This window comes from Micromonospora sp. DT178, assembly GCF_049841695.1.
Lineage (GTDB): Bacteria > Actinomycetota > Actinomycetes > Mycobacteriales > Micromonosporaceae > Micromonospora.
Map to the genome: position 1 here is coordinate 1 of NZ_JBNCKV010000030.1, position 48,551 is coordinate 48,551.

The window sequence follows — 48,551 nt, forward strand, 5'->3', positions numbered from 1 at the left end:
AGGAATGATCGATCAAGGGCTGTCCCCATGATCAGCCGGGGTCGATGCCACCGCCCAGCAGGTTAAAGATCAAGCTAACCCCGGCTTCGGACTTACTCGTCTAGGTCCCACGGCCGGACGGGCGCGGCGGGCGGCGGATCTCGCCATGTCCGACCGGTTTCCGGACTCCGGAGAGGGTCATGTCCCCCGTGCGAGCTACCCGCAAGTGTCCACCGCACGGGGACGATTGTGGCGGCGGAACTCCATAGGTTTCTTTGTGTCCGCGGCGCTCCAGTCGCGGTCTGCGAAGGAGTCATCATGCGCTTCGTCAAACAGCTTCTGGCCGTCGCCGCCGTCGCCCTCGTCGGCGGGCAGAGCGTCGCCGCCGTCGAGGGCAATTCTCTCCTCACCTTGGTGATCGGCGCTGTGACGGCGGTGCTGGGCGTGGTCGTCTACCGGTGGGTCGTGCGGCGCACCGAGCGCCGTGAGCCGACCGAGCTCGGCCGGGACGGTTGGGGCGGGAAGCTGGGCCGCGGGACGCTCATCGGCTTCGCCATGTTCGCGGCCGTCATCGCCAACATCGCGTTCCTCGGCGGTTACCACGTCGAGGGCTGGGGTTCGCCGACGCGAGCGCTCGGTCTGCTCGGGTTCATGGCGGCCATCGCCGTCACCGAGGAGCTGTTGTTCCGGGGGGTGCTGTTCCGCATCATCGAGGAGCGTACGGGCACCTGGATCGCTCTCGCCCTGACCGGCGTGGTGTTCGGCGCGATCCACCTGGTGAACCCGGACGCCACCCTGTGGGGGGCGACCGCCATCGCCATCGAGGCCGGGTTCATGCTGGCCGCCTGTTACGCCGCCACCCGGAACCTGTGGGTCCCGATCGGCCTGCACTTCGGCTGGAATTTCGCCGCCGGCGGCATCTTCAGCGTCGCGGTCTCGGGCAACGGCGAGTCGAAGGGGCTGCTCGAGGCCTCGACGTCGGGGCCGGTCGCGCTCAGCGGCGGCGCTTTCGGCCCGGAGGGCAGCCTGTACGCGGTGCTGGCCGGCGTGGTGCTGACCGTGGTGTTCCTGTGGCTGGCCAAGCGCCGCGGGCACATCGTCCCGCGCCGCCACCGCGTGGCGCAGGCCTCGGCAACCGCTACAGTCGCCCAGTGATCAAGCTCCGGAGGCTCCCGGATCTGTGGCGGCAGTGGCCGATCACGGTCCGGGATCTCCCGTTCGCCCTGGTCCTCGCCCTCGCGGCGGTGGTCCCGGCTCTGGAGCGGCAGGGTACGCAGCTCGGCGACCTCCCGGACCGCCCGTACGACGCGCTGACCGTCGGTGTCGTCGCCCTGGAGTGCCTGCCGCTGGCCGTACGCCGTCGGTGGCCGGCCGTCTGCCTCGCGCTCGTGTCGCTCGGCTTCGCGATCGACCAGCTCCGCGGCTACCACACCATCGCGGGTACGGGACTTGCCATCGCGCTCATCAGCGCCGGCGCCCACCTGGAGCGGCGCCGCTGGGTCGTCGCGGGTCTCGCCTCGGCGGCGTACGTGCCCCTGGCGATCTCCCTCGACCGGCTCGGATCGGGTGAGGGCGTCGCGGGGTTCACCACCTTCTACCTGGTGCTGGCGCTCGCGTGGGGCATCGGGGCGTGGCTGCGCCAGAACCGGGCCGCCGAGGCGGAACGCCGCCGCCATGTCGAGGAGGCCACCCGTACTGCGGAGCGCACGCGCATCGCCCGGGAGCTGCACGACGTCGTCACCCACCACGTAACGGCGATGGTTGTGCAGGCCGAGGCGGCGCGCTACCTGACGGGCACCCCGGACAAGCTGGACCAAGCCTTGACCGCGATCACCGGCACCGGCCGCCGGGCCATCGGCGACCTGCGGCAACTGCTCGACCTGCTCAACCCGGATCACAGCACAGGCGATCCGCGTACGCCGTCCGTCGGCGACCTGGACGCCCTCGTCGAACAATCCCGGCAGGCCGGGCAGCCGGTCGAGTTCGTCCGGGAGGGCACGTCGGTGGCGGCCACCGGCAGCACCGAGGAGGCGGTGTACCGGGTGGTGCAGGAGGCGCTGACGAACGCGCTGAAGTACGCGCACGGCAGCCGGACCAGGGTTCGCGTCCACCACGGGAAAGGGGAGACGACCGTGGAGATCAGCACCGACGGCCCCGGATCCGGCAGCGCGTCCCCGGGCGGCAGCGGGCGCGGCCTCACCGGGCTCCGCGAGCGGGTCACCGCCCTCGGTGGCGACTTCAGCGCGGGCGCGCAGACCGGCGACGGCTTCCTCGTGCGGGCCCGGATCCCGGCTGGAAACCCGTGGTGACCGCGCCGGTCCGGGTGCTGGTCTGCGACGACCAGGAGCTGATCCGGGCCGGATTCGCGACGATCATCGGCGCCCAGCCCGACATGGAGATCGTCGGCGAGTGCGGCGACGGGCGCGCGGCGGTCGACCTGGCCGTTCGGCTCCGGCCGGACGTGGTGGTGATGGACGTCCGGATGCCGGTGCTCGACGGCATCGAGGCGACCCGCCTGCTGGCCGGTGCCGGGGTCCCCGAGCCGGTGAAGGTCCTCGTGGTGACGACGTTCAACCTCGACGAGTACGTCTACGAGGCACTGCGTGCGGGCGCCAGCGGCTTCCTGCTCAAGGACGCACCACCGGCGCAGCTGCTCCACGGCATCCGCACGGTGGCGACGGGCGCCGCGCTGCTGGCCCCGGAGGTGACCCGGCAGCTGGTGGGCAGGTACGCGGCCCGCATCCGCCCGGCCGAGGGCGACCCGAACGGCGGCGCGCTGACCCCGCGCGAGCTGGAGGTGCTCCGGCTCATCGCGGAGGGCCTGTCCAACAGCGAGATCGCCGCGGCCCTGGTGATCAGCCAGGAGACGGTCAAGACGTACGTGTCCCGCATCCTCACCAAGCTCGACCTGCGCGACCGGGTGCAGGCCGTGGTGTACGCGTACCGCCGGGGCCTGGTGACCTGAGGCGGCCCGCTACTCCTCGCGGTGTTCGTGCATCCAGAGTGTGGGAGCTTGCGAGCGAAGTGTCGGCCAGGCGTTCGGCTCGATATCCAGATCTCCACGTCCTTGGCCCGGTCGCTCATCAGCAGCAGGCGCAGCATGGCGGACGCGTTTGCCACGCCCTGGTAAGCCAGTCGCAGCAGCACGGTGGACATCATGCCGCGGCGATAACCGGCTGGGCGAAAAGCCCTAGCGAGAGTCAAGTACTGTGATCGGGATTGACATCCCGGCCACCCCACGCACCGACTCCGACCCGGGCGGATGAGGCTCTCGTCAGCGTCAGCCCGTCTCTGCTCGGATCGCCGACAGCATGACGTCACGGGCCGGTACGGGTGAGTCCTCGGTGATGCGGGTGAGCCCGGCGAGCCCGACCCCAAGCATGAGGATCCGCCAGGCGGCCGTTCGCGCATGCGCGGCGTCGGAGTCCCCGGCCAAGACCGAGGCGAGGACGTCGGTCAGCCGTATGAGCGTCTCGACATAGCTCCTCGCGACGAGGGGACGCTGCTGCGCGTGTGCGTTCGCCTCGGCCCACCGCGCAAGCGCGTGCCCGTCCCCGTCGGTACTGACGAGGTCGGCGAAGAAGAGCACGAGCGCGTCGTACGCCTCGAGGCCGTCGACCTCGTGCTTGTACTCATCGATCTGCCGCGCGGCATAGAGCCGCCAGGCCTCCCCGGCGAGTTCGTCGGTCGACGCGAAGTGGTGGTGGATCTGGCCCTGCGACCCGCCTAGCTCGTCCGCCACGATTCTGGCCGTTACCGCACTCAGGCCGTCGCGCTCGACCACGGCGGCCGCCGCCTCCACGATCGAGCGGCGCCGCTCTGCACGCGCCAGGTACGCCATTATCCCCTCCCTCGTACGGTTCGCGGAGTGCTCGACACCGAGCGTAGGAACGAGACGGTACGCACCCGCAGCCCCTCCCTGCGCGCCTGAATTATCTCGTCGACCGGTGGGTCGAGCGGCCCGAGAATGGGCGCGCTGTGCACCTTCGTGACGCAGTCAAGGTCGGTGCACACGAGGATGCCGAGCGTGCTCAGCCGCTGGCGCTTGTCCGCAGAGGGGCGCGGCGCGGCGAAGAGGGCGACCTCGTTGAAGCGGCGCATGAAGTGGCACAGCGAGCACATGACCGCTCGCCCGCCGAGCTCAGCCCGGCTCGGACTCTGGCGGAGCATTGCGCCCGACGCCGTGCCGTCGATGTCGGTGACCAGGTAGGCGCGCAATGGCGCTCGGGGATCTCGCCACCCGAGGTAGTCGAGCTTGTCCCACGCGACCTCGTCGAACCAGGCCGGCAGACGCACCTTGCTCTCGACCGTGTCCAGGTTCGCGATCGCACCCCGCACCTCGTCCCGGCTCATGGCCCGCACGATGTCACCTCCTGGCCAAATCTGTACACGGTTACAAATTGTAAGCCGATACAAGTTGACCGTCTAACGATTTTCGGTGCGACCCGCCGCCCGAACTTCCTGCCCGCCCGGTAGGAGCCAACCTCGTCGCCCCTGCGCCCGCCCGCACACCCGATCCGGCTGCACGGCCGGAGACGGCCGGTCGACGCACGCGGGGACTCACCGAGCGGGTCGATACCGCCTCGCCCAGACCCCGCCTCATCAATCGTTGGCGGACACCACCGCCCGCCTCGCGGTCACATCGTTCGGCGTCGCGGTCATCGGCCGGCGAACCGAACCACGATCCGCTCCACCGCTATTCGGCGGGAGATCACGCTGTATCCCCGTCCGTCCGCGGCTTCCCGGTTCACCACCGTGGTGCGCTGGGCATCGCGAGCCCAGCCGGCCAGCCGCCGGCGAAGCCCGGCCTGCGAAAGGGGCAGCGCCGCCGCAGCGCGTAGAGCGCCGCACTGGTCAGCGCTACCGAACGGCCCTCAGTGTCGACGCCGACGCGGCGGTAGTCACCGGGTGGATCCGACTACGAATCAGAAGTTAGGGGCTCGAGTCCCTTCGGGCGCACTTCACGATCAAGGCCGTGACCAGCGGGAACGCAGGTCACGGACTTGCTCGCTTCTACGCCTTGGGACAGATCTTCCCAAAACTTGGAATCTGGTGCTCCGATGGCGCTCCGTTGTCGCTGTGCTGTTTCGGCGGGTCCGTGCCGGCCCGTCCTGACCAGTGCGTTTGCGTGGCCCCGGCTCAACCTGATCTTTCAAGATCTGTAGCGGTGCCTCGCCGCCGCCTCCGTCGTCAGGCCATTTGCTGCCGTCCCTTACGTCGAGTCCTCGCCCGACGCCGGCTGTCGGCCCGGCTACGGCCGAACGCGTCAGCGAGCCCCCACCTACCGGGAATGTCGAGCAATTCGATCCGGCCGATCGCGGCCGGCAGGGCGGGCTGGACGGCGAGGTGGCTTTCGTGCGGGTTGAGGCCGAGCATGGTTCGGAGGAACAGCAGGGTCGCTCCGGCTGACCAGCCTTGTGGGCTACACGCGGTGGGGTATTCGACGGGGTATTTCGTCAGCGTTCGGTCGTAGCCGGCGAAGGCTTCAGGTAACCGCCCGTTGAAGTACCGGGCTGCGTCGATGATAGCTTCGGCGATTTGGCCAGCCTCTTTGCGGAAGCCGTAGCGCCAAAGGCCCCAAGAGATGATCGAGTTATCGAATGGCCAGACGGTGCCGACGTGGTAGCCAACCGGGTTGTACCGCGCAGCGCTATCGGCCAGTGTGCGTACTCCCCATCCGGAAAACATGCTCGGCCCAAGCAGGTGCTTGGCCACCTTCCGGGCTCGGGCCGGTTCGACGATTCCGCTCCACAGCAGGTGACCCATGTTGGACGACATGGCGTCGACTGGTTTGCCGTCGGCGTCAAGGGCGAGCGCGTAGTATTCCCCGTCTTCGATCCAAAAGTCTCGGTTGAAACGCTGTTTCAGGTCGGCGGCCTCTTGTTCCAATCGGTCGGCGTAGGCGGGATCGCTCCAGAAAAGGCGGGCCAGACGAGCGCCGCGCAGCTTCGCGTCGTAGGCGTACCCCTGCAACTCACAGGTGGCGCGGGGCAGTCGGGGCAGTCGGCCGTCGCGGTAGGAGATGGAATCCCAGGAGTCTTTCCAGCACTGGTTTTCCAGGCCGTTCGCGGTGTTCCGCCGCCGGTACGATATGTATCCGTTGCCTAGGAGGTCGCCGTACTCATCGATCCAATGCAGCGCGGCGCGGGCCTCGAACTCCAGCTGTTGTACGAGTTTGGCGTCCCCGGTCCACCGCTCGTACTCGTCGAGTAGGATCACGTACAGCGGGGTGGAGTCCGCGGATCCGTAGTAGGCAGAGTGCGGCTGCTCCTCGAACGCCGCCGATTCACCGTAGCGAAACTCGTGCGCGATCTTTCCGGGTTCCTGATCGCGGAAGTCGTCCAGCTTACTGCCCTGCTGCATGGCGAGGTCGCGGAGCACCGCCGAGGCCAGTTCCGGCACGAACGGCAGTGACTGCAGGCTGATGAAAATGCTGTCGCGACCGAAGATGGTCATGAACCAGGGCAGCCCGGCGGCCGGCAACCGCATGGGGAACGCGAGCGGTGGGTATCGCATCGCGGCCAGGTCGACCAGGCTACGCTCGTACGCCTGCTGAAGGGGCTCGTAGTCGCACACCAACTGTGGCGTCCGGGCGAGAAAGTCATCGAGATCCTGCCGCAGCTGCGGCTTCGCCCGCCCTCGGTGGGCGTCCAGGCTGGCTCGGATGTCAAGGCCTCGCGCGCCTCGGACGATCGGGTAGACATGCAGCTCGGTGCTCCACCTGCCACGCGGTTCGATCCGCAGTTCGAAGGTCATCCCCCTTTCGTCGACCCGTGCCGGCTCCGTGCTCGAAATGATCGTCTCACGCACGAAGGTACCTCGTTCGTAACGGAATCGCAGGTGCCCATCCTCAACACTCGTCGAAGCTCTCCCGGTTTTCCGTCGCACGTCCTTGATCTCAAACAGGTCGGCGAAGTCGGTGGCCATCTCCACCCGCAGCATAATGCGGCGTTCCTCGGTGTCGTGGTTAAGAATCGTCAACTGTTCGGTGAGCTCCCGACCGATCTGTTGCTGCCGAATGATCGAAATCTTCGCGTCTACGTAGTGGGTCGGCGCACCGGGCACGAGAAAGTAGCGTGTCTCGAAATACTGCAGGTCGTCTCGGGAAAGGGCGTTGAGTCGTTCGCCGTCGACGGTCAGTACCCAGGTTGACAGAAAGCGCGTATCGAACGAGAAGAGCCCGGTTGGAAAGACCGGCGAGGGGTGAAGGTCGCCACATTCGTCGCTGACCACGAACGTGTTGCCGTTCAGGATGCTGACGCCTCGCTCGTTCATGATCCCTGTTCTCCGTCACGCGCCAGGGCGCGCGGGTGGTGCGCGCCTGCGGGGCCCGGTAGCAGCCGCTCAAACGATGAGAACAGCGCCAGGTCGCCCTCGACGTTGATCTCGTTGCGCAGCAGGGCCGTATAGAGCTGCGCCTGACCCCGAACCAGCCGGTCGAAGAACGCCTGGTGACCGCGGATCACCAGATCCGGCCGCCGGTCTTGCCGCGACACCCGCGCCGTTCCGTTGCGCAGCGTAACGAACCAGAAATCGGTCCGCGCATCACTTTCGACGTCCAGCCGTATGGTGCCCCGGGACTTCATCGGGACGGCGATCGGCGCGCCTCGGTGTTGGCCTAGCCGATCGAGGAAATCAGCGGTCGAGTCTGTCATCAGAACTTCCCTCCCACTCACCCGTGGGTCGCACTGCGTACAGGATCACTCACGCCACGACGACTGGTGCCCGAAACAGGTGAAGTTGCTGCCCTCGATGTCAGGCCAGAAGTGATCATCTACGCCACCAGATCTCGCGCTAGTGCCTCGTCTTTGAACGTTGATCGTGTAATCCGTCGGTTCTGAGGATCCGTCAGGCAGGCTGTCTCCCAGTGCTTGATGGGAGGTGGTGTCGGGTGGGTCGACGCCCGGAAGTGTTTGTCCGGCAGGTGTCGATGGCCGAGGGCCAGCGGTGGCAGCGGACTACCCGGACCGCGAAGGACGCGGTGAAGCTGCGTCGGGCGATCGTGGTGCTGATGTCCGCGCAGGGGCAGCCGGCCCCGGACTTCGCTCGCCTGCTCAAGACCAGCGAGACTATGTGCGTGACGTGATCCACGCGTTCAACGAGCGGGGGTTCGACGCGCTGGACCCAAAATGGAGCGGGGGCGCACCGAGACGGATTGCTGAGCAGACCCGCGACTGGATCTGCGTCATCGCCCGGTGCGACCCCCGCTTCCTCGGCAAACGTTCTCCTGCTGGTCGCTTGCCAAGCTGCGCGACTACCTCATCGACGCCGGTTATGTCACGACGATCAGCGTCGAGACCCTCCGACGGATCCTGCACGAACGCGGGGTGTCCTGGCAGGCCACCAAGACCTGGAAGACCAGCACCGACCCGACTTCACCACGAAGATGCGCCGGATACTGAACCTCTACGATCACCCGCCCGCGCACGGGCGGGTGATCTGCGTCGACGAGTTCGGGCCGCTGAACCTGCAACCCCGCCCCGGCCGGGCCTGGCGATCCCAGGGACAGCCGGCACGGCTGCGGGCTACCTACACCCGCGGCCAAGGCGTCCGACACATAATCGCCGTCCCCGACCTCGCCACCGGGCGCTTGCACTACCGCATCCGCGACCGCAAACGCTGGCGCGAGTTCCTGGCCTTCCTCAAGACCCTGCGCCGCCGATGGCCCGACCAGCGCCTCTACCTGATCCTGGACAACTTCTCCCCACAAACACCCCGAGGTCCGCGCCTGGTGCGCCGCGCATCAGGTCGAGCTGGTGTTCCTGCCGACCTACGCGTCCTGGCTGAACCGGATCGAGGCCGAGTTCGCCGCCGTGCGCTACTTCGTCCTCAACGGCACCGACCACCGCAGCCACGCCGAGCAAAACGCTGCCATCGGCGACTACATCCGCTGGCGCAACCAGCGAGCCCGACCGAAATCCGCATTCGCCGCCGGCTCCAAGATCCGCCACCCGGATTACCCGTTCAAGGCTGCCCGGACCGGTGCCCCCGACATCGCGGCCCCCTGGCCTACAACTGCGGCCCTGCTGCGCCGAGCGGTACGAGGCCCGGACGAACCCCACGATGGCCCTACCGGTTTTCGAGCAGGTCAGCCTCGGCGGCGAGGGCGAGGGGACGCTGCGCCGCTTCGGCATGGTGGTCGCCTTGTTCTTCGGGACGAAGCGACGCCAGTTCCGGGCGGCAGCGCGGGCAATTACTTAAAACCCCTAACCTTCTGATCCGCAGGGCCGGGAGTTGTATCTGCCCCGCGGCTGGTGCGACGACACCGCCCGCCGCGAGAAGGCAAGCGTCGGTGTGGTCACCAGCTTGGTCGATGGCGTTCTGGGCTCGTCACCAGGCGGTCCAGCCTGATCGCTACGTCGTTTCCGTCGAGACGTAGCCGACGGTCACGCGGGAAGCCCTGAGTCGTGGCGGCCTGGGGGCCGAGTTCGAGGAACACCTCATGGACATGAGGGTCCATGCGCCCGGACCGCCCGCGATTCGTTCCGGCACCGTTGATCACCTCGCCCACCCAGCCGTCGTAGCGCAACCGGATCACGTGATGTGGACTCCGGCGCCGAGTGGCCGTTCGGAAATCCCTCGGTATTCAGCGTTGCTTAGGGCAAGCCGCGAAGCCTCCAGAGGCGAGGAACCCCGACAAGGGTCCGGCCGGAATCGCGGAGGGTAAAGCAGCTGGCCGAGAGTCAGCGCTGGGCAGCGAGGCGGGTAAGGGTCCGGGCGGCGGGTTCTTCACGGGCTTGGCGGTAGCCGGTGCCCGCCCACAGGTGGATCAGGTCGGCGTCGTGCGCTGCGGTGGCTGCCTTGCGCAGCGGGCTGGTCAGGTGGTGGAGGGCGGGGTAGCCGAGCGGCGCGAGCGGTTCGTAGGTGTCGGTGAAGCGGTTGCGCAGGGCGCGGGCCGGGCGGCCGGTGAAGGCGCGGGTAACCGTGGTGTCGGTGAACGCTGGGTCGGCCAGGGCGGTTTTGTGGGGTGCGGACGCGCCGCTTTCGTGGGTGCGCAGGAGGACGGTGCCGACCATGGCGGCGTAGGCGCCAGCGCGTAGGGCGGAGGTGGTGTCGGCCGGGGTGGCGATGCCTCCTGCGGCGATCACGGGCAGCGGGACGGTGTGCCGTACGTCGCTGATCAGGTCGGACAGTTCGATGGAGGTGAGTGGCCGGTCGGGGACGAGGGTGGCGGAGTGGCCGCCGGCGGCCGGGGCCTGGACGATCAGCAGGTCTGCGCCGGTCTCTGCGGCGGCCAGGGCTTCGCTGGGCGTGGTGACGGTCTGGGCGACAAGGCTGCCCGCGTCCTGGAGTGCCCGGACAGTGTCCGGGCGGGAGAGCCCGAAGGTAAAGGACACGAGCGGTACGGGGGCTTTGAGGAGCAGGTTGAGCTTGTCGGCCCAGGCGTCGTCGTCCTCGGTCAGGGTCTCGGTGGGGAGGGTGAGGCCGTAGCGGTCGGCTTCCGGCTGAAGTGCGTGGGCGTAGGCGCGGAAGGCGTCCTGGGTGACGGGGACAGGGTTGGGGGCGAAGAGGTTGACGCCGAATACCGCGCCGCTGGCCCGGACTTGGGCGATCTGGGCGGCGAGGTCGGCGGTGGTCTTGTAGCCGCCGGCGAGGAAGCCGAGTCCTCCGGCCTGGGCTGCGGCCTGGACGAGGGCGGGGGTGCTGGGCCCGCCGGCCATCGGGGCGGCCCACACGGGCAGGTCGGTGCCGAGGATGGTCAGGTCTCCGGGCATGGCGTGATTCTCCAGGTTCAGGGGGTGAGGTGGTTGGGGAACCGTATGCAGCAGGCGGCCGCGGCGCAGGCGGCGGCGAGCACCAGGGCGGCGCCGAGCAGGAGCGCAGAGTGGTAGCCGTGCCGCAGCAGCGGTGCGGCCAGCAGGGGGCCGAGGATCTGGCCTGTAGCCGGTGGTGAGCAGGGCGATGGCTCGCGGGATGCGCAGATGGGTGCCGATGGCGAGGGACATGGTGCTCACACCCATGAAGGTGGCGCCGAACAGGACGGCGGCGGCGAGCGCGGGCACGCTGCCGGCGGACAGGGCGGGCAGGGCGATGCCGACAGCCTGGAGGGACAGGGAAATCGTCAGCAGGGCCGGGCGGGACATGCGCCGGGCCAGGCGCATCCGCAGGGCGCAAGAGGGCAGCGCGGCCAGGCCGACCACGATCCAGGCGCCGCTGCCGATCCAGCCGGGTGCACCCTGTTGGAGGGCGGCGACCAGGAAGGTCCCGGCGATGATGTAGCCGATGCCCTCCAGGAGGTAGCTGGTCAACAGGGCGGTGAACCAGCGCCGGGCCCTGCGCAACCCGAACGTCATCCACCCCGGCTGGACCCTCGACCTGCCCGCCGACGTGGCCGGATCGACGGGACAGCAGATCCCTTGGCGGCGCCAACGGGGTGTCTCTATCCGTTTCGTCAAAGCGGTGACTGATGCCGCTGGTCGCCTGGTAGGGAATCTGTCGCGGGGCATGGCGATCAGGGACGGGCGGCAGCCGGCGAGGCAGATGAGGGCGGCGTTGCGACGTTCGCCTCGATTCGCTACCGCCTGTATTTGCGTGGCGAGGCAGTTTCGGCAATCACGTTGTCGAGGCGGCCGCCCGCGTCATCATCACCGCATAGCCTCCGGGCGGGGAGCGTGCGTGACGGTACGGGCGAGGGGGATGGGCGTGCAGAAAGCGGCGGTCGCGTCGGTGGTCACCGGCGCCACGGTCCCGGTGTTGGCCGACGTGGTGTGGGACAACGCCCGGGAGGCCCCGGAGGCGGTCCAGTTCGTGCGCCCGGATCCAGATCCCCGGTCCTGGCCGGCGCGCCGCTCGGGGCGAGGCGGGGCGCTGCCGGTGACATGCCAGCAGTTCCGCGACGACGTGCACGTGCTCGCGCGGGGCTTCATCGCCGCCGGGATCGGTCATGGCGACCGGGTGGGGTTGATGAGCCGCACCCGTTACGAGTGGACCCTCGCCGACTACGCGCTCTGGTCGATCGGTGCGGTGACGGTTCCGGTGTACGACACCTCCAGCACGGAGCAGTTGAAATGGATCCTGTCCGATTCGGGCGCGGTGGGGTGTGTCGTGGAGACCGCCGAACACGCGGCGATGCTCACCGGCCTACGCGACTACCTGCCGGCGTTGCGCCAGGCGTGGCGGATTGACGCAGGTGACCTGATCGCACTGGCGGGGCAGGGTCGCACCATCGACGACGCCCAGGTCGACGCTCGACGGCGGGCCGTGACAGGCGGTGATGTCGCGACGATCGTGTACACCAGTGGCACCACCGGGCGGCCGAAGGGCTGCGTGTTGACGCATCGCAACATCTACTGCGACATCAGCACCGCCAGCGCGGTGCTGCCGGAGGTGTTGCATCCGGGTGCGTCGACGGTGTTGTTTCTGCCGCTGGCCCACGCGTTCGCTCGGCTGATCCAGGTCGGTATGGTGCAGAACCGCGCGACGATGGTGCACAGTGCCGACATCACCGGGGTGCTCGACCAGCTGGGCCGGTTCCGGCCGACGTTCATCTTGGCAGTGCCACGGGTGTTCGAGAAGATGTACAACCGGGCCCGGCAGAAGGCAGACGAGGCGCACCGGGGATGGCTGTTCAGCCTCGCCGACCAGGTCGCGGTGCGTTACAGCCGCGCCACTGACAGCCCGGGGGGCCCGGGAGCACTGCTACGGCTGGCACACCTGTTGTTCGACGCCCTCGCATACCGGAAACTGCGCGCCGCCCTCGGCGGACGGTGTCGGATGGCGATCGTCGGCGGCGCGCCTCTAGGAGAGCACCTGGGGCACTTCTTCCGCGGGGCCGGCGTCACGGTGCTGGAAGGGTACGGACTGACCGAAACCTCACCTGCGTTGACGGCGAACCTGCCCTCGGCGATGCGGATCGGCACCGTTGGCCGCCCCCTACCTGGGGTGCAGATCCGCATCGCCGACGACCGGGAGGTCCTCGTGCACGGCGAGGTCGTATTCCCCGGGTACTGGAACAACCCCGATGGCACCCGAGCGGCCTTCACCGACGGGTGGTTGCGCACCGGCGACCTCGGCACCCTTGACGACGACGGCTTCCTACGCATCACCGGCCGCAAGAAGGAAATCATCGTGACCGCAGCGGGCAAGAACCTCGCCCCCGCACCCATCGAGGAGAAGATCCGCGCGCATCCCCTGATCAGCCAGTGCATGCTCGTCGGTGACGGCCGCCCCTACGTGGCCGCGCTGGTCACTATCGACCCGCAGGCATGGCCGCATTGGCGGGCGGCGCACGGGCAGCCCGACGTGTCTGTCGCCCAGCTGCGTAACAGTCCAGAGCTGCGTAATGAGATCCAGACCGCGATCGACCGGGCCAACCAGGCAGTGTCCAGGGCAGAACAGGTCAAGACTTTCCGCATCCTGCCCCGGGACTTCACCGAAACCCACGGGGAACTCACCCCCACGCTGAAGATCAAGCGCGAGGCGGTCGAAGCCCACTACGCCGCCGACATCGACGCCCTCTACCGCGGCCACTGACTTCACACCTCTTGGAGAAGGGCTTGGCAAACGCGCTGGACACCACTGCACACCCAATTCGCGACCACGTACACGGCCTCCTCGGCGGCTGCGGCCGCCGCGCCGATCCCGCCTCCCCGCACCCGACCACGGAAACCACCGTCGTACCGGAAACCATCGCATCGCACAGTGACGCGGCCACCACCTCGGCCGCCCGCTGACCCGCGGGCCTCCCTGACGGGCCGCCCGGCTGCCCAACCGCCCGCATCGACACACGGCAGGATCCAGATGGCGACCATCCAGCACGTCCAGCTACGCCCTGCCCGGCTACGCGAACTGCTCGACCCGATCATCCGGCAGGAGCTGGACATGCTCGACATTCGGCCAGCCACCAGGTCCTGGAGATCGGCCCTGGCCATTGGCGGGATCACCGCCTGCCTGGCCCGCCTCGTCGGCCCGTTCGGCATGGTCAGCACGGTCGACAAGGACACGAGTCACCGTCGCGTCGGCCCCACCGGAAGGGCACCGCGCAGCGTGATCCGGTGCATGACGCGGCGCTGGTTGTCGTAGTCCCGGTTGGCGTAGTGCGCGGTGCTCCGGTTGTCCCACATGGCCACGTCACCCTGCTGCCAGCGGTGCCGCACGATGTGCTCGGGCTTCGTCAGATGGGCGTAAAGCAGGTCCAGGATTGCCCGGCTTTCGTGCTCGGAGACGCCCACGATGTGTGAGGTGAAGCCGGGATTGACGAAGAGGCTGCGATCGCCGAGTCAGCACACATGTGACGGCGCTCATCCCCATAGGTTAGGAGGGTTAATGTGGTCGCCATTTCGACCACCGGCCGCCGAAGATGACCCCGCAATGCGCCACCCGCGATGGCGAGGTTGGGTCGCCCGCAAACCGGCGTGCACCGGGTCGGGCGGGTCATTCGCATCGACGACGGACGTTCGGCGGTGCTCGCTCTCGTGGCCCGGCGGCACCCGGCAGCCGGCAGCCGAAGAGTCCAAATCTGCCGGATCCGCGACGCGCCCAACTTCGATCAGCGACATGCTGTGCACGGTCGACCACATTCGGTAGAGTGCGGGCATTGATCATCGGCGATTGCTGGGGTGCCGGGATGACTCGACGGGGCGGGCGGTGGACACGAGTCACGCTGCGCCTCGGTCTCCTGCTCGGCGGGGTCGTCGCGGCGTGGGGCGCCCAGGAGGCCGCCACCACCGCAGCCGCCTACGCCGCCGACCGTCCGCCGGCCGCGCCGGTGAACGCCGCGGTCGACCTCCTCACCGGCGCCCTCCGCCCGATCTTCGACACGACGACACCGCCGGCACCGGACGGCCCCACCGACGAGACGACCCCCGGCACCCCGCCGAGCACAGCCGACCCCCACCCGGCACCGCGCCGTCCGCCCGCCCGGCCCGCGACCCGGCCAGCGAACCAGATCACCCCACCGCCGGCCCACCGCGTCCAGGTCGGCGCGCCGAAGCCCGCCGCCAACGGCACCCGCCGCCCGGCCACCCGGCCCCGCGGCAGGGAGGCGCTGACACCGGTGGGTGACGTTCTCCGTCCGGTCACGGAGCCGCTCCGGGCCGGGGTGCTCACCCCGGCGAGCGAGGCGCTACGACCAGTCACCGACCCGGTGCAGGCCGACACCTTCAGCCCGGCGACTGAGGCACTCGCCCCGATCCTCTCCCCCGTCTGGCGAGAGCTGGAACCGGTGCTCGAGCCGCTGGACCCCGTGCTCGAAACCCTCGACCCGGTGACGGATCTCCTGGACCCGCCCACCAGCCCGCCAGCCACGCCACCACCCGCGCCGGCGCTACCGGTGCCGCCGCTACCGGTGCCGCCGCTACCGGTGCCGCCGCTACCGGTGCCGCCGCTACCCTCGCCGCCACAGACCGGCCCGGCCTGCTGCACCGGGCCCGGCACCGGACCGGTCGGCGAACCGACCTGGCCCACCTCGGCACCCGCCCCCACGAGCGCCTCGTCGCACTGGCATTCGACGACAGAACTGTCGTCCCCACTGCGCCTCGCCCGATCGGACGGGCCGCACCCGCCCCGGCCCGACGCCCATTCCACGCCAACCATGCCCGCCCCCGGCACCAGCGGCGTCGGCGCGTCCGGCGCCGCCCACGGCCACCTCGGCGACGCCCCCACTTCGGCATGGACGCCGCCCAGCCTGACCGGGTACCGCTGCCACCCGGCCGGCAGCGACGCCATCTCGTCCCACTCGCCCCGCCCGGGCACCCGGCCCGCCTGACCGGCGGGCCGATTCATGCCGTCCGCGCGGCATGGCGGCCTCCGCGTACCCGTATGCCTGACAGCCCTTGGCGGCCCGCGGCGGGCCCGCGCCGACGCCGGCATCCTCCCCGCCATACCCATCAGCACGGTGACCAGGAGTTACACATGAAAATGACCATGCCCGTCGTCCGGGCCCGGTGGTGCGACATCGATCTGATCGCCGATCTCGTCACCGACGCCCTCTCCCCCACCGCCCTCGGCGCCTGGCTCGTTCCCGACGAGCGACGCCGACCGGCCGTGCTCGCCGCAGTGGCCCGAATGTGGACCGAACACGCACTGCTCTTCGGCGAGGCCTTCCTGCTCCCAGACGGCACGGCCGCCACCATCTGGTTCCACCGCTACCGACCCATCCCGCCCCCAGTCCGGTACGCCGACCGGCTCGCCGACGCGTGCGGCGAGCACCAGGACAGGTTCCTCCAACTCGACCAGGCCCTCGCCGTCCGGCGTCCGGTCGAGGCGCACAACCACCTGGCGCTGCTCGCCGCACCCGACCCGGCGGACCCAGGTCGCGCCGCGGCGGTCCTCGCCGGAGCGCAGCGCTGGATGGACAGGCTCAGCCTGCCCACGTACGCCGAGGTCTTCACCGAAGCCGACCGCGACCTGTTCCAACGGCACGGCTACACCCACCGGGACACCTTCCGCGTCGGCGGCCACACCACCACACACGCAATGTGGCTGTCATCGCCGTTCCGGACCGGCCGGTCCAGCCGCAACACCCGCTCGCAGGTACAGCGTCCGCTCGTCCCACCCCGCAGCAACCCATCACCCCGGTGGGCGCTGCGCTGATCCACGGACCTGACCGGGCCCGCCACCGCGCCGCCCGGCCAGCGGGCCACAGCACACGCATCAGGGGTTACCGGGGCATACTAGAAAATCAGCCGGCCGTGCGCACCAAGGACCGTCGTCGTGGTCACCGGAGCGTCGGGCGGTATCGGCCGGGCCGCTGCGAAGGCCTTTGCGGCCCAGGGCGCGTCGTGGTTTTCGTCTTTTTCAACGCACGATGCAGAGCGTCGGCATTATATGTTGATATGCGAACAATGCCAGCTCTGGTAGTGCTCATGATCGCAGCTCTCGTGTGCGGCTGCGACGCGCCGGAGAGGGAGACGACAAGCGGGCCGCCCAACTCCTCCCCCGCCACCAGCCCCAGCCCCCGAACCACACTCACCGTGGTGGCAGCCGGTGACCTGCTCGTACACCCCGCGCTCACCGAGCAGGCAGCCGCCGACGCACGCCGAGCAGGACGTGACGGGCACGACTTCACCCAGGTGCTCGCCGCGGTCCGCGCCCGCGTGAGCGCCGCCGACCTGGCCATCTGTCACATGGAGACGCCCCTGGCCGAGCCCACCGGTCCGTTCACCGGCTGGCCGAACTTCAGCGTGCCCCCCGCACTCGCCGACGCCGCCGCCTGGGCAGGCTTCGACACCTGTTCCACCGCCTCCAACCACTCTCTGGACACCGGGGTCGAGGGCATCGCCCGTACTCTCGACAACCTCGACCGGGTGGGCCTGCGGCACACCGGCACGGCCCGCACCGAGGCGGAGCACCAACGCCCGAACGTCATAGACGTGGACGGCGTGAAGATCGGACAACTGTCGTACACCTTGAGCTTTAACGACATCCCACTGCCACCGGAACGACCATGGGCGGCCAACCTAATCGACGCGGACGCCATCCTCGCCGAAGCACGGCGGGCCCGCGTTGCCGGCGCACAGATCGTCATCCTGTCGATGCACTGGGGCACGGAGTACCAGAACCAACCAAACGCCGATCAGGTCGACCTCGCGAGCCGGCTGCTGTCCTCGCCCGACATCGACCTGATCGTCGGCCACCATACGCACGTGGTGCAGCCCTTCGAGAAGATCGGCGCGAAGTGGGTCGCCTACGGCATGGGCAACCTGACGACCCGGTTCGGCGACGGCTCGGCGGAGAACACCCAGGACGCGGTGGTGCCGGAGTTCACCTTCACCCGCACCCCGTCCGGTCAATGGGAGGTCACCGGCGTGACCGTGCTGCCAACCTGGATGGAGTACCGACCGAGGGCTCGCGTCGTCGACCTGACCGCCGCCATGAGTGACCCACTGGTGCCCGCCCTTCAACGAAAGCGTTACGCCGCGATCGCACGGCGGATCAACGGATACGTCGACCTGCAGGGTGCCTCCTCCGCCGGGCTACGGATGCCGCACCAATAGAGAGCTGGCCGGCCGCGGTCAGTCAGCACCTTGCGAAACTGCGTCTCGCCGGGCTGGTGCGCGGTTGGCGCGAGGGGACCTTCGTCTACTACTCCGCCGCCGACGTCCACGTGCAGCGCCTGCTCACCGAGGCGCTCTTTTACGCCGACCACCACGACGGCGGCACCGCCGAGAGCACTCCCGCCCGGTCTACGGGCGAGACAAGCGACGCTCAGGTCCAGCACTGACCGTACGACGGCACCAGCCGTACGCCGACGTGGTCCTCGCCTCCGCGGGCCTTGCAAGCGTCCGCTGTGGTCGGTCACGCACCTGGAGCCTTCCTGCGGTCGGGCCAGAGAGCCGGGTGCCCACCGGCAGGCCGGCCCGTTCCGGGGTGATCTTGGCACGCCGCGAGATGAGGAACTCGCGCACCTGCTCACGGTTGTCCACGCCTACGACCGTAGCCCCGGCCAACGGCAGTAGCGATGCACTCCCAGTACACCCCTAACCAGGAACGATCGCGGAACCGGTTACCTGGTTGCACAGCACCACATCATGCCGCCACCCACCATGGGAACTATGGCAACCGGCGGCGGACCTGCATCACTGACAGGAGACACCATGAGCAACCCGAACGATCGTCCCGCGCACGCCAGCGGAACCTTCACCATCGGCGGCGACCTGCCGGTGTACCGGCTCGGCTACGGCGCCATGCAGCTGACCGGCGAAGGCATCTGGTGAGCCCGCCGACCGCGACGAGGCCATCCGCGTACTGCGCCGGGCCGTCGACCTGGGCGTCACACTCATCGACACCGCTGACGCCTACGGTCCCAACGTCAGCGAGAATCTGATCGCCGAAGCTCTGCACCCCTACCCGGCAGATCTCTTGATCGCGACCAAGGGCGGCCAGACCCGGCCGGGAGCGGGCCAGTGGGTGGAGAACGGCCGTCCCGAATACCTGCGGCAGGCCGTGGATGCCAGCCTCAGCCGTCTCAAGCTCGACCGCATCGACCTCTACCAGCTGCACCGCATCGACCCCAAGGTGCCCGCGGACGAGCAGTTCGGCACGCTCGCCCAGTTGCGCGACGAAGGCAAGATCCGCCGTGTCGGCCTGTCCCAGGTGACGGTCGACGAGCTGGTCCAGGCGCAGAAGCAGGTACCGATCGTCTCGGTGCAGAACCTCTACAACCTCACCGAACGCTCGTCCGAAGCAGTCCTCGAGCACTGCGAGAAGGAAGGCATCGCCTTCATCCCGTGGTTCCCGCTCGCGACCGGCGAACTGGCCAAGCCCGGCGGTGTACTGGCCGAAGCGGCCAAGCGGCACAGCGCGTCTGCAGCGCAACTCGCGCTGGTATGGCTGCTGCACCGCTCGCCCGTGCTGCTGCCGACTCCCGGCACCTCTCGCGTCACCCATCTGGAGGACAACATCGCCGCAGCCGGCATCTCGCTGACCGACGACGAAGTCACGCAACTGAGCAACCTCAGCTGACTGAGGACGGGGCACCGACTCCAGCATCGTCGTCACCATCGTTACCGGAACTGGGAAGCGCGCGACTCTCAAGCAACAGCCGAAGCGAACTGAGCCAGCGAACGCTGGCTGACCACCCAAGTGCTGGGAGACCCGGCAATCGCCCGAGCCGACTCCCGCATGACGCATGAAACTGATCAAACCCGCCGGCTCTGCGAGTCCAGGACCACCGCTGATGGGCTCGCGTTGCGGCCCCGGGCCGTGCGAACCCGTTCCCGCAGCAGATCGTGGATCCGCTGCGTGGTCCCGTCTGCTTCCCACTTGGCGTAGTAGTCGTACACCGTCTTCGCCGGCGGAAAGTCATGCGGCAGGTACTCCCACGCGATCCCCGTCCTGGCCACATACAGGATCGCGTTGACGATCTCCCGGAGATCATGCACCGGCCGGCTGATCCCCAAACCCACCCGCGCTGCCCGCCACGCGGTCAGGACCGACTCGATCAACGCCCACCGCTCATCCGACAAGTCCGACCGATAACCACGCCGCTGCACGCCCACGCCGCGATCAACGAACCAACCCCACCACCACGGCCGAACATGTATCAGCCACGACACGGATCAGATGCCCTCTAAGGGGTTTCGTGTTCGAGGCGACCCCGCCCCTGGTTGGCGGCGGGGAGTCAGGGCTTAGGCATGAGGCCGAAGGCGGCCAGCAGAGTTGGGATGGCCAGCAAGATCACGCCCAGCACCACGGGTGCCCCGAGCACGCCGAGGACGGCGACGCCTTTCCGAAGCCCGAAGCGCCGCGAGTAAGAGATCGTCAGGGCGCCGTAACCAATTGCAAGCACCAGGAAGAAGAGCACGTAACCGACTCCGGCAATATCGATCTGGTCGGCGGTACCCGCCAGGCCCGAGACCATGCCGACCGCTTGCGCCACGCTGCCGACGGCGTACACGCCCAGCATCGCAAACGCTCCCCACAACAACACGCCCAGAAGTGCCGGAGAAAGAACCCTCGGGCGTTCGACGACCGACAACAGTGCCACAGCCGCTCCCACCGCCTTCAGCCCGACGACAAGCCAGTTCATCACGGCGATCGCGGGAGCGTACTCGGCATAGGGGCCGTCGGCGAAGCGGTCGGTCATCTCGAAGACGACGTTGACGACCGCGAACCCGATGCAGCAAAGGGCCATCAGACGAGCTATGACGACGACACCGGTGCCGGGCCGTGCAGGGGCTAGGGGACGATCGCTGGCGAAAGCCGTGGGAGTCATGCCGCCACTCAACACGAATCCTGCAACCGACTCCTCCCTCCCGCGAGGGAGATCGACATCGCGGGTTAGCGCTGGAGGGGGAGTCTCGGGAACGGGCGAAACCCCGAAGCTGCGGCCCCTCGCTTGCAAGTTCTGGGCTCTCCGTCCGCATCCGCAACCTCGGGCGATTGTCACTCCTGGCTGCCCCACACCGTGGTGTTCGCCGAGGAGCTGAGCACCGACTTCGGCCCAGTGTGTAGCCGATCTGGTCTCCCAGGCAGGCCCCGAGCGCCCCGGTGGCGGCCACCGCTCAGAGCGGCAACTCGCCGTCGTGGGCTACCAGTCCGCCGATCAAGATCGCTGTCTCGCCGGGTACGACCAGCCCGATCGGGGTCGAGGACTCCAGGGCCGGCAGCAGAAGCACCAGGGCCAAAACAAGAAGCGGCGGCAGCCCGGTGGGCGCCGTCAGTAACCTATCCACCAACTCATTGTCGTCATTCGGGATGGACCGCGGCCACGAACGCCACCCAACAGCGGCCATAGGCCTCACTGGGCGTTTTGATCTTGTCTGGTCTTGCTTGGCTGGATTCGTTCAACCGAACGCCCCGGCAGTAAGGTGGCCGATTGCGGCTACCGCCACGATTTGCGCCAGCATGATCCGCATCGCGATGATCGACAACCTCGCGAAACGAGTCACCCACGAAACCACCCCAGCCTGGCGAGACACCTAAACGCGCATCAGCCGCAAACTACGTGAATCAGACGCCCTCTAAGGCGCGGCCACCACGACCTCGGCGACGTTCCCGCTGTAGCAGGTGGTGGTGGCGATGTTCGGGGCGGAAACCGTGTGGGCACCGTAAACAACGTAAGTTACGCCGGTCTGGAGGTTGCGGCACTGGATCTTCACCCGGTAGCTACCGGTGTCACACTGGACCCTGCCCCGACCGTAGTAGTGGCTACTGCCCTCGTGGACCCACTCCATCCACGGTGCGCAGCCGGTGACACCGGTGCCCGGCGGATCCTGCACGGCGTACACCTTTTCCGCGACGTTCCCGCTGTAGCACGTGGTGGTGGCGGTACTCGGGGCGTTGACGACCTCGGTGCCGTAGACGACGTAGCCCACGCCAGTCTGAGCGTTGCGGCACTGGATCTTTACCTTGTAGCGCCCGGTCGAGCAGGTCACCTTGCCGCGGCCCTGGTAGTAGCTGTTTCCCTCGACGACCCATTCGATCGAGGTGGTGCAACCGGTAGGTGCGGACAGTGTGGACCCGACAGCGAGGGCGGCAGGCTCCGCTGCCGGGGCCGCCTCGGCGGGAGCCGTCAGAGCAGACAGGCCGAGAAGGGCCGCAGCGAGCGTCGCGAGGGTACGCCTGAACATGACAGTCTCCTGATGGCCGTGGGGTCACAGCTTTCGTCGCGGAATAGCCATGCTAGAGAAACTATCGATGCCCGTCGAGATTCTCGACCGGGTTGACGCGGATCAGGGCCGAGGTGCGCGCACGAACGCCAGGGCCAAAACTCCGATAAGAGGTGGCTGCCCGGGGAACATCAGCCGATCAGCAGGCGAGAGCCTGTTGATGGGTGGTGTCCGCGGGGTTCGATGTATCGATTCGCACTTCCGGCTTTGAGGGAAGGTCACGGCCTCCATCACCCCTGGCCATCACCCCTGGCCAGCACCCCTTCCCGCAACCAAAGCAGAGACCTCTTCCCAAACCGCTCGCCGCCAGCACTGATCGCCACTCCTGCACCCATCCTGCTCCCAAGGAGACGTTCGGTTGCGTCCACCGGAGTGGTGTACGACTTGCCCGTGATGGGCGTCGGCGAGGACCTGGACCCCGAGCGGCGCGTGGAGCAGGAGGTCGACAAGGCCGGCGGTCCGCGCCTGGGTGAGGTCGTGCATCGAGCCCGGCCGAGTCGCGCCGCAGAACAACAGCCGACCAGCCGGATCGCAGATCACCAGGGCCTTCATCGTGTTCAGCCGGGCTTTGCCGGATACAAACATGTCCCTACCCGCCTGGCCCTCGACCGGTCGGCGGACCCGCACCTCGGTGGCGTCCATCAAGGCCCGCGGGTGGTGACCCAGGTACGCCACCACGTCGGCGAGAGTGCGCAGCCTGACTCCGTCGCGCACCCGGCACCCCCGCTCGGCCAGCAGCGGCCGCACCTCGGCAATGGTGTCGGCAGCGCGAAGGGCTGACAGGTCAACTCCAGTAAGCCGACGACAGGGTGTTGCAGGCGTTTGACTCCGCCGTGCCTGATGCCGATGTCGTGTGATGCCCACATCTTTCGGAATTCGGCTGCTCGCCGCAGACGCCACCGTCGCGAGTCATCTTCATATTTCCAAGGATCTCGATTAGGCTCTGATCCGTCCTAGAGTGATCCAAAATGGAGGCGTCTCATGAAGAAGATGACCGTCCGTCGCAAGAGTTCGCTGCGCCTGCTGTCCGGTGCCCGCCGGCTCTGGATCGAGTGGTGCTGGTAACAGCCGACACGGCGGGCGCTCCCGGGCGCCCGCCCCTGCGGCGATCGGCCCGGCCATGACCGACGAGCCGGGCGGCTACGACTGCCACCGCGACCACGGACCGTACGCCGGAGTCGCGGCCTTCCTCGGTCGGATCGCCGCCGACCGCCCCCGCCTGGCGTCCCGCCACAGGATCGAGCTGAACGCCATCGCTCCCCGCCTGGACGGCACGGCCCGACCGGCCGCCGAGGAGGAGCCGATCCGGTTCCATCCCGCCCGACGCACCGCCTACCTGGCCTACGGTGCGGCCGAGTTCGTGGCGGCCTGGGCAGACCGGCTCCGCCGCCCGGTCACGGTGCGGTTCACGAACGTCGGAAGCGCCGACGAAACCACCCGCGAGCTACTGGACGCGCTGACGCGCCGACTCGGCCCGTCCCCCGTGAGTCTCGACCTGCACGACAGCGGCCCCCGCCAGGCGGCAACGGCCGCCCCGACGCCGGAGGCGATGCGCACGGCCCTGGGCGACAGCCTGGCCCGCGGCTTCTACCACCACGCGGCCCGATCCGCCCGCCGCGGGCGCGCCGCGGTGACTCCGGACGGCGATCTGCGGCACTGGTGGGCGTTCACCACCGGCCTGGCCACCGCCCTGGCGGCGCTGGACCGCGCCACCGAAGCCCTCGACCTCTACCACGAAGCCCGCGCCGCCACCGACAACCCCAAGATCGCCATGTCGGCCGCGTACGCCACCGCCATGCTGTACGCCCGGCACCTGCCGGCCACCGCCCAGGACCCGGCGCAGGCACGGCACTGGCTGGAGAAGGCGCTCCACCTCGCCGCCGGGCTGGACGACCTGCGGCAGCGGGTGCTGTCCACCGTCTTCTACGAGCAGGGCCTGGCCCTGCTGGACAGCAGGGAGGGCGATCCCGCCTCCGCGCTACGGCTGATCGACGACGGGCTGGCCCGGCTGGCCGCGGTGCTCGCCCCCGGCGAGCGCCCGCAGGACCTGGCCCGGCTACGCCACAACCGGGCGCAGGTGCATCTCGCCCTGGGCGATCCGGCGCAGGCCCTGACGGACCTCGACACCGTGATCACCCACGACCCCGACAACTGCGAGTACTACGTGGACCGGGCCGCCCTGCACCGGGCGGCGGGGCGGCCACGGGCCGCGATCAGGGACTACGACACCGCGGTCCGCCTGGGACCACACCTGCCGGAGGCGTACTACAACCGGGCCATGCTCCAACAGGAGCGGGGCCGTGCCGAGCGGGCGCGTGACGACCTGGAGCGCGCGCTGACAATCGACCCCCGGCACCTCGACGCCCGGATCGCCCTGGTCAACCTGCACGTCCGACGCAACGCGTTCGATCAGGCCGACACGGACGCGCGGGCCGGGCTGGCGCTGGCCCCGCAGGAGCCCGCGCTGCTGTGCACCCTCGGGCTGATCCGCTCGGAGCGCGGCAGCCTCGCCGAAGCCGACCGCCTGTTCAGCCAGGCGCTGGCCGGTGATCCGGAGCTGGTCGAGGCGTGGACGAACCGTGCCGCGATCCGGTTCGAACGCGGTGACGTGCCCGCCGCCCTGGCCGACCTAGACCAGGCGGTCGCGCTGTCGGCGGCACCTGTCCCCCACTACAACCGCGGCACGGCGCTGATGCGGCTGGGACGGTGGGAAGAAGCCGCCCGCGACTTCACCCACGCGCTCACCCAACCCGATGTGGACCGGTCGCTGCGCCGCGACCTACGCGCGGAACTGGCCCGCTGCCGTCGCGCCATGCCCCGGTGACCGCCGGCCACCGACGCCGGACCGTGCTCGACACGGCCGGTGCACAGCACGAGGACGGCCCCGCAGTTATCTGCTACGCAACGTCGGAGGGCGTCGTCAAGCGCCGGGGCGATGCTCGTCGCGCCGAGGCGGACGCGCGAACCGTCCCGCAGCCGGGAAACAAGAGTGCGCTCTCCGCCGCGTGGTTCGAGCCGGGCGATGCCTTTCCGCGTCGAGGAGGTCCAGCGCGCCGTGTTCAACCCAGTCAACGCCGGAGAGGGCAGCCTCGACGTCGGGGATGAGGTCGGCGCGGGGTGCCTGGCCGATCGTGACGAGACCGAGCGTCGGCCTCACGCGGCGAGCCGCGCCCTCAGCCGCTACGTGCATCACGCCACCTCCTTCTCGGACAAGTCGGCACGCGGCTTCCTCAACGCCGATCCGGTGACCCGGCGCTACAGCCTCGGGCCAACGATGTGGCGGATGGCCGCCGTCTGGGAGCGCACGGGAGGGCTGGCTGCCCTAGCCCAGCGGGTGCTCGAACCGCTCGCCTTCCAGACCGACCGCACCGCCATCTTCGCCGTCCCGGACGGGCTCCACGTCCGCTGCGTCGCGGCCGTCAACGGCGGTGAACCGCTGCGCAGTCATCCGCTCGTCGGCGAGCTGTACCCGGCCAACGCGGGAGCCACCTCCCGCGGCTACTTCGCCTTCCTCGACAGCAACGAACGACGCGCCCTCATCTCCGGTCGTGTCTTCGCAACGTTCACCGGGCTGACGAAGGTCGACGAGCACGAACTCGAACGACTCATCGTCGAGACCGTTGCGCGGGGCTACGCCTACTCAGAAGGCGAATACGACTACGCCACAAGGGCGATCGCCGTTCCCATCATGCTCAGAGGGCGGCCCGTCGGCTCGCTCAGCCTCGGCGAGAGCAAGCATCCGGCGCGTCCAGACGACATCCGGGACCACCTGCCCGCGCTACAGGGCGCCGCGGAGCAACTGTCCGCCCTGCTCGACAACCGGGCGAACTCGGCCGTCGTAGCCCGGCAGACCAAGACGGTCCGAGCCCATTGAACGCCGCGCCGACGAGCCGGACCGGCCACATCGAGGAGACACCATGACCCAGGGCCACCAGAACCTCCTGCTCCTGTCCAACTCCACGGCTCCGGGGCGGGCCTACCTGGAGCATGCGCGCGAGGCGATCCTTGAGGCACTCGACGGCCTACGCTCCATCGTGTTCGTCCCCTTCGCGCTGGCGGACCACGACGGCTACACCGACACCGTCCGTCGGGTCATGGAGCCACTCGGCATCACCGTCCAAGGAGCGCACGAGGGCACGCCACGCGACCTCGTCACCGGCGCCGAGGCAATCTTCGTCGGCGGCGGCAACACCTTCCGTCTCGTCAAGGCGATCCACGAGCTCGGCCTGATCAGCGTCGTACGCGCCCGGGTGTCCGAGGGAATGCCCTACATCGGGTCGAGTGCCGGCACCAACGTCGCGACGCCGAGCCTGCGTACGACGAACGACATGCCCATCGTCCAACCACCGTCTTTCGAGACCTTCGGCCTCGTGCCCTTCCAGATCAACCCCCACTACCTCGACCCGGACCCGGCCTCGACGCACCAGGGTGAAACCCGGGAGGAGCGGCTCACACAGTTCCTCGAGGAGAATGACGTCCCGGTGCTCGCCATGCGTGAGGGCACCTGGCTGCGGGTGAGAGACGGTTCGATGCGACTCGATGGCATGGACACGGGCGCGCGAGTCTTCTGCCGAGCATCCGAGCCGGTCGAGGTCACGAGCAGCGCCGATGTGACCTGGCTCGTCGAAAAGGTGGGTTCGTTCGACGTCCGCTGAGGTCGATTAGTCGGACGTCCTGGGATATACGGACGCGCCTCAGGTCCGCGCCGGCTCCGGCTGGGTCGACCCGTCCACCGACGCTGCTGCGCTCCGGGCTCGTGGCGCGCAGACGCGACCGGCGGGTGGTGCTAATGCCCCACTGGACGTGGTCAAGAGAAACATTGAGAACCAGAAGCGCCCAGGTCCGTGGCGGCGTTCCGACCGTAAACGGCCGGAGATCCCGCCTCATTTACTGCTCAGGGCGAAACGTCGTCGGGGCGCGACACGGACGCCGGGAGCCATGCGTGCGGACGCCGGACGTCCACGGTCAGGCCGACGGCCCGACCAGCTGGTAGACCGCTCGGACGGCGGCCACGGCCCAGCGCATGCGACTGACCGCCTCGACTGGATGGTCGCCGTACTCCTGCGCGACGAGTGCCGCGCAACCGGCCGCCCGGTGCCGGCTGACGCCGTCCAGCACCGCCTGCCGGATCTGTTCGGGCGTCGGATCCTCCGACGGTTGGAGCGCGGAGGCGAAGAGCGCCTCCGCCCTGGCACTGAGCAGTTCCGACGGGCTCATCACCGGCTCCTTTCCGGTAGGTGGCGGCCATGCCTGCGAGGCAGATCCGGCACCGGGCGCACCACCGCCGAGGTCGCACGCACGAGATGCGGGGCTGGCCGATCGTCTCGGGCGTCCGGCGTGCCTCGGGCGGCCGACGGATTCGCCGAACGACGGTGCCCGGGGTGGGATCGGCGGAGTCGGGCCCCACCCCGGTTCCGGTCCCGGGTTCCGGGTGCTGGGGTGCGCGCCCCCTGCGTCGTGCCCGGCGCGCACCCCATGATCCACCTCCCGCTACTTGCCGGACCCGGCGAGGACGCCCTGCACGAAGTAGCGCTGGAAGGCGAAGAAGACCACGAGCGGCACGAGCATGGACAGGAACGCGCCAGGACCGATCGTGTCGAGGTTGGACGAAAAGGACCGCATCTGCTCCCGCAGGGCGTAGGTGATCGGGGCATTGTCGGAGGTGGCGAAGACGAGCGCGACCAGCAGGTCGTTCCAGACCCACAGGAACTGGAAGATGGCCAGCGAGGCGATGGCCGGCCAGCCGATCGGCAGCACCACGCGGGCGAAGATGAGCATTTCCCGGGCGCCGTCAATGCGGGCCGCCTCGAGCAGGTCGCGCGGGATGTTCAGGAAGAAGTTCCGCAACAGGAAGATCGCGAACGGCAACCCGAAGGCCACGTGGAAGGCAACCACCGCCGGGATCTCGCCGTAGATGCCGAGGGCCCGGAAGATCCGTGCGTCCGGCACGATCGCCACCTGGACAGGCACCACGATCAGCGAGACGACCAGCGCGAACAGCCAGTCCCGGCCGGGGAAGTCCATCCAGGCCAGGGCGTACGCGCCGAGTGCGCCGAGCAGCACCACGAGCAGGGTCGACGGCACGGTGATCAGCACCGTGTTCCACAGCGATTCGACGATCCGCTCGTTCTGCAGCACCTGGGCGTAGTTGTCGAGGGTCAGTTGGGCCGGTGCGGTGAAGACCGTCCACCAGCCGGTGGCGCTGTTGTCGGCGCTGCTACGCAGGCTCGCCACGGCCAGACCGAAGGTCGGCAGCAGCCAGAAGACGCCGATCAGGACCACCAGCAGCCGCAGCAGCGCCTTGCCGAACCGCATCATGAACCGGGTCCACGGTCCCGGCTGCGGCCGGCCGCCCCGCGCGGTACCGGCAGGTATCAGTTCCGGTACGGCGTCGATGGTGGCGTGGCTCATCAGCTGTCCCTCCTCAGGCGCCGAATGTTGAACAGCATCGCGGGCAGCACCAGGGCGAACAGCAGAACCGCCAAGGCGCTGCCGAGCCCGTAGTCCAGGCCGCCGCCGAAGGACACCCGGTACATCTCCAGGGCCACCACGGTCGCGTCGTCCTGGGACGACTCGGGTGCGAGCACGTAGACGAGGTCGAAGATCTTCAGGACGTTGATGGTCAGGGTCACCAGCACCACGACGAGCACCGGCCGGACCAGCGGCACGGTCACGTGCCGGAAGGTCTGCCACTCGCTCGCGCCGTCCATCCGGGCCGCTTCTAGTGCCTCCCGGGGCAGGGCGGCCAGCCCGGCCGACACCAGCACCATGGCGAAGCCGGCCCAGATCCAGATGTACGCCCCGATGACGGCGGGAGTGACGAGGGAAGGCCCGAGCCAGGTGACGCCGTTGAACGGCTCGGTGAAGTTGTCGGCGGGCAGCCGGATGACGTATGGGCCGGAGGTGAGTTCGGAGAACGCGAACCGCCCGGTGGCGTCGGTCCGGGTGGTGGCGACCACCCTGCCCCCGTCGGCCACCGCCTCGACGGTCATCTGGGGCAACCCCACCTCGCCGGGGTCGACGGTCCCCGCCTGACCGCCGCCGCCGCGGGTGAAGTCGAGCCACACCACCCCCTGCAGTCCGGGGCCGCCGGTGGGTGCCGTGGCCGGCTTGGCGTCGGTCGGGATCCGGTCCGGCGGCAGACCCACGAGGGCCAGGTGGACTGGTTCACCCGGGTTCGCCGGCCTCTTGGACTCGAAGCCGCCGTTCATCGGCACCAGCTCGCCCTGCTCCCGGGCATCCACGCCGTGGTAACGCGACGGGGACTCAAAGGCGTCGTGCACCGACACGGCGACCGCGTTGAGCACGCCGCGGTCCGGGTTCTCGTCGTAGACCAGCCGGAAGGTGACGCCGGCGGCCAGGAACGAGATGGCCATCGGCATGAACAGGACTGCCTTGAGCACGGCCGACCGGCGCAGCCGCTCGGTCAACACCGCGAAGATCAGCCCAAGGGTGGTGGCCACGGCAGGCGCCACGATCACCCAGACGAGGTTGTTCAAAATGGCTCGCCGGGTGTTCGGCGAGGTGAACATGGTGACGTAGTTGTCGAGGCCGACGAACCTCGATCCGTCACCGCTGCGAAAGCTGAGCCACAGCGTGTAGACGATGGGATAGCAGACCAGCACCAGCAGCAGCACCAGGGCGGGGCCGAGGAAGAGCGCGACCATCAGGCGGGTCTCCCGCGACCGTCGGCGTGCCGCGGTCCCGGCGGCGGTCCCTGGGCCGCCGGGGGCGTCCCGGTGGCCCGGGCCACCGGCGGCGTGCCGTAAGCCGCCGGGGCCATCGGCCACGCTCGCCCGGCCGATCGTTGTTCGGGCAGGGGACGGACGGATGCCCTGGGCCGGGTCGGGCGTGATCGTCATCAGTTGCCTCCGAAGTCCTTCTTCGCGGCGGCCTCGAGCTGCTGGGCCAACGCCTCCGGGGCGATCGGCTTGGCGAGGAAGTCCTGCAGCAGCACCCACAGGTGGGCGCTGGTCCCACCGCCGAACGTCTGCGGCGTGAGGTCCGACAGGTCGAAGCGCAGCGATTCGGCCTTCACCACCGCTTCGGCGAGTTCCCGGGTGGTGTCGTCCGCGTACGTCGCGACGTCCAGTCCCGAGTTCGCCGAGATGAACCCGCCCTTGGCCGCCATGATCTTCGCCGCCTCGGGCGAGGCGAGGAAGGCCATCAGTGCGTTCGCCTCCGGCGTGTCCTTGAAGGCGACCGCCTGGTCGCCCGCCGTCACCACCGCCGGCTTCGAGCCGTCGACCGACGGCCAGTTGAAGAACTTCGCGGACTCGCCGACCTTCAACTCACCCAGCTTGTTGATCTCTGAGGCGACGAAGTCACCCTCGAACAGCATCGCTCCCTTCGGCGACTTGCCGAACACGTCGGCGATCGCCTGCGTGAAGGCGGTCTGCGTCGGGTTGCCGGCCAGGAAGCGCGGCGTACGCCAGTAGTCGGCCAGCAGGGCCAGCGTCTTGACCACGCTGGGATCGGTCCAGGGGATCTCGTGCTTGGCCAGCTTGTCGTACATCTCCGGGCCGGCGACCCGGAGATAGGTGTTCTCGAACCAGTCGGTCAGCACCCACCCGTCGCCACCGGCGGCCACCATGGGCGTCACCCCGGAGTCGGCGAGCGCGGCGGAGACCGTCTTGAGCTCGTCCCAGGTCTTTGGCGGCTGCACCCCTGCGTCGGTAAAGCTGTCGACCCGGTACCAGATCACCGACTTGTTGGCCACCTTGAAGTAGACGCCGTAGAGCTGCCCGTTCACGGTGCCCAGCTCCTGCCAGGCAGAGCTGTAGTTGGCCTTGATCGCGGCGGCCGCGTCACCGGTCAGCGGCTTGATCGCGCCCCGTTTGACGAACTCGGCCACCACCCCGGGCTGCGAGATCAACGCGACATCCGGTGGCGAACCCCCAGCGATCCGGCTGTTGAGCAGCACCGGAAGATCGTTGCCACCGGAGGTGTACTTCACCGTCGCGCCGGTCTTCGCGGCGAAGGCATCCAGCACTGCCTGGAAGTTCGCCTGCTCGGCACCGGACCAAGTGGCGGCCACCTCGACCGTCTTGCCGGCAAGGTTCGCGTCCGGCGAGCCGGACGCCGGGCCGGCATCGCCACCGCACCCTGCGGCGGTGGCGAGGACCGTCGCCGCTACGGCGAGCGGCACCCATCGTCGTACCATGGATCCTCCTGAATCTGGCCTGCGGAACGGGACTGGACCGGAGCGGCGACGACCCGCCGCCCGCTCTGCGTTCGGAGTCGACCGCGGTTGAGTGGCAGCTCAACCGCGGTCGACGGTCGACGGACGCCGAACCGGGTTTCGGATTGGCGGTTGACCGCCCTTATCCGTTCCCATCGGGTCGGCGCTTATCGATCGCATTCAATTCACCGATCGGTGATTGCGCCAAGTCTTCAACACGACCGCGTTTCCCGGAAGTCAGCGGAGTGCTACGTGACAGGACCGACGAACACCTCACAAGATCGACTTGTCGGATCCGGCCTCGACTCGCCGGTAAGTATTCAGCGGTCCACTCTGAACTGGCGAAACGTCGTCCATTTCGGCGCTCCGTCTCAGATTTCGGTAGCGCCGGGTCGGTGAACGAACCGTCACGGTGTTGAGATTGGACACCACTGCTATGTCTGCGCCGTTACGGCGACACTTCTTGCCGACGAAAGAATCCCCGCCGGACTGAGCCCAGCGCCCATCCGGAACCGTGCACCTGTTGAGGCAGGCCGGCGTGACGGGAGGGCAGTGTGGAGGACCTGGCGGGGTACACGGTCGCCGTCCTGTCGGAGCGTCGTCGACACGACCTCGCCACTCTCCTGGAGGCCACCTCGGCACGAACGATCAACGTCCAAGCGGTCCGCTCGGTGGCCCAACCGGTGGCGGAGGCCGTTGCCGTCGCCACCCGCGCCTGCGTCACGAGACCGGTGCACGAGGTCATCGTGTCGTCGGGCCTGGGCCTGCGGGCCTGGCTGCGCGTGGTCCAGCAGACCGGCCATCTCGACGCGCTCACCGACCGGCTGACGCACGCCCGCCTGTTGGTCCGCGACGGGCACGCCGCCGACACGCTGCGGGACCTCGGCCTGAGCCAGATATGGGCAACCGCCTCGGCGACCACCGACGATCTGTTCCGCTATCTCCTCGCCCAGCCGGTGATCGGTCGCCGGGTGGTGGCGCAGATCGAGTCGGAGCCACATCGGGAGTACTGCGAGGCCCTACGCCGCAACGGGGCGACCGTGGTCGAGGTTGTCACCAACCGGTTTCTCCCGCCGCTGCGGACCGACATCCTGCGCCGGCTGTGCGGAGTCATCATCCGGCGGCAGGTCGACGCCGTCGCGCTGACCGGGGCGATCGCCACCGAGAACCTGTTGCGCCAGGCCGAGGCCGATGGCGTACTCGCCGAGGTGCTCAACGCGCTGACCGCCGACATCGTGCCCGCCTGTCTGGGTCACCTGGCGGCGGAGCCACTGCGGGCGTTCGGCCTCAGCGCGTACGTGGCGAACAGCCCCGCCCTGCCGGACCTGGTCAAGGTGTTGGCGAACCAGCTCCCGGGACGGTCGCTCCAGCTCGACGTGCAGGGTCACCGGGTGGAGGTCCGGAGCCAGGCGATGGTGATCGGCCACCAGGTGATTCCGGTCCAGCCCGGCCCGATCTCGGTGTTACGGGCGCTGGCCCGCCGTCCCGGCCGGGTGCTGTCCCCGGCCGAGATCCGGGCAGCCGCGCCGAGCTGGGCAGACGTCGACGACCACGCCGTCGAGATGGCGGTGTCGCGGCTGCGGCGAGCCTTCGACGACACTCCGCTGGACGGCGTAGACCTGATCCAGACCGTGATGAAGCGTGGCTACCGGTTGGCGACCTGACCGTCCACCGGCACACTGCAACCCGACTTGGCTCACGATTGCTGATCTTGGGTCGGGTGTCGGTCGTTGACCTGGGGTTTCGTCGCGCGGACGGTGCGAATGTGCGCACTGAACGGACGCCCTAGGCTTGTCGTTCGTGCGCACCGTGAGGACGGCGTCGGGGGCGAGGGCGGTGCAGATCGTGCACTCCTCGTGCCGCGGGTCGCGGGATATCGAGCACATCGACTCAGCGCACGATGACGCGGAACTGGAGGCGCCGACGAGCAGCCACAGAACCATCGCGACGAGGCTCACGGCGTGAACCGGCATCAACACGTCTTCGCACCCCCGACGGCTGAACGTCCTGGGGGTGTCAGCGCCGATCAGCGCGACCTCCCCGTTCATGAAGGCCCGGCCGTAGCTTCCAGCCCAAGGACAACGCCAAGGAGTTGATGTAGGCGGGCGAGCTGCGCCGCGCGGGAGCGAGGCGGCGCGGGCGCCGGGCCCGAGACAGCGTGCGGCCGGCACCCACCCCCTGGGTGCCGGCCGTGCTGCGCGTCGTCGACGGTGCGGTGCGGCAGAGGTGGCACATGGCCGTCGACGCGCGACCCCTTGCCTTGTGCATCGATCTGGCGCTGGCCGGGGTGACGGGTTCGCGGCGGCGAATGTGTGTGGGTTCTCAGCGAAGGTGATCCGGGGCGGCCAGCCGACCAGCAGCGGATCAAATTCGATGAGAAGCGCCAGGTGTCTTCTTCTCACTGAACATGATCTTTTATTGCCGGAGGAGACCAAGCGGGCTCGCCGGGGCGCCGCGACTGGCCCCACTGCACCCCGGTTACCGGCCCGTCGGTCGCCCTGCGTAGCTATGGCGTGGGATTGTGATGCCCTGCCCATTCGGCAACCTGCGCAGACGCCTGGCGAGGACGGGTTCGTTCCGCGGATTCTGCCCCCCGCTCATGCCCGGAGGGTGAACGGCGTCCCCGCTGCCGAGACGACCGGCGGCGGGGACGCCGAAACGTGTGGTGCTAGACCAGGCCGGTCAAGAGGTCCGCGAAGAGTTGCGGCCGGCTGAAGTAGCCTACGTGTGACGTGGCCAGGGTGTGCACCTCGAAGGGGTTGTCCGGGGTCAGCTCGTCCGCTTTCCGGATCATGTAGTCCTGGACCGCCGGGGAGATGCTGCGGTCCTCGGACAGGCGGACGTAGGTGTGCGGGACGCGACCCCACCCATCGGCCTGGACCAGGGCTCCCGGCTCCAGCACCGAATAGTTCTCGTCCGGGTCCATCGAGTCCAGCAGCACTCGGAACTGGTCGTCGGTGGCGTCGGCCATGATGGCGGTTTTCAGTTGGGCGAACAGGGCCGGATCGGCGTGGGCGCTGCGCCAGTTCAGCCGGGCCACAGCGGGGTCAACCATGTCCGGCACGGTGATCCGCGCCGCCGCCGCGTCCAGCAGGTTGTCGTCCACCACGTCCCATGGCTCGGTGAGCATGGCCGGGGCGCTGAGGCACAGCGCGGAGAGGTAGACGACGCGGTCGAGCAGGTCCGGCACGGCGTTGGCGACGGCGCTGACCGTCAGGCCACCGAGGCTGTTGCCGGCCAGGACGACCGGCCCGTGTTCGGCGAGCCGGCGCACGGCGTCCACCACGTGCTCCACGTTGTCCCGCAACGTGACACCACGCATCGGGGAGGGAGCGGCGGCCAGCGCCGCAATGTCCTGGGGCTGCCGGTAGTAGGCGGCGGGGCTGTCGGCGCGATCACCGTGGCCGGGTAGGTCGACGGCGTACGAACGGTGTCCGAGCAGGGCCAGTTCGTTCTGCAACGGGCCCCAGGCCCGGGAGTTGCTGGAACCGCCGTGCACGAAAACGAAAGTGGGGCGCGAGTTTGCGCTCATGGTGAAGATCCTTGTCATCCGGAAGCGAACGGTGGACGTGGACCCCGATGCCGGCGCGGCCGACACCACGGGTCAGAACGTCGACCGCGTGCGCGTGGCCTTCCAGTTGTGGATGACGGAAATCATGCCGATGATCATAGCAGCGCGTCAGCCGACGGGCCCGTGGGGAAGCTGGAGAACCGGTGCTGTCCGTCCCAGCCGGAGACGTGACCGAGCGCCGGGCTGCGAAGCCCGGCGCTCCATCGGCAATGTCACGCGGTCTCCAGTTCCCTGGCTTGCCGCAGCCAGGTCGCGAACCGATCGCCGTCAACACACAGTTCGTCACGGAATCGCCCCGAAGATACGGGTTCACCCCACGCAGCCACGGAAACCGACTCAGCACCTCCGCCTTTGACAGGTCACCCGGCAACAACTACTTGCCGTGTACCGCACCGGCCACATCCGCCAAAGGATCCGCTTCGACCGGCCGGGTCGGGGTGGTGGTCACCGGAACAGTCGGTGCCTGCTCGCGCATGACATAGAGGCCCCTCTCCACGTCCACGAGCAGGGTGCCGTGTGGACCGTAGATGACAGCAGTGACGTCGTAGCGGTACTGATGGAACGTCCGCTTTGCCTCCACGTTGCGCTCGTTGACCTCGCTCATCTCGGCCGCGTGGGCTTCGCCGTCCTCGCGACCGACACCGAAGCCGTCGCCGTTCCAGCCGAGCTTCTTGATGCCGCCGGTGGGATCGCCGGTCTGCGGGCCGAACGAGAACTCCCAGCCCGAGGAGGAGTCGCCCTTGTTGATCGGGCCCGCCTCGTTCTGCTGGTACCGCCGGGCCTTCTGCTCGAAGGCCAGTGGCTGCCCGTCCTTGTCGACGTAGAACTCCGCCCGCCGGATGTCCAGCCCGAGAGTGACGCCGGTGCCGGGAACCTGGTAACGGTGTTGGAGCAGCGGCTCGAGACGCGATCGCAGCATCATCTCGGACGCGTGGTGCGCCACCAGGCGGTCGAAGTCGCTGCCCCCGTGCACGCCTGGCACCCGCCAGGCGCCGTCTGTGCCCAGGTCCAGGCCCTGCCGCTGCCGCGGCGGTTGGGTGGTCAGCGCCGCCCAGCGTTCGAACTCCCGGGCCACCCGGTGCAGCCGCCACGGATGGAGGTTGCGGTCACCGGCCAGGTCGTCGTTCAACCGGGGCCGGTAAGGCCGGGGTTCCGCCCACCGAGGTGTCGGCCGGCCTGCGCCGGTCGTGGCCGGGATCGGGACAAGGGCCAGCCCCTGCCCCTGCCAGCTCCCCGGCTGTTCGACCGTCGGCCGGGTCAGGTAGCGCGGCACGACGAGCCGGACGTCCCCGGCGACCTGGATCTGCTCCTGCCAGCCGATCCCGGGGAGGTTGTCCCAGAGGTCGCGGACCGACCGTTCCAGGCTCGGCTGCCAGAGGCCGGCGAGCCAGGCGCCACCGAACAGCACGTTGCGCACCGAGTCGAGCACGTACGTGACCGCCTGGGGCATCTCCGTGGTCAGCGTCATGTCGATGGTGAAGTCCAACGGGTACTCGACCTCGTGCGACTTCTTGGGTCCGGTCCGGAAGATGTCTTTGGACTCGGACTGCGTGCCGCGTTCACTGGACTCCGCGCTCTCCCGCCCGTAGTCACCATGCCCGCCGAGGACGCTGCCCTGATCGTTCCACGCGCCCCGGCCAGAGAGGTTGACGAGCCCACCCCACGACGATCCGGAGGTCTCCGTGTTGGACTGGGCGTCGTGCGTCTCCCCCCGCAGGGTGAGGCTGACCTGCTCTCGGGGGCGGTCGCTCGACTGCCCGGCCGACGGGGTGGCGCTGACCCGCACCCACAGGTATTGCGTGGTGTGGTAGGGCGTGGGCACCGGGAACCAGCCGTACACGCCCTGGCCGGACAGTGGGAGGTACTGCGGCTCCAGGTTCCGGGAGGAGAACCGCTTCACCAGGGCGCGCCGCAGGTGGTCGGGGACACCCCCGCCGGAGGCGAACAGGCCACGCTGCTGCAGCCGTTGCAGGATCGTGTCCAGCACGGCGTTGGCCCGCAGCCGTTCGGGGTGCCCCACGGCGGGCAACAGCTCTGGGTCGATGATCTCCCGCGACGACGCCGGGGCGGCCGCCTGCCTCCGGGGACGGTCCAGCCCCAGATCCTCGGCCGCACGATCGGTCGCCAGGAGATCCACCGCGTCGTCGGCGTCCAGGTAGACCGGAGCGGTGGCCGTGGTCTCGCCGCCCCTGGTACGCAGAGCGGTGACCTCGAAGACCACCCGGCCGTGATAGGCGTGGACGACGTCGTTGTAGGTGGCCCGGGTGATGTCGATGGCGCCGTAGTCCCTGCCGTCCGAGCCGCCGAACGACACCCCACCCTCGACGTACAGGCCGCCGCCGGCACGGCCGCGCTCGTAGGCCTTGTCCGGGCCGCCGCTGTCCGGGCCGGCCTTCTTCGCGGTCGTCGCGTGGTTCAGGTACTGGCCCCCGACGCCGGCCTTGCCGCCGAAGCTGAGCTCGTTGCTCGTCCCGGCGGCATGACTGATCGCCGACTGCCGGTACTGCTCGAGTTCGACACCGTCCGCGCTGTCGATGCCGTCGCTGCTGTACTGGTGGTTCAGGCCCGCCGCGAAGAACCGCTCCCGGATCCGGACGGCCTGCTGGTACCCGTCGTGGGCGGGCAGTTGCAGCTCCCACCCGTGCTCCTCGACCGCCTCCGGGAACCCGGCGGCCAGTTCCGAGCCGGCGCCGAGATCGAAGATCGCGTCGGGCCAGTTCATCGGCTCGTCGAACCACCCGTCTGGCAGGCCGTTGACCTGCTGGTACAGCCGCGCCGCAGTGGCGGGCAGCTCGGGCACGTATCGGAAGGCCGCGTACATGCCGGCGCTGCCCTGGACGTCCAACGGCAGGTGCGACGCTCGGCCGGCCGGCGCCCACGCGGAGTCGGGTCGCGGGCTCGTGCGGGTCACGCCCGCGCCGTCGAGCTGCGCCGGCGTGACGGCCCGCTCCTCGCCGGTACGCGGATCACGCGGCACGTGCTCGACCGGCACCGCGATGTGGGTCGCCACCTCGGCGCCGTGTCCGGCACCGACCAACCAGGTCTCGCGGGGTCCCCAGCCGCCGTCCGTCTGCGCACGGATCACCACCTCGAACGCCGTACGGTAGCGATGGTCGACGACGTCTCCGACGGTCTCGGTCCGGCGGTACTCCTGCACCACCTGGCTGAGCTCGTGCTCGTTCGACCGTGAGTGCTCCGCCATGACGCCGAGCCGTGGGAAGAACACCCTCCCCTGGTGTTCCGTCCCGTGCCCGTCCCGGTCGGACTGCTCGATGCCGCGCACCGGGTTCGACACCCGGCCACCCAGCCGGCCGCTGAGGCTGCCCTCGGTCGACCGGGAGGCCGACGTGGTGGCTCCGGTCAGCGCACGGGCGTTCACCGTCATCGGGTATTCCGGACTGTCCAGCAGTTCCCTCCGGTGCTCGGTCACCAGGATCTGGTACCGCTCACCGCCGACCCGCACGGTGAACTTCTTTCCGGCCTGCGTCCGCGTCGGATCGGCCTCCATCGCGGCCCGACCCACCTTCGCCAGGACGGTGCGGCGCGCCACCGCGCCAATGTCGGCGCGCCCCGACTTCTGTCGCAGCACCGACTCCACCAGGTCGGCGACCTGTTCCGCCCCGGGCATGTTCGCCGCGATCCCCAGACCCTGGCCACGCCGCATCGCCAGCGCCAGCGGCTCCCGCGCCGCCGGGCCGGCGGGAGGCACGTACGCCTGCCGCGCCTGCGGCGCCCGGAGCACGCGCGGCGACAACCGGACGGCGATCTCGTCCGCCGGCGTCGGAGGCGGTGCCGGGATGCCCGCGGCCGGCGTGATCACCGCCCGCGGCCGCCCGGTACCCGGCCCACCGAACTCCGGGGTGAAGACCGTCCCGAAGACGCTGCGCTCGAACTGCTGCGCCTCGCTCACCGGCACGCCCAGCTCCGCGACCACCCGCCGGGTCACCGGCGCCACCGGAGAATCGCCGTGCGTGGTCACCGTGAGGTCGAACACCACCCGGTAACGAGCCTGGTCCGCCTTGCGGTTCAGCACCGTGTGGTTCAGGGCCTTGCCCCCCACCTCCAGCGCGGACTCGCGTTCGGACTCGCCGCCGAAGCCGAACGAGAAGCCACCGGCCGTCTTCTCGACGGCCTCCTCCCGGCCAGCCGGGTCGGCCGCCGCGTGGGTCAGTCCGAGGACCACCGCGTCCACGTCGAGGCCGGTGCCGCTGGTGTCCGACACCTCATCGCCGGAGGTCGCGATCACCCCGAGGTCGTCCCGTACCGTGACACCCTCGGTGATCCCCACCAGCTGCAACTCCCGTATGACCGCCTTCGTGTCGACGTAGCCGCGGAACCTGCCGACCGTGAGCCGCTCGTCGATCGTGTCCGTCATGTCCCCGTTCGACAGCACCCAGCGACTACGGTTGCGGGTCGTCCGCTCGTTGAGCAGTTGGCGGGTGACCTTCGCGGCGACGCCCGCCGCGGTGTCGGCCGGCAGGGCGGCCGTCAGTGCCTGGTGCCAGCCGGTCACGAGCGGGGTCAGGTCGATCGCGTTGAGCACGTCCCGGGCCTGCGACGTCGACCGCGCCGGCGGCCCGGGTGGCGACGGCGCGAGCGGGGCGGCCGGGTTCGGCGCGGCGCTGCCGTCGGCGTACAGGGTGGGCAGGGAGATGTCGAGGAGACCGGTCTCGGCCGGCACCGACGGCCGTCCCCACTCGACGCCGTTCACGAAGACCTGGAAGGACACTCCGCTGGTGAACGACGTCGACTGGGTCACGAACATCTTCCGGCCCCAGATGACCCGGGTCTCCCGGGACATCGCCTGCTGGCGCTCGCTCTTGATCGACACGGAGGGGAGGTTCGCGATCAACCTGGACGCGTGCCCGGTCGAGATGTCGAAGGTCTCCTCCAGCCCACCGTCGGTCTTCCGCTCGCTGGACACGGAGGTGTCGTTGCCGACCTTGGTCGAGCCGAACGAGACTCCGTACACCCGCGCGCCTCCGGCGTTCCCGGCGGGCGCCGGTCGCGGACCGTGCGGCACGGGACGGATCCACACCAGTCGCCCGCCCGCGCTGAGGGTCTCCCCGGAGTACAGCATCTGCTCCCAGCGCTCACGGTGTTCCTCGACGGCGCGGGAATCCCCCGGATCCGGTGCCGTCAGCAGCCTGTGCAGCGTGGCCGACACCCGCGCGCGGACGGCTGCCTCCTGGTTGGCGGTGCCCAGGTCCAGCCGGTCGGTCGTGCCCATCTCGATGTCGTCGGCGCCCCCGGTCGGCCACCCGGACGGCAGGTCGTCCATCAACTGCGCGACGGCCTCCGTCACCTGCTGCGGCGTCAGGTGCCGCACCGCCGAGACGCTCAGCTCACCGAGGGCGCCGGCGGCGAAGTACCACGGCGTCGCCGGTTCGACGTCCCTGGCCGTCCCGGTGGCCGCAGCCCGAGCCGCGTCGGCTCGATCCCGCTCCTCGACCGCACGCTCCCAGACCGTACGCGCGGCGGACGCCGCGTTCCTGGCCCGGTCGACCTGCCCCCGGTGGCGGTCGACGTTCCGCTGCAACCGGGTCCGTTCCGCCGTACGCGCCGCCGCGTCGACCGCGTCCCTCAGCTCGGCCTGACGCCACGTCTCCGCCCGGCGCTCCGCGTCGTCGGCGTGCTCCCGCTCCGCCTCGACGCGCTCGCGTTCCTCCTCGACCGCGCGCAGGTCGACCCGCTGCCACTCGTCCTCCTGCCGCCGCGCGTCCTCGTCCGCCCGGACCCGTTCGGCCTCCGCCCGTTCGGCCTCCCGCCGGCCCTCCTCCCACTGCTGCTTCGCCTGCTCGGCCAACTGGTCGTCGGCGTGCTGCTGGTCCTGCCGGGTCCTCGCCGCCCCCTCGGCCAGCTCGCGCTCCCGCGCGCGCCACTGCGCTGCCGCGGTGGCGACCTGCCGTTGCTGCGCACGCTCCGCCGCCAGGTGCTGCTGCCCGGGGTCCTGGTCCGCCACCTGTCGACGCGACTCCTCCGCTGCGGCGTGCGCCTCCTGTTCCTGGCGTCGTTGCTCCTGCCGGTCGGCCTCCGCCCGCGCGGCATCGCGGACCGCCTTCCGAGCCGTCAGTGCCCGCTGTACGCCCTGCCACGTGTCCCACCGCGCCTGCTCGTCCCTCCGGGCCTGTTCGCGTGCCGCCGCCCGCTCGCGTGCCTCCTGACCTGCCACCAGGCGCTGGGCCGCCCGGGTGGCTGCCTCCTGCCGGGCCACCTCCCGCTCACCGGCCCACTGGGCCGCGAGCTGCTCGGCAGCCACCTGCGCCGCGTTCCGCTCCCGGAATCGCTCCGCCGCCCGGTCCGCCGCCGCTGCCCCGCCGGCCTGCAACGCCTGCAGGCCGTCCGTCCACTGCTGTGCCGCCGTCCGCCAGTCCGCCTCCCGGCTGACGGCGTCCTGCTCCAGCGCCTGCCGCGTCCGGTCCGCCGCCCGCACCGCCCGTTCCAGCGACTGTCGCGTCGTCTGGCGCTGCCGTTCCAGCTCGGCCACCCGGTCCTGGGCCCTGGTGAGCCGTTCCCACGCCGCACGCTCCACCGCCTGCGTCTCGCTTCCGTCAGTCAGCGCCTGTGATGCGGGCGCCGGCGGCACGGCCGCGCGGGCAGCGACCTGTCGCGCCACATCCTCCCGAACGGCGGACAGCTCGCTGCGCGCCGCGGCGAGGTCACTCTCGACGGCCGCGGCCGTGCCGCGGATGTCGGCCATCTCCTGGGCCAGCCGTCGGACCTCCAGCGCGTTCCCGGCCAGCGTCCCGTCCCCGGCGTCGACACCGCCACCCGTCGCGGGTGACGCGTGGCCGCCGACCCCGGCCAGGTCCAGCTCTTCCGGGCTTCTCACGATCGCGTTGTCGCCCACCGTCGACGGCGCCCGCGGAACACCCACCCCATGCGTCGTCGCCACGAACCGCAGCCGACGAGGCTGGGCAGGCCCCCAGGCCAGTCCCCCTCGCTGACCGTCGAGGAACACCACCTTTCCGTCATGGGTGCGCATCACGTTCACGGCATGGGAGATCTCGTCGCCCTCATCGGTCGTCACCAGCACACCGCGGGCACCCGGAGCCGCGGCGGTCATGACCTCCACCACCGCCCCGTAGTCGGCCGCCTCCACCAACGGTCGGCCCGCGTACCGCTCCAGCCATGCCACCGGGCTGGCCTTCTCCGGCGGCACCTGGTGCCCAACGCCATCAGCCAACGACAGGTCGGTGCCGATCGCCGCCAACACGCAGTTCGTCTCGAAGTCCCCACCACGGTACGGATTCACCCCGCCCAGCCACGGGAACCGACTCAACGCCTCGGCCTGCGACAACCCACCCGGCAGCAACTCGTCTTCCGTCGCCCGGCCGGCCAACCCGGCGGACGCCGGACGCGGGGACGGGACATGGACGACGACGTCGGCCCGGCGGAGGTCGTCGGCCGCCGTGACTCGGTCAGAGATGGTGTCGCCCAGGTCACGACCTTGAGAGCCCGAGGTGAACACGATGTCGGCCGCCGTCACGTCCTGCCCGCCATCGAGCAGCGTGGTCAGGTCCTGGGCCAAGTGCCGATTGAGGACGTCGCTGACGCTGTTTGCCCGTTCCCACCCGGTGGCCACCGCGCTACCGGGCCACAGGCGGGTGCCGTTGCCGTATCCGGTGACACCGATAGTGGGCATGGGAAGGCCGTTGTCGTGCCGCCATATGGCGAGCTTGCTGGTCTGCCGCGACACCGATCGCAGCTTGTTGAGTTCGACCGGTCCCGGAGTCTTGGACCCTGGATCGAAGCTGATCCGCATCGGCTCGGGAACGGTTGAGCCGCCGACGACGACTGTGGTGAGTGGATTGGATACCGTGGCCGGCACGCCGGCGTCGTAGAGCACCGCCCTCTGCTCGTGGAAGGTCTCGCCGGGGCGCTGGCTGAACATCTTGAAATGCCACATGTCGCTCGCCCGCGGCAGATCCATCAACTTCGCCATCGCGGCGCGAGCGGACTGCCACGCCACCGCGTCAGACCCGGCCGCCTCGGTTCCCGACTTCTCGACGATGGAGAGTGCCTCCGCCAGGTCCAATTTGCGTTGCAGCGCGTCGACGGCTTGGGGGTCGCCGCCACCATCCGCCACCGCCTGCTCGAGCGTCGCCTTGACGGTGTCGAACCGACCGCGATACGCGGCCAGTGTTCGTTCGATCGCCTCGTCGACGGCACGTCTGCGCCCACCGACACGGGCGTAGTTCTCCAAGGTGATCTGGGTCTTTCCGTCGGCGCTCTGCGCGACGACCGCAGCGAAGTGGTAGCCGTAGGCGTTGGCGACCGTACCGCCACGGGCGAAGTCCGTCGTCATCGAGGCTTCGCCGTCGGCACCCTGAGACATGATGGTGCTGGTGGCGTAGGCCTCGCCGATCCTGGGCCAGGCATGTTCGTTGATGCCGATCCGCCTCGCGACCTGGCTGAGTCTGGCGTGCTCGGCGCGGCTCGCCGGATCGTTCCGGAGCGCGGCACCGTACGCGGCACCAGGAAGTGGAGGTTGTGTGACGCCGCCGGTCAACCGCCGGTCGGCCGCGATCCTGGCCGTCGCCCATCCCGGGTCGACGGCGGCGAGGGGAAGGGCGCCGGCAGCGACGGCAGCCACCCCCTCGGCGAGATGATGCACACCCAGCAACTCCCGCCCGTTGCCGGCGTCGGTCGCCGCCAGGAGGGTCTGGCCCTCGGCTCGGAACACCACCCCGTCGGGTACGCCACCGAGGACGACGCCCGCGAATTCGACGCAGACGTCCGGCGGGGGGTTGTCGAAGTCCGCGCTCACCTTGCGGAGCGTCACCTGTCGGCCACCGTGGTCGACAGTGACGGTGACGGCACTGTCCACCGTCAGCCTGACGTTGGCCCCGGCCCTCGCCAGCCCGCGCCGTGCCGCGTCGATGACCTCATCGGTCGCGTAGAACTCCGTCGCCTCGGTCACCGGGCGGGCGCCGCTGACCGAGGCGATGCCGTTGATGGCGAGCGTCCCGTCGTCGGACAGCCGCAGCGGTGGATGCCTGTGGGTGACCACCTGTTGTGCCGGAACGTGCGCGGGAAAGTCCGCCTCGGTGGGCCGGCTGTCCGGGCTCGTGCTGACGACGCTCAGCCGCTGGTACGACCGCAACGGAGCCCTGACCTGACCCGTGCTCGGGCCACCGGACGATGCCTCAAGCTGGTACGCGCTCGTCGTTCTGGGCCTCGGCCGGGGGTGCGGCAAGGGTGTTCTCGTCAGCCGCGGCCGTTCGACCTTCGCCGTGCTTCCGGTCGGCGTCGCGTCCGCCGTCGCGGATGGCGTGGCGCCGCCACCTCCGATCGTGGCGGCCCGACCCTCGGCGTCGACCGGACTGACGGGGTCGGCCGGCGGGGGCCATTCCTCCGGTACGGCATCCAGCCTGGGCGAGTAGTCGGATCCGAACGGGCTCGGATTCGGGTCCTCCGGAAACGGGCCGGGCTCGGCGTCGGTCGGGTCCAGCGCGGTGTTGCGCCGGGTCGGGGGCACGAGAATGCTGGCGATCGAGCTGGACATGCTGCCAGCCGTGCCTGTGTTCGCCCGCGAGAGGCCGGTGGTGAGATCGACGAACGAGGATCCACTATCCCAGGTCTCCTGGTTGTTCTGCGCGTACTCGAGTACGGCCAGCATCTGGTCCAGTTGAGCCAACGGGTTGTCGGCGGTCTGGCTCTCCAGCGCCATCGACCATTTTCTGGTGAGGCTCTCCGGGCTCTCGTCGACCTCGGGTTGGTTCGCGTCCGAGACCACGAAGATGTATTTGCTGTCCTTCCGTTCGATCGGCGGGAGCTCGGGAAGCGAGTCCTGCAGACCGATCCGGTTGTACTCCTCCCGGCGGTAGGTGAGCTGTTCGTAGAGCTGTTGCTGGCGCTTGTCGAACGTCTCCGAGGTCTTGCCCTTTTCGAGCTTCGGGACCCGCTCGTCGTAGGACCCCTGGGAACGGACGACGTACTCACCCGCCTTCTCGATTTTGTTGTCGGCGACGAACTCCCAGGCGACGACCCGCAGGCCCTCGATCTCGCGCCGGTCGACCTTCTCGAAGAGGATCTTCGCCTCGGTGTTGTGCAGGACGCTCGGTACCATCACCCCCCGGTACACGTGCGCGTCGATCATCCCGTCGGTGACGGCCACGAGCTGGTGGGAGAACTGTTCCCACATCCGGTTGAAGCCGGGCGGGTAGTTGAAGAAGCTGCCGGTGCCGAGCATGATGTTGTCGAAGATCTGCCCACCGGGCGTCGCCTCGAGCATCCGGTTGCCGCTCTGCTCGGTGATCCGTTCGGCGACGGCGGGGCCGATCTTGCCCCAGAGGGCGAGCTTCGACCGGAACTGCTGGACGGCTTCTGGGAACTGGACGTCGAAGTCGCTGTCGTGCTGGTGCTTGAACCACCACTTGGCCGGAGCGGAGAACGCGTGGTTGTCCGCCATCAACTGCGCGAACGGGGCGACCCGGTCAGAGCCGAACCGCTTGACGACCTCGGCGTCGATCTCGTCGTTGGTCCGGCCCTCAGCTTTCAGCCGGAGCTCGAGCTTCATCTGTTTCTTGAAGTCCTCGTAGGCGACCATCAGTTCGGGGTTGTTCCACAGCTTGTCGTAGCGGGACATGCGGAACTCGATTTTGTGCCAGTCTTCCTTGGCCTTCCGGAAGTCGATCGTCGAGCCCTGCGCGGGGTGGTCCTCGGACGAGGAACTCTCCGGCGAGGGGATCTGACCGGGGGAATGCGGCGACGCGGGGTCGCCCTCGGCGCCGAGGGTGTCGGGCAGCTCGTCGGGCGACGGCGTGCGGCCCCCATCGGCCGGGAGCCGCGACTCCGACGGAGGCCGGGCAGCTTCGTCCATCCCGGCCAGATCTGCTTCTTCCGGGACGATCACGGTCGTGTCGTCTGCCACCCTCGACGGCGGGCGTGGGGTGCCCACGCCGTCGGTGGTCGCCACGAACCGCAACCGGCCAGGCTCGACCGGCCCCCGAGCCAGCCCGCCCCACTGACCGTCGAGGAACACCACCCTCCCGTCATCGGTGCGCACCACGTTGACCGTGTGTGAGATCCGGTCACCCTCACCGGTCATCACCAGCACACCCCGGGCACCAGGCTCCGCCCCGGCCATCACCTCCACCACCGCGTCGTAGTCAGCCACCTCCACCAACGGCCGACCCTCCGCGTACCGCTGCAACCACACCACCGGCGACGGCACCTCAGGCGGCACCTGCCAAACCACCCCGCCCGCCAACGACATGTCAGTACCGATCGCCGCCAACACACAGTTCGTGGCCGAATCCCGCCACCGCGAATCCGGACTGTCCGGGTCGTCATCACGACCCGGATTCACACTGCCCAGCCACCCGAACCGGGCCAACACCTCATCCTCCGACAGCTGACTCGGCAGCAGCACGTCACCTCGCACCGCCTCACCAGCCACATCCGGTGGGGGTGGCGGCTGGTGTGGCGCGGTCGCCTGGCCGGGCAGCGACGATCCATCCTGGATGCGCGGACGCTTCGGGGCCCGCCGGGCTCCCGACTCAGCTCGCTCTTTGCGCCGGGCGAGCCACGTCTGCCGGTCTTCGAGCTGCCTTATGAGATCATCGTAATCCGTCGCATCCATGCTGAAGAGCCGGAAGCCGTATTCGGGTTCGGACGTCGGCACGTTCGGTCTTGGGACCAACGGCGCCTTGACCACGACGACAACTTCTTTGACGCTCCCGACAGGGACATCCTTTCCGACCGGCCGGTGCCGCTCCCCCACCGCCAACGTGATCGGCGTCCCAGGGGCGAGATTCACCTCCCGCCCATCTGACGTCTTGGACCAGGTTTTGCCGCCGAGAGAAAAACCCAGAGGACTGGGCAATCGGCTAGCCGAGCCAATTGTGTCATCGAATGATTTCACCTGGGAAATGCTCCACCAATGCGGGCGTTCCTCCCACAGCGCCTTTTTGCGCAGCAACTCGATGTCGTCGATGGTGGGGGCAGGATTGACCAGTTGCAGATACAGGTCCTGTCCGGCCCCACTCTTCTCAGCCGGCATTACCACGACCGCGAGGGGTCGAGCATCCGGGCCATACCCGAGCCGGAGAATGACCTCCTTCATGTCCCCCGGGATGACAAATTGACTTCCGTCGGCCGCTTTGACGACTGGGATACGGGCCCTCTGGCCTTTTTCACCTTCGGAGCCCTTGCCGAAGAATCGGGTTAATACACCCGTTTTGGGGTCCAAGCCCGCCGCGATGTGATAGAGGGAACTGACCGACGGCTCGTCGAATTGCCACACATGGCCGGGCGCCCTTTCTCTCAGTTCAGCTAGCTCGGTGTCAGAAAATTTGCGCTCGATCTCCCGGTAGGCAAACTTTTCGGCGCCGTTGACCATGTACGGGACTCTGACAATACCGACACCCGCCCCGTTGACCGACCCGAAGTCGACAGCGACCATATCGCCCGGCAGGACCACGTGGTCGACACGAGTGAGTTGCACGTCGTTGCCGCCCAGCCGGAAGCGCAAGCTCGCGTACGCGCCGCTGTTGGCTTTGACGAAGGCGGCGACACGGAGGGTGAACGGGTCTTCGAGTTTCCATCGGTAGTCACCTTCCCAGGCGACGTCGCTGCTGAGGCCGGTGAGGTACCGGTGGTATGCGTCAAGTCTTTCGGCTTGGCGGCGAGGAGAAAAGGGGCGCTTACCGATGGCCGCGAGGTCGCGGTCAAGGTTGTATCGCAGGAGGGACCGGTGAGGCTCCGGAGAACTCTCTTCCGCCGTGTCGATCCTGGCTTTCAGTAGACCGAGTGCCCCGCTGAAAAGGCTATCCCGCCGCTGCTGTTCGTGGTCGGATATCGACTTCCACTGGTAGCCGCTGGCGATGCGGGCGAGGATGTCAGCATCGGCCGGGTCACGAGGTTTGAGGACGATGTAACCACCCTTCCACCACACGACGGGGCGTGGGATGGCACCGTCATCGGGCGGCGGGCCGATGTCGTCGTACGGGTCGCCGAACGGATGGTGGATCCGCATCGGCTGGTCCAACCCCTTGGCCAGAAGATGGAGAGCGACATGCGTGACCTCGTAACCCACAGATCGGGCGTTTGTCATCTTGTCGAGCCAGACGCGGTGCAGGGCGTCTCGTTGCTGCTCGGACATGTTCTCCGGATCCGGATACGGGAGAAGCTCCCTGAACCTCGACGATCCGCCCAGGGCGAGTTCCTTGGTCAGTTGGCGGGCCAGCCATCCGCTCAATCCAGTCGGGGTGGTGATGCCTTTCTTCCCCAAATCTTCCCGGTAGGTGTTGAACACCGACTCGCTGAAGACGAGGTTCGGTCTCGGGTCAAGATTTGCGGGATCGAAGTCGAACACCTCGCGCGCCCACTTGCCAAATGCCGCCTCGGCAGCGGCTCCAGCGCGCTTCAAGTAGCTGGTGGCTTCCGCCACTTCCTTTTCCCAGTCCGACATCTGCCCGCCCGACGGCGGCCATCCCGAGCCGGCCGCCGGTGTCGTCAGATCGAATCCGGCCAGCGGGTCATCCCACAACGGAAAAAACTCCGGGTCAAGACCGGAGGGGTCACCTTCCACTGGGCCGGACGGCTGCCCGTCTGCCTCAGAGTCGTCCGGGGGGTGCCATTCCATCGCCGCCGGCCGGCCCGGCAGCGAACCGGAGACCGGCTCCGACGACCGCGAGCCCGACTCGGACGACCGAGCCGGCCGGGGCGCGACCGTGGAAGCCACATACGAGGCAGCCGTCTTGCGGATCTCGTCGAGTTCCCACTCGGTGAACCCCGGCTCGTGGAGATGATCGTCACCGCC

At 69.1% G+C, this 48,551-nt stretch carries 31 protein-coding genes and 6 pseudogenes; 17 read left to right on the plus strand and 20 right to left on the minus strand.

All coding sequences use genetic code 11. The features are described 5' to 3' along the window. Positions 1–297: 297 nt before the first annotated feature. The 3 genes from ACLQ22_RS31155 to ACLQ22_RS31165 are packed head-to-tail and all read left to right on the plus strand — an operon-like array spanning position 298 to position 2,944. Complete coding sequence (locus tag ACLQ22_RS31155) at positions 298–1,134, plus strand: CPBP family intramembrane glutamic endopeptidase (protein WP_425695459.1); 837 nt, start codon at positions 298–300, stop codon at positions 1,132–1,134. Further along, a complete protein-coding gene (locus ACLQ22_RS31160) occupies positions 1,131–2,288 on the plus strand; it encodes a sensor histidine kinase (RefSeq protein ID WP_425695460.1) in 1,158 nt (385 codons plus the stop codon). The genes ACLQ22_RS31155 and ACLQ22_RS31160 overlap by 4 nt, the downstream gene beginning before the upstream one ends. Next, positions 2,285–2,944, plus strand: a complete 660-nt coding sequence (locus ACLQ22_RS31165; protein ID WP_425695461.1) for a response regulator — start codon at positions 2,285–2,287, stop codon at positions 2,942–2,944. Before ACLQ22_RS31160 ends, ACLQ22_RS31165 begins: the two co-directional genes overlap by 4 nt. A gap of 315 nt (positions 2,945–3,259) precedes the next feature. On the opposite strand, the gene ACLQ22_RS31170 is transcribed toward ACLQ22_RS31165, so the two are convergent. The 4 genes from ACLQ22_RS31170 to ACLQ22_RS31185 all read right to left on the minus strand — a co-directional run bounded on the left by ACLQ22_RS31170 (position 3,260) and on the right by ACLQ22_RS31185 (position 7,634). Beyond that, on the minus strand, positions 3,260–3,820 hold the full coding sequence (locus ACLQ22_RS31170; protein WP_425695462.1) for a TetR family transcriptional regulator: 561 nt from the start codon (positions 3,818–3,820) through the stop codon (positions 3,260–3,262). Further along, complete coding sequence (locus ACLQ22_RS31175) at positions 3,820–4,332, minus strand: FBP domain-containing protein (protein ID WP_425695463.1); 513 nt, start codon at positions 4,330–4,332, stop codon at positions 3,820–3,822. The genes ACLQ22_RS31170 and ACLQ22_RS31175 overlap by 1 nt, the downstream gene beginning before the upstream one ends. A gap of 837 nt (positions 4,333–5,169) precedes the next feature. Beyond that, positions 5,170–7,254, minus strand: coding sequence for a glycogen debranching N-terminal domain-containing protein (locus ACLQ22_RS31180; RefSeq protein WP_425695464.1), 2,085 nt, complete (start codon positions 7,252–7,254; stop codon positions 5,170–5,172). Further along, on the minus strand, positions 7,251–7,634 hold the full coding sequence (locus tag ACLQ22_RS31185; protein WP_425695465.1) for an SCP2 sterol-binding domain-containing protein: 384 nt from the start codon (positions 7,632–7,634) through the stop codon (positions 7,251–7,253). Before ACLQ22_RS31185 ends, ACLQ22_RS31180 begins: the two co-directional genes overlap by 4 nt. Before the next feature lie 236 nt (positions 7,635–7,870). Here ACLQ22_RS31185 and ACLQ22_RS31190 point away from each other — a divergent pair, with 236 nt between their 5' ends. Both ACLQ22_RS31190 and ACLQ22_RS31195 read left to right on the plus strand, forming a co-directional pair. Then, positions 7,871–8,065 (plus strand): hypothetical protein, encoded by a 195-nt coding sequence (locus ACLQ22_RS31190; RefSeq protein WP_425695466.1) that lies wholly within the window; start codon positions 7,871–7,873, stop codon positions 8,063–8,065. Positions 8,066–8,365: 300 nt separating this feature from the next. Next, a pseudogene (locus tag ACLQ22_RS31195) lies at positions 8,366–9,197 on the plus strand (IS630 family transposase). Between the two features lie 465 nt (positions 9,198–9,662). Here the strand turns inward: ACLQ22_RS31195 and ACLQ22_RS31200 are convergent. Beyond that, complete coding sequence (locus ACLQ22_RS31200) at positions 9,663–11,273, minus strand: YbfB/YjiJ family MFS transporter (protein ID WP_425695467.1); 1,611 nt, start codon at positions 11,271–11,273, stop codon at positions 9,663–9,665. A 343-nt stretch (positions 11,274–11,616) separates the two neighbouring features. Between ACLQ22_RS31200 and ACLQ22_RS31205 the strand changes: the two genes are divergently transcribed. After that, complete coding sequence (locus tag ACLQ22_RS31205) at positions 11,617–13,452, plus strand: AMP-dependent synthetase/ligase (RefSeq protein WP_425695468.1); 1,836 nt, start codon at positions 11,617–11,619, stop codon at positions 13,450–13,452. A 473-nt stretch (positions 13,453–13,925) separates the two neighbouring features. Here the strand turns inward: ACLQ22_RS31205 and ACLQ22_RS31210 are convergent. Next, a pseudogene (locus tag ACLQ22_RS31210) lies at positions 13,926–14,183 on the minus strand (TauD/TfdA dioxygenase family protein); the annotation flags it as partial. A gap of 362 nt (positions 14,184–14,545) precedes the next feature. On the opposite strand from ACLQ22_RS31210, the gene ACLQ22_RS31215 reads away from it, so the two are divergent. From ACLQ22_RS31215 to ACLQ22_RS31240, 6 genes and pseudogenes are all read left to right on the plus strand, one after another. Beyond that, positions 14,546–15,685, plus strand: coding sequence for a hypothetical protein (locus ACLQ22_RS31215; RefSeq protein WP_425695469.1), 1,140 nt, complete (start codon positions 14,546–14,548; stop codon positions 15,683–15,685). A 146-nt stretch (positions 15,686–15,831) separates the two neighbouring features. Continuing rightward, positions 15,832–16,512 (plus strand): hypothetical protein, encoded by a 681-nt coding sequence (locus ACLQ22_RS31220; RefSeq protein WP_425695470.1) that lies wholly within the window; start codon positions 15,832–15,834, stop codon positions 16,510–16,512. Positions 16,513–16,632: 120 nt separating this feature from the next. Continuing rightward, positions 16,633–16,779: a hypothetical protein gene (locus ACLQ22_RS31225; protein WP_425695471.1), complete on the plus strand. Its 147-nt coding sequence runs from the start codon at positions 16,633–16,635 to the stop codon at positions 16,777–16,779. 116 nt (positions 16,780–16,895) lie between these two features. Further along, on the plus strand, positions 16,896–17,915 hold the full coding sequence (locus tag ACLQ22_RS31230) for a CapA family protein (protein ID WP_425695472.1): 1,020 nt from the start codon (positions 16,896–16,898) through the stop codon (positions 17,913–17,915). Positions 17,916–17,971: 56 nt separating this feature from the next. Next, complete coding sequence (locus ACLQ22_RS31235; RefSeq protein WP_425695473.1) at positions 17,972–18,142, plus strand: hypothetical protein; 171 nt, start codon at positions 17,972–17,974, stop codon at positions 18,140–18,142. A 373-nt stretch (positions 18,143–18,515) separates the two neighbouring features. Continuing rightward, positions 18,516–19,383 (plus strand): annotated as a pseudogene (locus tag ACLQ22_RS31240) (aldo/keto reductase). 176 nt (positions 19,384–19,559) lie between these two features. Here ACLQ22_RS31240 and ACLQ22_RS31245 read toward each other — a convergent pair. From ACLQ22_RS31245 to ACLQ22_RS31270, 6 genes are all read right to left on the minus strand, one after another. Continuing rightward, positions 19,560–19,919, minus strand: a complete 360-nt coding sequence (locus ACLQ22_RS31245) for a transposase (protein ID WP_425695474.1) — start codon at positions 19,917–19,919, stop codon at positions 19,560–19,562. Between the two features lie 122 nt (positions 19,920–20,041). Then, positions 20,042–20,635, minus strand: coding sequence for a hypothetical protein (locus ACLQ22_RS31250; RefSeq protein ID WP_425695475.1), 594 nt, complete (start codon positions 20,633–20,635; stop codon positions 20,042–20,044). Between the two features lie 289 nt (positions 20,636–20,924). Next, positions 20,925–21,095 (minus strand): hypothetical protein, encoded by a 171-nt coding sequence (locus tag ACLQ22_RS31255; protein WP_425695476.1) that lies wholly within the window; start codon positions 21,093–21,095, stop codon positions 20,925–20,927. Between the two features lie 288 nt (positions 21,096–21,383). After that, complete coding sequence (locus ACLQ22_RS31260; protein WP_425695477.1) at positions 21,384–21,992, minus strand: hypothetical protein; 609 nt, start codon at positions 21,990–21,992, stop codon at positions 21,384–21,386. A gap of 282 nt (positions 21,993–22,274) precedes the next feature. Beyond that, positions 22,275–22,673 carry a transposase family protein gene (locus tag ACLQ22_RS31265; protein ID WP_425695488.1) on the minus strand — a complete coding sequence of 133 codons (399 nt, stop codon included), beginning with the start codon at positions 22,671–22,673 and terminating at the stop codon, positions 22,275–22,277. Then, on the minus strand, positions 22,673–22,897 hold the full coding sequence (locus tag ACLQ22_RS31270; RefSeq protein ID WP_425695478.1) for a hypothetical protein: 225 nt from the start codon (positions 22,895–22,897) through the stop codon (positions 22,673–22,675). The genes ACLQ22_RS31265 and ACLQ22_RS31270 overlap by 1 nt, the downstream gene beginning before the upstream one ends. Positions 22,898–23,151: 254 nt before the next feature. On the opposite strand from ACLQ22_RS31270, the gene ACLQ22_RS31275 reads away from it, so the two are divergent. Continuing rightward, positions 23,152–24,855: a tetratricopeptide repeat protein gene (locus ACLQ22_RS31275; protein ID WP_425695479.1), complete on the plus strand. Its 1,704-nt coding sequence runs from the start codon at positions 23,152–23,154 to the stop codon at positions 24,853–24,855. 86 nt (positions 24,856–24,941) lie between these two features. Here ACLQ22_RS31275 and ACLQ22_RS31280 read toward each other — a convergent pair. Both ACLQ22_RS31280 and ACLQ22_RS31285 read right to left on the minus strand, forming a co-directional pair. Further along, positions 24,942–25,103 (minus strand): annotated as a pseudogene (locus ACLQ22_RS31280) (AroM family protein); the annotation flags it as partial. 10 nt (positions 25,104–25,113) lie between these two features. Further along, positions 25,114–25,221, minus strand: a pseudogene (locus ACLQ22_RS31285) (hypothetical protein); the annotation flags it as partial. A gap of 93 nt (positions 25,222–25,314) precedes the next feature. On the opposite strand from ACLQ22_RS31285, the gene ACLQ22_RS31290 reads away from it, so the two are divergent. After that, the gene (locus tag ACLQ22_RS31290; RefSeq protein ID WP_425695489.1) at positions 25,315–25,905 is read left to right on the plus strand and encodes an IclR family transcriptional regulator; all 591 of its coding nucleotides are present in this window, start codon (positions 25,315–25,317) and stop codon (positions 25,903–25,905) included. A gap of 43 nt (positions 25,906–25,948) precedes the next feature. Then, a complete protein-coding gene (pepE, locus tag ACLQ22_RS31295; protein ID WP_425695480.1) occupies positions 25,949–26,686 on the plus strand; it encodes a dipeptidase PepE in 738 nt (245 codons plus the stop codon). Between the two features lie 310 nt (positions 26,687–26,996). Here the strand turns inward: pepE and ACLQ22_RS31300 are convergent, their stop codons facing one another. From ACLQ22_RS31300 to ACLQ22_RS31315, 4 genes are all read right to left on the minus strand, one after another. Continuing rightward, positions 26,997–27,248 carry a hypothetical protein gene (locus tag ACLQ22_RS31300; protein ID WP_425695481.1) on the minus strand — a complete coding sequence of 84 codons (252 nt, stop codon included), beginning with the start codon at positions 27,246–27,248 and terminating at the stop codon, positions 26,997–26,999. A gap of 273 nt (positions 27,249–27,521) precedes the next feature. Next, the gene (locus ACLQ22_RS31305; protein WP_425695482.1) at positions 27,522–28,442 is read right to left on the minus strand and encodes a carbohydrate ABC transporter permease; all 921 of its coding nucleotides are present in this window, start codon (positions 28,440–28,442) and stop codon (positions 27,522–27,524) included. After that, positions 28,442–29,698, minus strand: a complete 1,257-nt coding sequence (locus tag ACLQ22_RS31310) for an ABC transporter permease subunit (protein ID WP_425695483.1) — start codon at positions 29,696–29,698, stop codon at positions 28,442–28,444. Before ACLQ22_RS31310 ends, ACLQ22_RS31305 begins: the two co-directional genes overlap by 1 nt. 194 nt (positions 29,699–29,892) lie before the next feature. Continuing rightward, positions 29,893–31,194, minus strand: coding sequence for an ABC transporter substrate-binding protein (locus ACLQ22_RS31315; protein ID WP_425695484.1), 1,302 nt, complete (start codon positions 31,192–31,194; stop codon positions 29,893–29,895). A gap of 572 nt (positions 31,195–31,766) precedes the next feature. Here ACLQ22_RS31315 and ACLQ22_RS31320 point away from each other — a divergent pair. Further along, positions 31,767–32,876, plus strand: a complete 1,110-nt coding sequence (locus tag ACLQ22_RS31320; protein WP_425695485.1) for a uroporphyrinogen-III synthase — start codon at positions 31,767–31,769, stop codon at positions 32,874–32,876. A gap of 127 nt (positions 32,877–33,003) precedes the next feature. Next, positions 33,004–33,174 (plus strand): annotated as a pseudogene (locus ACLQ22_RS31325) (IS1634 family transposase); the annotation flags it as partial. A gap of 706 nt (positions 33,175–33,880) precedes the next feature. Here ACLQ22_RS31325 and ACLQ22_RS31330 read toward each other — a convergent pair. Together ACLQ22_RS31330 and ACLQ22_RS31335 are read right to left on the minus strand one after the other, a co-directional pair. Then, on the minus strand, positions 33,881–34,744 hold the full coding sequence (locus ACLQ22_RS31330; RefSeq protein ID WP_425695486.1) for an alpha/beta hydrolase: 864 nt from the start codon (positions 34,742–34,744) through the stop codon (positions 33,881–33,883). Between the two features lie 412 nt (positions 34,745–35,156). After that, the gene (locus tag ACLQ22_RS31335; protein WP_425695487.1) at positions 35,157–48,320 is read right to left on the minus strand and encodes a toxin glutamine deamidase domain-containing protein; all 13,164 of its coding nucleotides are present in this window, start codon (positions 48,318–48,320) and stop codon (positions 35,157–35,159) included. Positions 48,321–48,551 lie beyond the last annotated feature (231 nt).

What these genes read in the sequence shown, in the direction of transcription:
- ACLQ22_RS31155 (WP_425695459.1), top strand. Translation starts at nt 298, where the DNA reads ATGCGCTTCGTCAAACAGCTTCTGGCCGTCGCCGCCGTCGCCCTCGTC.
- ACLQ22_RS31170 (WP_425695462.1), bottom strand. Translation starts at nt 3,820, where the DNA reads ATGGCGTACCTGGCGCGTGCAGAGCGGCGCCGCTCGATCGTGGAGGCG.
- ACLQ22_RS31175 (WP_425695463.1), bottom strand. Translation starts at nt 4,332, where the DNA reads ATGAGCCGGGACGAGGTGCGGGGTGCGATCGCGAACCTGGACACGGTC.
- ACLQ22_RS31180 (WP_425695464.1), bottom strand. Translation starts at nt 7,254, where the DNA reads ATGAACGAGCGAGGCGTCAGCATCCTGAACGGCAACACGTTCGTGGTC.
- ACLQ22_RS31185 (WP_425695465.1), bottom strand. Translation starts at nt 7,634, where the DNA reads ATGACAGACTCGACCGCTGATTTCCTCGATCGGCTAGGCCAACACCGA.
- ACLQ22_RS31200 (WP_425695467.1), bottom strand. Translation starts at nt 11,273, where the DNA reads ATGACGTTCGGGTTGCGCAGGGCCCGGCGCTGGTTCACCGCCCTGTTG.
- ACLQ22_RS31205 (WP_425695468.1), top strand. Translation starts at nt 11,617, where the DNA reads ATGGGCGTGCAGAAAGCGGCGGTCGCGTCGGTGGTCACCGGCGCCACG.
- ACLQ22_RS31215 (WP_425695469.1), top strand. Translation starts at nt 14,546, where the DNA reads ATGACTCGACGGGGCGGGCGGTGGACACGAGTCACGCTGCGCCTCGGT.
- ACLQ22_RS31220 (WP_425695470.1), top strand. Translation starts at nt 15,832, where the DNA reads ATGAAAATGACCATGCCCGTCGTCCGGGCCCGGTGGTGCGACATCGAT.
- ACLQ22_RS31250 (WP_425695475.1), bottom strand. Translation starts at nt 20,635, where the DNA reads ATGACTCCCACGGCTTTCGCCAGCGATCGTCCCCTAGCCCCTGCACGG.
- ACLQ22_RS31260 (WP_425695477.1), bottom strand. Translation starts at nt 21,992, where the DNA reads ATGTTCAGGCGTACCCTCGCGACGCTCGCTGCGGCCCTTCTCGGCCTG.
- ACLQ22_RS31265 (WP_425695488.1), bottom strand. Translation starts at nt 22,673, where the DNA reads ATGGACGCCACCGAGGTGCGGGTCCGCCGACCGGTCGAGGGCCAGGCG.
- ACLQ22_RS31270 (WP_425695478.1), bottom strand. Translation starts at nt 22,897, where the DNA reads ATGTGGGCATCACACGACATCGGCATCAGGCACGGCGGAGTCAAACGC.
- ACLQ22_RS31275 (WP_425695479.1), top strand. Translation starts at nt 23,152, where the DNA reads ATGACCGACGAGCCGGGCGGCTACGACTGCCACCGCGACCACGGACCG.
- ACLQ22_RS31290 (WP_425695489.1), top strand. Translation starts at nt 25,315, where the DNA reads ATGGCCGCCGTCTGGGAGCGCACGGGAGGGCTGGCTGCCCTAGCCCAG.
- pepE (WP_425695480.1), top strand. Translation starts at nt 25,949, where the DNA reads ATGACCCAGGGCCACCAGAACCTCCTGCTCCTGTCCAACTCCACGGCT.
- ACLQ22_RS31300 (WP_425695481.1), bottom strand. Translation starts at nt 27,248, where the DNA reads ATGAGCCCGTCGGAACTGCTCAGTGCCAGGGCGGAGGCGCTCTTCGCC.
- ACLQ22_RS31305 (WP_425695482.1), bottom strand. Translation starts at nt 28,442, where the DNA reads ATGAGCCACGCCACCATCGACGCCGTACCGGAACTGATACCTGCCGGT.
- ACLQ22_RS31310 (WP_425695483.1), bottom strand. Translation starts at nt 29,698, where the DNA reads ATGGTCGCGCTCTTCCTCGGCCCCGCCCTGGTGCTGCTGCTGGTGCTG.
- ACLQ22_RS31315 (WP_425695484.1), bottom strand. Translation starts at nt 31,194, where the DNA reads ATGGTACGACGATGGGTGCCGCTCGCCGTAGCGGCGACGGTCCTCGCC.
- ACLQ22_RS31330 (WP_425695486.1), bottom strand. Translation starts at nt 34,744, where the DNA reads ATGAGCGCAAACTCGCGCCCCACTTTCGTTTTCGTGCACGGCGGTTCC.